The 57205-nt window shown below is 71.0% G+C and carries 44 protein-coding genes, 9 tRNA genes, 1 pseudogene and 1 riboswitch (1 of these 55 cut by a window edge); of the genes and pseudogenes, 33 read left to right on the top strand and 21 right to left on the bottom strand.

Features of this window, described 5'->3' with window-relative positions:
- From ACIPJI_RS28175 to ACIPJI_RS28165, 3 genes are all read left to right on the top strand, one after another.
- Positions 1 to 487, top strand: the 3' portion of a protein-coding gene (locus ACIPJI_RS28175) for a hypothetical protein (RefSeq protein ID WP_402249597.1). 1172 nt of this gene lie to the left of the window's left edge; 487 of the gene's 1659 nt are visible here — the last part of the coding sequence; its start codon lies beyond the left edge, outside the window; its stop codon occupies positions 485 to 487.
- A gap of 249 nt (positions 488 to 736) precedes the next feature.
- Positions 737 to 2197 carry a N,N-dimethylformamidase beta subunit family domain-containing protein gene (locus ACIPJI_RS28170; RefSeq protein ID WP_402249595.1) on the top strand — a complete coding sequence of 487 codons (1461 nt, stop codon included), beginning with the start codon at positions 737 to 739 and terminating at the stop codon, positions 2195 to 2197.
- A gap of 149 nt (positions 2198 to 2346) precedes the next feature.
- On the top strand, positions 2347 to 3246 hold the full coding sequence (locus tag ACIPJI_RS28165) for a phosphoribosylaminoimidazolesuccinocarboxamide synthase (RefSeq protein ID WP_356624576.1): 900 nt from the start codon (positions 2347 to 2349) through the stop codon (positions 3244 to 3246).
- Positions 3247 to 3300: 54 nt separating this feature from the next.
- Here ACIPJI_RS28165 and ACIPJI_RS28160 read toward each other — a convergent pair.
- The 4 genes from ACIPJI_RS28160 to ACIPJI_RS28145 form a co-directional block, all read right to left on the bottom strand.
- Positions 3301 to 3376 (bottom strand) — tRNA-Gly (locus ACIPJI_RS28160).
- 607 nt (positions 3377 to 3983) lie between these two features.
- Positions 3984 to 4056: transfer RNA gene (locus ACIPJI_RS28155), tRNA-Gly, on the bottom strand.
- 80 nt (positions 4057 to 4136) lie between these two features.
- Positions 4137 to 4208, bottom strand: a tRNA-Gly gene (locus tag ACIPJI_RS28150).
- Positions 4209 to 4317: 109 nt separating this feature from the next.
- Entirely contained in the window at positions 4318 to 4656 is a 339-nt protein-coding gene (locus ACIPJI_RS28145; protein ID WP_244258208.1) for an Lsr2 family protein, read from the bottom strand.
- A 290-nt stretch (positions 4657 to 4946) separates the two neighbouring features.
- On the opposite strand from ACIPJI_RS28145, the gene purS reads away from it, so the two are divergent.
- The 9 genes from purS to purM all read left to right on the top strand — a co-directional run bounded on the left by purS (position 4947) and on the right by purM (position 14279).
- The gene (purS, locus tag ACIPJI_RS28140; RefSeq protein WP_005315325.1) at positions 4947 to 5192 is read left to right on the top strand and encodes a phosphoribosylformylglycinamidine synthase subunit PurS; all 246 of its coding nucleotides are present in this window, start codon (positions 4947 to 4949) and stop codon (positions 5190 to 5192) included.
- A complete protein-coding gene (gene purQ / locus ACIPJI_RS28135; protein ID WP_307707257.1) occupies positions 5189 to 5869 on the top strand; it encodes a phosphoribosylformylglycinamidine synthase subunit PurQ in 681 nt (226 codons plus the stop codon). The genes purS and purQ overlap by 4 nt, the downstream gene beginning before the upstream one ends.
- Positions 5866 to 8115, top strand: coding sequence for a phosphoribosylformylglycinamidine synthase subunit PurL (gene purL / locus ACIPJI_RS28130; protein WP_307707256.1), 2250 nt, complete (start codon positions 5866 to 5868; stop codon positions 8113 to 8115). The genes purQ and purL overlap by 4 nt, the downstream gene beginning before the upstream one ends.
- 93 nt (positions 8116 to 8208) lie before the next feature.
- Positions 8209 to 8724: a winged helix-turn-helix domain-containing protein gene (locus tag ACIPJI_RS28125; RefSeq protein WP_356624580.1), complete on the top strand. Its 516-nt coding sequence runs from the start codon at positions 8209 to 8211 to the stop codon at positions 8722 to 8724.
- Positions 8725 to 8760: 36 nt separating this feature from the next.
- Entirely contained in the window at positions 8761 to 9600 is an 840-nt protein-coding gene (locus ACIPJI_RS28120; RefSeq protein ID WP_402249591.1) for a M23 family metallopeptidase, read from the top strand.
- 9 nt (positions 9601 to 9609) lie between these two features.
- Entirely contained in the window at positions 9610 to 10401 is a 792-nt protein-coding gene (locus ACIPJI_RS28115) for a sterol carrier family protein (RefSeq protein WP_402249589.1), read from the top strand.
- Positions 10402 to 10494: 93 nt separating this feature from the next.
- A complete protein-coding gene (locus tag ACIPJI_RS28110) occupies positions 10495 to 11322 on the top strand; it encodes an META domain-containing protein (protein WP_402249588.1) in 828 nt (275 codons plus the stop codon).
- 305 nt (positions 11323 to 11627) lie between these two features.
- On the top strand, positions 11628 to 13145 hold the full coding sequence (purF, locus tag ACIPJI_RS28105; RefSeq protein ID WP_189474130.1) for an amidophosphoribosyltransferase: 1518 nt from the start codon (positions 11628 to 11630) through the stop codon (positions 13143 to 13145).
- Between the two features lie 33 nt (positions 13146 to 13178).
- The gene (purM, locus tag ACIPJI_RS28100) at positions 13179 to 14279 is read left to right on the top strand and encodes a phosphoribosylformylglycinamidine cyclo-ligase (RefSeq protein ID WP_307707251.1); all 1101 of its coding nucleotides are present in this window, start codon (positions 13179 to 13181) and stop codon (positions 14277 to 14279) included.
- 86 nt (positions 14280 to 14365) lie between these two features.
- Here purM and ACIPJI_RS28095 read toward each other — a convergent pair whose 3' ends face one another.
- Complete coding sequence (locus ACIPJI_RS28095) at positions 14366 to 14620, bottom strand: DUF3073 domain-containing protein (protein ID WP_005315345.1); 255 nt, start codon at positions 14618 to 14620, stop codon at positions 14366 to 14368.
- A gap of 279 nt (positions 14621 to 14899) precedes the next feature.
- Positions 14900 to 15991, bottom strand: a complete 1092-nt coding sequence (locus ACIPJI_RS28090; protein WP_356624588.1) for a Glu/Leu/Phe/Val dehydrogenase dimerization domain-containing protein — start codon at positions 15989 to 15991, stop codon at positions 14900 to 14902.
- A 185-nt stretch (positions 15992 to 16176) separates the two neighbouring features.
- Here ACIPJI_RS28090 and ACIPJI_RS28085 point away from each other — a divergent pair, with 185 nt between their 5' ends.
- Both ACIPJI_RS28085 and bldC read left to right on the top strand, forming a co-directional pair.
- The gene (locus ACIPJI_RS28085; protein ID WP_356624590.1) at positions 16177 to 17016 is read left to right on the top strand and encodes a hypothetical protein; all 840 of its coding nucleotides are present in this window, start codon (positions 16177 to 16179) and stop codon (positions 17014 to 17016) included.
- 481 nt (positions 17017 to 17497) lie between these two features.
- Positions 17498 to 17704 carry a developmental transcriptional regulator BldC gene (gene bldC / locus ACIPJI_RS28080; protein ID WP_003949541.1) on the top strand — a complete coding sequence of 69 codons (207 nt, stop codon included), beginning with the start codon at positions 17498 to 17500 and terminating at the stop codon, positions 17702 to 17704.
- A 345-nt stretch (positions 17705 to 18049) separates the two neighbouring features.
- Here bldC and ACIPJI_RS28075 read toward each other — a convergent pair whose 3' ends face one another.
- From ACIPJI_RS28075 to hrpA, 3 genes are all read right to left on the bottom strand, one after another.
- Entirely contained in the window at positions 18050 to 18295 is a 246-nt protein-coding gene (locus tag ACIPJI_RS28075) for a DUF6274 family protein (RefSeq protein ID WP_402249584.1), read from the bottom strand.
- A 167-nt stretch (positions 18296 to 18462) separates the two neighbouring features.
- Positions 18463 to 18537, bottom strand: a tRNA-Asp gene (locus tag ACIPJI_RS28070).
- Between the two features lie 94 nt (positions 18538 to 18631).
- Positions 18632 to 22594: an ATP-dependent RNA helicase HrpA gene (gene hrpA / locus ACIPJI_RS28065; RefSeq protein WP_356624593.1), complete on the bottom strand. Its 3963-nt coding sequence runs from the start codon at positions 22592 to 22594 to the stop codon at positions 18632 to 18634.
- A 112-nt stretch (positions 22595 to 22706) separates the two neighbouring features.
- On the opposite strand from hrpA, the gene ACIPJI_RS28060 reads away from it, so the two are divergent.
- Genes ACIPJI_RS28060 through ACIPJI_RS28050 form a run of 3 tightly spaced genes read left to right on the top strand, consistent with a single transcriptional unit; the run spans position 22707 to position 24739 of the window.
- Entirely contained in the window at positions 22707 to 23123 is a 417-nt protein-coding gene (locus tag ACIPJI_RS28060; protein ID WP_402249582.1) for a hypothetical protein, read from the top strand.
- Between the two features lie 54 nt (positions 23124 to 23177).
- Positions 23178 to 23909 carry a DsbA family protein gene (locus tag ACIPJI_RS28055; protein WP_402249581.1) on the top strand — a complete coding sequence of 244 codons (732 nt, stop codon included), beginning with the start codon at positions 23178 to 23180 and terminating at the stop codon, positions 23907 to 23909.
- Positions 23906 to 24739 (top strand): cytochrome c biogenesis CcdA family protein, encoded by an 834-nt coding sequence (locus ACIPJI_RS28050; RefSeq protein ID WP_402249579.1) that lies wholly within the window; start codon positions 23906 to 23908, stop codon positions 24737 to 24739. The genes ACIPJI_RS28055 and ACIPJI_RS28050 overlap by 4 nt, the downstream gene beginning before the upstream one ends.
- Before the next feature lie 110 nt (positions 24740 to 24849).
- Here ACIPJI_RS28050 and ACIPJI_RS28045 read toward each other — a convergent pair.
- From ACIPJI_RS28045 to ACIPJI_RS28030, 4 genes are all read right to left on the bottom strand, one after another.
- Positions 24850 to 24923 (bottom strand) — tRNA-Phe (locus ACIPJI_RS28045).
- A gap of 22 nt (positions 24924 to 24945) precedes the next feature.
- Positions 24946 to 25020, bottom strand: a tRNA-Asp gene (locus ACIPJI_RS28040).
- Positions 25021 to 25059: 39 nt separating this feature from the next.
- A tRNA-Glu gene (locus ACIPJI_RS28035) sits at positions 25060 to 25132 on the bottom strand.
- A gap of 80 nt (positions 25133 to 25212) precedes the next feature.
- Complete coding sequence (locus ACIPJI_RS28030; protein WP_402249577.1) at positions 25213 to 26829, bottom strand: metallophosphoesterase; 1617 nt, start codon at positions 26827 to 26829, stop codon at positions 25213 to 25215.
- 74 nt (positions 26830 to 26903) lie between these two features.
- Between ACIPJI_RS28030 and ACIPJI_RS28025 the strand changes: the two genes are divergently transcribed.
- The 7 genes from ACIPJI_RS28025 (at position 26904) to ACIPJI_RS27995 (ending at position 34654) form a co-directional block, all read left to right on the top strand.
- The gene (locus ACIPJI_RS28025) at positions 26904 to 27254 is read left to right on the top strand and encodes a metallopeptidase family protein (RefSeq protein WP_037774286.1); all 351 of its coding nucleotides are present in this window, start codon (positions 26904 to 26906) and stop codon (positions 27252 to 27254) included.
- Positions 27251 to 27748, top strand: a complete 498-nt coding sequence (locus ACIPJI_RS28020) for a fluoride efflux transporter FluC (protein ID WP_402249575.1) — start codon at positions 27251 to 27253, stop codon at positions 27746 to 27748. Before ACIPJI_RS28025 ends, ACIPJI_RS28020 begins: the two co-directional genes overlap by 4 nt.
- Complete coding sequence (crcB, locus tag ACIPJI_RS28015; protein ID WP_356624601.1) at positions 27745 to 28107, top strand: fluoride efflux transporter CrcB; 363 nt, start codon at positions 27745 to 27747, stop codon at positions 28105 to 28107. The genes ACIPJI_RS28020 and crcB overlap by 4 nt, the downstream gene beginning before the upstream one ends.
- 104 nt (positions 28108 to 28211) lie before the next feature.
- Complete coding sequence (locus ACIPJI_RS28010; protein WP_402249573.1) at positions 28212 to 28808, top strand: hypothetical protein; 597 nt, start codon at positions 28212 to 28214, stop codon at positions 28806 to 28808.
- Between the two features lie 216 nt (positions 28809 to 29024).
- Positions 29025 to 31160, top strand: coding sequence for a DEAD/DEAH box helicase (locus ACIPJI_RS28005; protein ID WP_402249572.1), 2136 nt, complete (start codon positions 29025 to 29027; stop codon positions 31158 to 31160).
- Between the two features lie 270 nt (positions 31161 to 31430).
- Positions 31431 to 34469 carry an FG-GAP-like repeat-containing protein gene (locus tag ACIPJI_RS28000; RefSeq protein WP_402249569.1) on the top strand — a complete coding sequence of 1013 codons (3039 nt, stop codon included), beginning with the start codon at positions 31431 to 31433 and terminating at the stop codon, positions 34467 to 34469.
- Between the two features lie 109 nt (positions 34470 to 34578).
- Positions 34579 to 34654, top strand: a tRNA-Lys gene (locus ACIPJI_RS27995).
- Between the two features lie 167 nt (positions 34655 to 34821).
- Here the strand turns inward: ACIPJI_RS27995 and ACIPJI_RS27990 are convergent.
- Complete coding sequence (locus tag ACIPJI_RS27990; RefSeq protein ID WP_356624616.1) at positions 34822 to 35463, bottom strand: class I SAM-dependent methyltransferase; 642 nt, start codon at positions 35461 to 35463, stop codon at positions 34822 to 34824.
- Positions 35464 to 35619: 156 nt separating this feature from the next.
- Here ACIPJI_RS27990 and ACIPJI_RS27985 point away from each other — a divergent pair.
- The 5 genes and pseudogenes from ACIPJI_RS27985 to ACIPJI_RS27965 form a co-directional block, all read left to right on the top strand.
- Positions 35620 to 35774, top strand: a pseudogene (locus ACIPJI_RS27985) (hemin transporter); the annotation flags it as partial.
- Between the two features lie 89 nt (positions 35775 to 35863).
- Positions 35864 to 35937: transfer RNA gene (locus tag ACIPJI_RS27980), tRNA-Met, on the top strand.
- 257 nt (positions 35938 to 36194) lie between these two features.
- Complete coding sequence (locus ACIPJI_RS27975) at positions 36195 to 37298, top strand: PP2C family protein-serine/threonine phosphatase (protein WP_307707237.1); 1104 nt, start codon at positions 36195 to 36197, stop codon at positions 37296 to 37298.
- 253 nt (positions 37299 to 37551) lie between these two features.
- Positions 37552 to 37708: riboswitch (cyclic di-AMP (ydaO/yuaA leader) on the top strand.
- 11 nt (positions 37709 to 37719) lie between these two features.
- On the top strand, positions 37720 to 38763 hold the full coding sequence (locus ACIPJI_RS27970; RefSeq protein WP_307707236.1) for a M23 family metallopeptidase: 1044 nt from the start codon (positions 37720 to 37722) through the stop codon (positions 38761 to 38763).
- Positions 38764 to 38890: 127 nt separating this feature from the next.
- On the top strand, positions 38891 to 39835 hold the full coding sequence (locus ACIPJI_RS27965; RefSeq protein ID WP_356624606.1) for an aldo/keto reductase: 945 nt from the start codon (positions 38891 to 38893) through the stop codon (positions 39833 to 39835).
- Positions 39836 to 39853: 18 nt separating this feature from the next.
- Here ACIPJI_RS27965 and ACIPJI_RS27960 read toward each other — a convergent pair whose 3' ends face one another.
- From ACIPJI_RS27960 to ACIPJI_RS27945, 4 genes are all read right to left on the bottom strand, one after another.
- Positions 39854 to 41230, bottom strand: a complete 1377-nt coding sequence (locus tag ACIPJI_RS27960) for a PrsW family intramembrane metalloprotease (protein ID WP_402249567.1) — start codon at positions 41228 to 41230, stop codon at positions 39854 to 39856.
- Between the two features lie 71 nt (positions 41231 to 41301).
- Positions 41302 to 42099 (bottom strand): tRNA (guanosine(46)-N7)-methyltransferase TrmB, encoded by a 798-nt coding sequence (trmB, locus tag ACIPJI_RS27955; RefSeq protein WP_364598380.1) that lies wholly within the window; start codon positions 42097 to 42099, stop codon positions 41302 to 41304.
- Positions 42100 to 42296: 197 nt separating this feature from the next.
- The gene (lhgO, locus tag ACIPJI_RS27950) at positions 42297 to 43526 is read right to left on the bottom strand and encodes an L-2-hydroxyglutarate oxidase (RefSeq protein ID WP_402249566.1); all 1230 of its coding nucleotides are present in this window, start codon (positions 43524 to 43526) and stop codon (positions 42297 to 42299) included.
- Between the two features lie 130 nt (positions 43527 to 43656).
- The gene (locus ACIPJI_RS27945) at positions 43657 to 45156 is read right to left on the bottom strand and encodes an MFS transporter (protein ID WP_402249565.1); all 1500 of its coding nucleotides are present in this window, start codon (positions 45154 to 45156) and stop codon (positions 43657 to 43659) included.
- A 693-nt stretch (positions 45157 to 45849) separates the two neighbouring features.
- On the opposite strand from ACIPJI_RS27945, the gene ACIPJI_RS27940 reads away from it, so the two are divergent.
- Positions 45850 to 48000 (top strand): asparagine synthase-related protein, encoded by a 2151-nt coding sequence (locus ACIPJI_RS27940; protein WP_356624620.1) that lies wholly within the window; start codon positions 45850 to 45852, stop codon positions 47998 to 48000.
- A gap of 165 nt (positions 48001 to 48165) precedes the next feature.
- On the opposite strand, the gene ACIPJI_RS27935 is transcribed toward ACIPJI_RS27940, so the two are convergent.
- Positions 48166 to 50151, bottom strand: a complete 1986-nt coding sequence (locus ACIPJI_RS27935) for a sigma-70 family RNA polymerase sigma factor (protein ID WP_402249564.1) — start codon at positions 50149 to 50151, stop codon at positions 48166 to 48168.
- A gap of 198 nt (positions 50152 to 50349) precedes the next feature.
- On the bottom strand, positions 50350 to 51126 hold the full coding sequence (locus ACIPJI_RS27930; protein WP_307710409.1) for a TetR/AcrR family transcriptional regulator: 777 nt from the start codon (positions 51124 to 51126) through the stop codon (positions 50350 to 50352).
- Positions 51127 to 51450: 324 nt separating this feature from the next.
- Between ACIPJI_RS27930 and ACIPJI_RS27925 the strand changes: the two genes are divergently transcribed.
- A complete protein-coding gene (locus ACIPJI_RS27925; protein ID WP_356624614.1) occupies positions 51451 to 52926 on the top strand; it encodes an NAD(P)/FAD-dependent oxidoreductase in 1476 nt (491 codons plus the stop codon).
- 128 nt (positions 52927 to 53054) lie between these two features.
- Positions 53055 to 54734, top strand: a complete 1680-nt coding sequence (locus ACIPJI_RS27920) for a SpoIIE family protein phosphatase (RefSeq protein WP_307707230.1) — start codon at positions 53055 to 53057, stop codon at positions 54732 to 54734.
- Between the two features lie 12 nt (positions 54735 to 54746).
- On the opposite strand, the gene ACIPJI_RS27915 is transcribed toward ACIPJI_RS27920, so the two are convergent.
- Positions 54747 to 56021 carry an MFS transporter gene (locus ACIPJI_RS27915; protein ID WP_356624622.1) on the bottom strand — a complete coding sequence of 425 codons (1275 nt, stop codon included), beginning with the start codon at positions 56019 to 56021 and terminating at the stop codon, positions 54747 to 54749.
- A 160-nt stretch (positions 56022 to 56181) separates the two neighbouring features.
- On the opposite strand from ACIPJI_RS27915, the gene ACIPJI_RS27910 reads away from it, so the two are divergent.
- The gene (locus ACIPJI_RS27910) at positions 56182 to 56751 is read left to right on the top strand and encodes a MarR family winged helix-turn-helix transcriptional regulator (protein WP_402249562.1); all 570 of its coding nucleotides are present in this window, start codon (positions 56182 to 56184) and stop codon (positions 56749 to 56751) included.
- Positions 56752 to 57205: the final 454 nt, after the last annotated feature.

The following is a 57205-nucleotide window of genomic DNA, read 5'->3' as shown; positions in this document are numbered from 1 at the left end:
CGCACCGTCGACGGGGCCGCAGGGCCCGACGCTGGTCCGGGTCATGGACCATCTGTCCGCGCGGCCCGGTGGAGAGGCGAGCGAGGCCCTGGCCGCCGTGCTGACCGCCCGGGTGGCGCGTGAGGAGACACTCGCGGAGCCCGCGGCCGAGGCCGGGGAACATCCGGTGGACGCGTCCGAGGAGGCCCTGGCGCTCTGGGGCGGCGGCGATCCGCTGCCGCTCATGCCGCTCCAGCCGCCCCGCACCGGGCGCGAACTGCTCGCCGACCATGTCGTCGCCATGGTGTGCTGCACGGCGGTCGACACCGTCGGCGCGGTGCCGGGTCTGGACTGGCTCGACGGTCCGGCGTTGCTGGTCGACGGCGAGCGCCGGGCGGATCTGGCGGCGCCCGTGCTGAGCCTGGTGGAGGACGGCGACGCGCAGCCGCTGCGGGTCTGGCTGGGTTCTCTCGGCGTCCGCCCCGAGAAGCCGGTCCGCCTTGTCTGAGGGCGCGCCCGTCGGGTGGGGACGAGACCGCCGGGGCCGCACCGCACGGGCAGCTCCGGGCCCGGCCGGAACCCAGCCACCGGCCGTGGGAGGGAAGCGCGATGTGGAGCGGTCTCTTCCGGTTCCGGTTCGCCGCCGATTCGCGACGAACGGTGACGGACCGCATGCGTAATGTGATGTGCTGGAGACCGGCGCTGAACGGCTCGGCGCAGCGCGGTTGTCACAGGGGCACCGAGGGAGGGGGCAGGCATGGGGGCGGACCAGATCCGGCGATGGGAATCGGGCGCTCTCGCGCACGCCGTCTCCGATCCTTTCGGCCAGGGCCCGCTGCCCTGGCTGCGCGGCAGTGAGAACTACTGCGACGACACCGGCCAGGTGGTCCCCTGGTACGCCGATCCGAGCCTGGCCCGCGGCGGCTCCGGCGGCCCCCGTACCGCGGACGACGTGCGCCGTCAGATCAAGGGATTCGTGAGTCCCGGAGCGGCCGCCCCCGGCGAGGCCGTCGACTTCCACATCACGGTGGACCCGCCGCAGCAGTTCTCCGTCGACGTCTATCGGATCGGCCACTACGGGGGCGACGGCGCCGCCAAGATCACCACGAGCCCCCGGCTCTCCGGGATCGTCCAGCCTCCGCCACTCACCGCCGACCGCACGGTCTCCTGCCACCACTGGTGGCTCTCGTGGCGGCTCCAGATCCCCTCGTACTGGTCCGTCGGCGCCTACGTCGCCGTGCTGACCACCCTGGACGGGTACCGCTCCCACATCCCCTTCACTGTCCGCGACGACCATCCCGCGGACCTGCTCCTGCTACTGCCCGACGTCACGTGGCAGGCGTACAACCTCTACCCGGAGGACGGCCGCACCGGCGCCAGCCTCTACCACGCATGGGACGAGGACGGCAGGCTGCTGGGCGAGGAGGACGCCGCGACCACGATCTCCTTCGACCGTCCGTACGCGGGCGCCGGCCTCCCGCTCCATGTCGGCCACGCCTACGACTTCATCCGCTGGGCCGAGCGGTACGGCTACGACCTCGCCTACGCCGACACCCGCGACCTGCACGCGGGACGCATCGATCCGGCCCGCTACCGCGGCCTGGTCTTCCCCGGCCACGACGAGTACTGGTCGGCCCCCATGCGCCGGGCGGTGGAGCTGGCCCGCGACCGGGGCACGTCGCTCGTCTTCCTCTCCGCCAACACCATGTACTGGCAGGTCGAGCTCGGTCCCTCGCCGTCCGGCGTGGCCGACCGGCTGCTGACCTGCCGCAAGCGCCGCGGCCCCGGAAGGTCCGCGTTGTGGCGGGAGGTGGACCGCGCCGAGCAGCAGCTGCTGGGCATCCAGTACGCGGGCCGGGTGCCCGAGCCGTCCCCGCTGGTCGTACGGAACGCGGACCACTGGTTGTGGGATGCCACCGGCGCGGGGGAGGGCGACGAGCTGCCCGGCCTGGTCGCCGGAGAGGCCGACAGGTATTTCCCGCGCACGGCCCTGCCGGAGCACGAGGGCCGGATCCTGCTCGCCCACTCCCCGTACCGGGACAGCGACGGCACGGTCCGCCACCAGGAGACGTCCCTCTACCGTGCCCCGTCCGGCGCCCTGGTCTTCGCTTCGGGGACCTTCGCGTGGTCCCCCGCACTGGACCGGCCCGGACATGTCGACCCCCGGGTCCAGCGGGCGACCGCCAATCTCCTGGACCGCATCTGCAAACGTGAGTAGCCCTTCTGAGGACGTCGCGGGGGCGGTGCTCCCCGGGCACTTCGGTGACCGTCCGGGCCGCCGTGGGGGGCCTGCCGCACCCTGACCAGGTGGGTCCCGCCCGCATACGGGACAATCGGAGCTGTTGTTCACAGCCACGGGGAGGAACCGTGTCCGGATTCGTCGAAAAGCCCGAGCCGCTGCAGGTGCCCGGCCTGGTGCATCTGCACACCGGCAAGGTGCGCGACCTGTACCAGAACGAGGCGGGCGACCTCGTGATGGTCGCCAGCGATCGCATGTCGGCGTACGACTGGGTGCTGCCCACCGAGATCCCCGACAAGGGCCGGGTCCTCACCCAGCTCTCGCTGTGGTGGTTCGAACGGCTCGAGGACCTGATCGGCAACCACGTCATCTCCACGGAGCTGCCGCCCGGCGCGCCCGCGGACTGGGCCGGCCGCACCATGGTGTGCAAATCGCTGCGCATGGTCCCGGTCGAGTGCGTGGCCCGCGGCTACCTCACCGGATCGGGCCTCGCCGAATACCGGCAGAGCCGCACCGTGTGCGGTCTGGCGCTCCCTGAGGGGCTCAGCGACGGCTCCGAGCTGCCTGCGCCGATCTTCACGCCCGCGACCAAGGCCGCCGTGGGAGACCACGACGAGAACGTGAGCTACGAGGAGGTCGCCCGCCAGGTCGGCGCCGAGACCGCCGCCCACCTGCGCCAGTCGACCCTCGCCGTCTACTCCCGGGCCCGTGACATCGCACGCGGCCGGGGCATCATCCTGGCCGACACGAAGTTCGAGTTCGGCTTCGACGGCGACGCGCTGCTCATCGCCGACGAGGTGCTCACCCCGGACTCGTCCCGCTTCTGGCCGGCGGCGAGCTGGCAGCCGGGCCGCGCCCAGCCGTCGTACGACAAGCAGTACGTCCGGGACTGGCTGACCTCGCCGGAGTCCGGCTGGGACCGGAAGAGCGAGCAGCCGCCGCCCGCACTGCCGCAGGAGGTCGTGGAAGCGACCCGCGCCAAGTACGTGGAGGCCTACGAGCTCCTGACGGGCGCGACCTGGTCCTAGAAGGACATCCGGATACGAAGAAGCCCCCGGCGAAAACGCCGGGGGCTTCTTCCATGGAGCGGACGACGAGATTCGAACTCGCGACCCTCACCTTGGCAAGGTGATGCTCTACCAACTGAGCCACGTCCGCATGCGCCGTAGCGCGGAGACCACTATACCCAAATTCGGCGGTGCGCGAGACGCACCGCCGTCCGGAGGTCTCCTCACGGCCCGGCAGGGCCGGACACGAGAGCATTCCGCATCGCCGCCCGAGCCGGTGAGACCTCTCCGCGCCAGGGGACCGGCTCGACCGGCCGGCCGATCATCTCGGCCTTCCCGAGGCCGCGGACGAGCGCACACCGATCGGGCTTCGGCGGTCAACTCGCCTTGCCCGGACGGATTTCCGGCACACGGTACGGATGACCGTCGGCCGCCGGCGTTCGTGGGCCGAGTCCTCGCGCAGTCGTCGCGAGGACTCCGTGCGGGGGCCTGGGCCGGCCTGTGGGGCCGGCCGCGATCACGGTTCACCGGCGCGCGGGCTGTGGGCACCGTCACATCGTGCGTGCGGGATGCCCAGGCGGGCCCGGTGCGGTGCCGGGCGCGCGGCCTCGGTCACCTCACCTTTGCCGGTTCATGCGCTCGGCGCGGCCGATGCCGTCAGCACCGCCCGTCCCGGACATGAAGAGGAGCCCGGTCATGAAGAAGCCCTGGAGCACGACGAAGGCCCCGGTCGTAATGACCGGGGCCTTCGTTCTCTGAGCGGACGACGAGATTCGAACTCGCGACCCTCACCTTGGCAAGGTGATGCTCTACCAACTGAGCCACGTCCGCATTGTTGCCGCTCGGCTCTCACCGGGCGGTACGTCCACCACTGTACCTGATCCACATCCGTGGACGGTAAAGCGATGCAGAGCGGGTGACAGGAATTGCACACTGCGCCTTCCCCCTGGAAGGGGGATGTTCTACTACTGAACTACACCCGCACGCTGCTCGAGGCGGGCCTTTCGGCTTGCCCCTCGGCGTGCTCCAGACTCTAGCGGATCACCAGGGGTGCAGTGCAACTCCGTTCGGCGTGGCTGCGGCCGGCGTCCCTCAACTGGCTTCGCGGAACGCCTCGTAGACGCGCTTGGGGATGCGACCGCGGGCCGGCACGTCCATCTTGTTGGACTGTGCCCACGCGCGGACGGCCGCCGGTGCGGCCTCGACGGCGGTGTGCCGGTACGCGACGGCGCGCGGCTTGTCGCGCTTGCCACTGTTCGTCTGCTTTCGTCCGGCCGCCATGTAGGGCGCCAGCGCCTTGCGCAGTTTCTTTGCATTGGAGAGATTGAGGTCGATCTCGTACGACTTCCCGTCGAGGCCGAACGTGACCGTTTCCGTCGCTTCTCCGCCATCGATGTCGTCGGAGAGCGTGACCACCACTCGCTGAGCCACGGATATCGGTCCTTTCCCTGCGGTATCGCCGGAACGTCGTGGGTTGTGACGTGCGGCGATACCGGTTATTCGGCCGTCGAGGGGCAATGCTGCTTTCCTCTGTATTCCTTTGTACAGCGGATGGGCGCGCATTGTGAAGCCCCGGCAATTACTTGCGCGTGTCCTTCACAATGGAGCCCGGCAATCTTTCCTTGGATTTCGCGGTGGGCGGGTTTGATATCTACCCGCGTAGATTTTCCGGGCGGGTACGCTGAGGGAACCGCCCTCGCAACACACCACCGGGAGTGCCCGTGGCTCGCGTCGTAGTCGACGTCATGCTCAAGCCCGAGATCCTCGACCCCCAGGGACAGGCGGTGCAGCGTGCACTGCCGCGACTGGGATTCGCCGGGATCGCGGACGTCCGTCAGGGAAAGCGCTTCGAACTGGAGGTGGAGGGGCCGGTCGACGACGCCGCCCTCTCCCGCATCCATGAGATGGCTGAAACGTTCCTCGCCAACACCGTCATCGAGGACTTCGTCGTGAAGGTGGAGTCGTGACCGCTCGTATCGGAGTCGTCACCTTCCCCGGAACGCTCGATGACCAGGACGCGCTGCGTGCCGCACGGCTCGCCGGCGCCGAGGCGGTACCGCTCTGGCACCGCGACAAGGACCTCAAGCAGGTCGACGCGGTCGTCCTCGCCGGAGGTTTCTCGTACGGCGACTATCTGCGCGCAGGTGCCATCTCCCGGTTCTCGCCGGTGATGGGGACGATCATCGAGCAGGCGAAGGCCGGTATGCCGGTCCTGGGTATCTGCAACGGTTTCCAGATCCTCACGGAGGCCCACCTCCTGCCGGGCGCGATGCTGCGGAACAACCATCTGCACTTCATCTGCCGTGACCAGAAGCTGCGGGTGGAGAACGCGGGCACCGCCTGGACCGCCGACTACGAGTCCGGCCAGGAGATCTCCGTACCGCTGAAGAACATGGACGGCCGGTACGTCGCCGACGAGCGGGTGCTCGACGAGCTCGAGGCCGAGGGCCGTGTCGCCTTCCGTTACCTGGACCTCAACCCCAACGGCTCGCTGCGCGACATCGCCGGCATCACCAACGCCGCGGGCAACGTGGTCGGTCTGATGCCGCACCCCGAGCACGCCGTGGAGCCGCTGATCGGTACCGGCGGTACCGACGGGCTCGGATTCTTCACCTCCGTTCTCAAGAAGCTGGTCGCAGCATGACTCTGGACACCGTCAAGCACGCCACCGAGACCCCGGACGCCGGCCAGCCGTGGAAGGAGCTCGGCCTCAAGGAGGACGAGTACGCCCGGATCCGCGAGATCCTGGGCCGCCGTCCCACCGGTGCCGAGCTCGCGATGTACAGCGTCATGTGGTCGGAGCACTGCTCGTACAAGAGCAGCAAGGTCCACCTGAAGCAGTTCGGCGAAAAGGCGCCCGAGAACGACGCCATGCTCGTCGGCATCGGTGAGAACGCGGGCGTCGTCGACGTCGGCCAGGGCTACGCCGTCACCTTCAAGGTGGAGTCGCACAACCACCCGTCGTACATCGAGCCCTACCAGGGCGCGGCCACCGGCGTCGGCGGCATCGTCCGCGACATCCTCGCGATGGGCGCCCGCCCGGTCGCCGTCGTGGACCCGCTGCGCTTCGGCGCCGCCGACCACCCCGACACCAAGCGCGTCCTGCCGGGCGTGGTCGCGGGTATCGGCGGCTACGGCAACTGCCTGGGCCTGCCGAACATCGGCGGCGAGGTCGTCTTCGACGAGTGCTACCAGGGCAACCCGCTGGTCAACGCCGGCTGCATCGGTGTGATGAAGCACGAGGACATCCACCTCGCGAAGGCGTCCGGCCCCGGCAACAAGGTGATCCTCTACGGCGCCCGCACCGGCGGCGACGGCATCGGCGGTGTCTCGGTGCTCGCGTCGGAGACCTTCGAGTCGACGGGTCCCGCCAAGCGGCCCGCCGTCCAGGTCGGCGACCCCTTCCAGGAGAAGCTCCTCATCGAGTGCACCCTTGAGATCTTCAAGGAGAAGCTCGTCGCGGGCATCCAGGACCTCGGCGGCGCCGGCCTGTCCTGCGCCACCTCCGAGCTGGCGAGTGCCGGCTCCGGCGGTATGCGGGTCGAGCTGGACAGCGTGCCGCTGCGCGACGCGACGCTCTCGCCGGAGGAGATCCTCATGAGCGAGTCGCAGGAGCGCATGTGCGCGATCGTCGAGCCGGACAAGGTGGACCGGTTCCTGGAGATCTGCGAGAAGTGGGACGTCATCGCCACCGTCATCGGTGAGGTGACCGAGGGCGAGCGCCTGGAGATCTTCTGGCACGGCGAGCAGATCGTCGACGTGCCGCCGCGGACCGTCGCCCACGAGGGCCCGGTCTACCACCGTCCGTACGCCCGCCCCTCCTGGCAGGACGCGCTCCAGGCGGACGACGCGAACAAGCTGGCCCGCCCGGCGAACGCGGAGGAGCTGCGCGAGCAGGTCCTCAAGCTGGTCGCCTCCCCGAACCAGGCCTCCAAGGCGTGGATCACCGACCAGTACGACCGCTTCGTGCAGGGCAACACCGTGCTGGCGCAGCCGGAGGACGCGGGCATGGTCCGGATCGACGAGAAGTCGAACCTGGGCGTGGCCATGGCGACCGACGGCAACGGCCGGTACGCGAAGCTCGACCCCTACACGGGTGCGCAGCTCGCGCTGGCGGAGGCGTACCGCAACGTGGCCGCCTCCGGTGCGAAGCCGCTCGCGATCTCCGACTGCCTGAACTTCGGCTCCCCCGAGGACCCGGACGTCATGTGGCAGTTCGCCGAGGCCACGCGTGGTCTCGCGGACGGCTGTCTTCAGCTGGGCACGCCGGTGACCGGCGGCAACGTCTCGCTCTACAACCAGACGGGCGAGACCGCGATCCACCCGACGCCGGTCGTCGCGGTGCTCGGTGTGATCGACGACGTCAACCGCAGGACGCCGATCGCGTTCGCCGAGGAGGGGCAGCTGCTCTACCTGCTCGGCGACACCCGCGAGGAGTTCGGCGGCTCGGCCTGGTCCCAGGTCGTCCACGACCACCTCGGCGGTCTGCCGCCGAAGGTCGACCTCGACCGGGAGAAGCTGCTGGGCGAGATCCTGATCTCCGCCTCCCGCGACGGCATGATCGACGCGGCGCACGACCTGTCCGACGGCGGCCTGATCCAGGCGGTCACCGAGTCGTGCCTGCGCGGCGGCAAGGGTGCGCGGCTGGTCGTCCCGGACGGTCTGGACGCGTTCACCTTCCTGCTGAGCGAGTCGGCCGGCCGTGCGGTCGTCGCCGTCCCGCGCAGCGAGGAGCTCCGCTTCAACGACATGTGCGGTGCCCGCGGTCTGCCCGTGACCCGTATCGGTGTGGTGGACGGAGACGCTGTCGAGGTGCAGGGCGAGTTCAGCATCCCGCTGAGTGAGCTGCGCACGGCGCACGAGGCGACCATCCCGGGTCTGCTCGTCTGACCTGTGCTCTGTGGCCCCCGTCCGGTTCCGACCGGGCGGGGGCTTCTGCGTGCGGGTGTTGCACGAGATTACGTAATTACGTAATCTCTTGGCATGGATCTGGAAGAGCGGGTCGCCGCGCTCGAGCGGCGGCTGGCGGCCCTGGAAGGCGCCCGGCCCGCCGCGACGAGCCCGGGTGACGGCGATTTCTGGGCGCTGGAGGGGCTGAAGCAGCAACTCGCCTCCGCCGGCGAGGCGGCGGAGGACGGTGGTGTGCTGTTCACCGGAGCCGTACGGCTGCCCACCCAGGAGCGGTACGAGTGGCAGTACGGCGCGCTCACCACGGACGTCCTCGACGAGGACGGCGCCGACCGGGGGCAGATCGCCGAGTCGCTGGCCGCCCTCGGCCACGCCGTCCGGCTGCGCCTGCTGCGCGAGATCCTCGGCGGCCGCCGTACCGCCGCCGAGCTGGCCGAGCTCGAAGGGCTCGGCACCACCGGCCAGATCTACCACCACCTGCGCCAGCTGACCGGCGCCGGCTGGCTCCACACCACGGGGCGCGGTCGCTACGAGGTGCCCGGGGCCCGGGTGGTCCCGCTGCTCGTGGTGCTGACCGCCGCGTGCCCGTGACACGGCAAATCCGTGCCGCACCAAGGGGGAACGACCATGTCCGTACGTAAAATGCTCGTGATCGTCCACCGGTCGGGGTGGGTGGCGTTCTTCGCGCTCATCCTCCTCGACCTGTTCGCCGGTCTTCCGTTCGACCGGCTGTGGATCTGGTCGCCCGCGCTGCTGTCCCTCGCGATACTCGTGGGCGCTTCCGTCCGTACCCGGCGGACCCAGCGTGAGCACCCGCGCGAGGCCGTCGAGGTCGGCGTCCCGGTGCGCGGCCGCTGGTCCGCGCTGAACAGCCCGGCCGACCGCACGCCGAGCCACGGCACCCATGGCTACGGGCAGACCTACGCCATCGACCTCGTGGCCGAGCCCGCCGAGGGCGCCCGGCCCGGGTTCAAGGTCCTGTGGCCGGTCGTCCGCCGGAACAAGGATTTTCCGGCCTTCGGGGAGCCGCTGTTCGCCGTCGCCGATGCCACCGTCGTCCACGCGGAGGACCGTCAGCGCGACCATCTCAGCCGCAATTCGCTGCTCGCGGTGCTCTACCTGCTGATCGTCGAGGCGTCGATCCGGGACATCGGCGGAGTCCGCAAGATCTTCGGCAACCATGTCGTTCTGGACCTCGGCGACGGAGTGTTCGCCGCGTACGCGCATCTCCAGCGCGGTTCCCTCGCGGTCCGGCCCGGTGACCGGGTCCGGGCGGGGCAGCCGATCGCCCGGTGCGGGAACTCCGGCAACTCCTCGGAACCGCACCTCCACTTCCAGCTGATGGACGGCCCGGACGCGGACACCGCGGTCGGCGTCCCGTTCCGCTGGCGCGGCCTCGAAGTCCCCGGGAACGGGAAGACGTTCACTGCCGGGGACCCGGTGACCGGCAGCCTGCCCACCCCGTAGGGTCGGCTCATGCCACCGGCCAGGAAGCGTCTTCGCAGCTACGATCCCGCCACCACCCGCGCCGCCGTGCTCGCCCAGTTCGGGCACGTCAGGCAGGCCGTGGACGGCCTCACCGACGATCAGCTCGCGCTGCCGACGCGGCTCGGTGACTGGACCGTGCGGGAGCTCGCGGCCCACATCGCCATGGTCGCCGGGCTCGTCACGCGCTATCTGCGGCAGCCGGAGCCGGACAAGCAGGACCTGGCGCTGCTGGACTGGCCCTTCGCGACGGTGACGGCGGCCGGCAAGGTCGACGAGGACACCAGGGCGTTCGCCGAGGGCGGTGCGGTCACCGAACTGTTCGACCGCACGGCCGCGGACCTCGAGGTACTGCTGCCGACCGCTGACGCGGAGCGGCTCGTGCCCATGCGGTTCGGCGGGATGCGGCTCGGGGACTTCCTGGTCACCCGCACCGTCGAGCTGATCGTCCACACCGACGACCTGAACGACGCGACCGGGCTGGACATCCCGTACGACCGCCGGGCGCTCGCCGCCTGCACACGGCTGCTCGCGGACGCCCTCGCGGTGAAGGCGCCGGGTGCGTCGACGGAGGTGCGTGTCCCGCCGTTCGCCGTGGTGCAGTGCGTCGAAGGCCCGAGGCACACCCGCGGCACGCCGCCCAATGTCGTCGAGACGGACCCGCTGACCTGGATCCGCCTGGCAACCGGCCGCACCGCATGGGGTGAGGCGCTCGACTCGGCGAAGGTCGGCGCGAGCGGCGAGCGCGCCGACATCGGGGCGCTGCTGCCGATCCTGGGCTGACCGGTCCGGGCAGCAGGGCCTTGTCCACCCATGCCGTGCGGCCGGACGGGGGAACGGGCGGAACCGACACCGGGGCCGCTCCGTCCCACGGGTATGCGCAATCAGCTGAGCATTTCTGTGACCGCACTGGCCGTCCTCGCGCTCGCCGCCTGCGGCACGGAGTCGGGCGCCGGCTCCGGTGACCGCGGCGACGGAGGAGGAACGGTGCAGCCCGATGTTCCCGTGACCGGTGTCCACTGGTCCGTCGACAGCGTCACGGTCGACGGGCGCAGGACACAGGCCCCGGCCGACGCCCACGTCGAGATCACCGACGAGGGGCGGGCCCAGGGCAACTACGGCTGCAACCACTTCGGCGCCGACGTGAAGATCGAGGGCGACACCATCACGGTGGGGCCCGGTGAGATGACCGAGATGGCGTGCGAGGAGAAGATCCAGGGCTTCGAGGACACCCTGCGTGCCGCCTTCTCCGGGAAGCTCAAGGCGAAGCTCAGCGACGGCAGGCTGACCCTGACGACGGAGAAGGGCGACTCCATCGCTCTCACGTCGGAGCCCTCCTCCCCGCTGGTGGGCACCAAGTGGTCCGTGAACAGCCTGGTGTCCGGACAGACGGCGGCGTCCCTGCCGGCCGGTACGGAGAACAAGGCGCATCTGACCTTCGCCAAGGACGGTTCCGTGAGCGGCAGCCTGGGCTGCAACCGCTTCACCAGCACGGCGAAGATCTCCGGCGACTCGATCACCTTCGGCCGCCTCGCCTCCACCCGGAAGCTGTGCCAAGGACCGGTGATGGACGTGGAGCGTCAGCTGGTCAAGGTCCTCGACGGGACGGTGAAGTACGAGCTGGGGCACCGGGCGCTGACGCTCACCGCCTCGGACGGCGAAGGCTTCGCGGCGGTCGCCTCCGACACCTCCCGCGAGAAATGACCGTGTGAACTAGCACACGCCGCCTCCGGCGGGCGTGACGGACCGGACCGGGCGCCCGTTGACGGAGGGTGATCACGCCGATCCCGACGGGCCGGAGGGCGAATCCCTGGCCGGGACGGGGTGCGGGCACGCCCGTCCCGGATCGTGGACGCCTCACTGGACGATTTCCGAGCGTCCCGCGAGGTCGGGCGCACACCGGCAGGCCCAGGGAACGGGCCCCTCATGCGCCCTTTGCACCCCTGGAAACCCGGTTGCGCGGTGTCCCCAATTCGGACCAGTGGTCGATCTCGCCTACACTCGGTGGCGTGCCACGTGGTGACGGACGACTCAACCACGACCTGCTCCCCGGTGAGAAGGGCCCCCAGGACGCTTGCGGCGTCTTCGGTGTCTGGGCTCCGGGAGAAGAGGTCGCGAAGCTCACTTACTTCGGGCTCTACGCCCTCCAACATCGAGGCCAGGAATCCGCGGGAATCGCGGTGAGCAACGGCTCCCAGATCCTCGTCTTCAAGGACATGGGCCTGGTTTCCCAGGTCTTCGACGAAACCTCCCTCGGCTCCCTCACAGGTCATATCGCGGTCGGTCACGCCCGCTACTCGACCACGGGTGCCTCGGTGTGGGAGAACGCGCAGCCGACCTTCCGGGCCACCGCCCACGGCTCGATCGCGCTCGGCCACAACGGAAACCTGGTCAACACCGCCCAGCTCGCGGAGATGGTCGCCGAACTCCCCAAGGAGAACGGCCGCGCCACCCAGGTCGCCGCGACCAACGACACCGATCTGATCACCGCGCTGCTCGCCGGCCAGGTCGACGACGACGGCAAGCCGCTGACGATCGAGGAAGCGGCCGCCAAGGTCCTCCCCGAGGTCCGGGGCGCCTTCTCGCTCGTCTTCATGGACGAGGGCACCCTCTACGCGGCCCGCGACCCGCAGGGCATCCGCCCGCTGGTCCTCGGCCGCCTCGAGCGCGGCTGGGTCGTCGCGTCCGAGACCGCCGCCCTGGACATCTGCGGCGCCAGCTTCGTCCGCGAGATCGAGCTCGGTGAGCTCATCGCGATCGACGAGAACGGCCTCCGCAGTTCGCGCTTCGCGGAAGCGAAGCCCAAGGGCTGTGTCTTCGAGTACGTCTACCTGGCCCGCCCCGACACGGACATCGCCGGCCGGAACGTCTACCTCTCCCGCGTGGAGATGGGCAGGAAACTGGCCAAGGAAGCCCCGGTCGACGCCGACCTGGTCATAGCGACGCCGGAGTCCGGCACCCCCGCGGCCATCGGCTACGCAGAGGCCAGCGGTATCCCGTACGGCTCCGGCCTGGTGAAGAACGCCTATGTCGGCCGCACCTTCATCCAGCCCTCGCAGACCATCCGCCAGCTGGGTATCCGCCTCAAGCTGAACCCGCTCAAGGAAGTCATCCGGGGCAAGCGGCTGGTCGTCGTGGACGACTCGATCGTCCGCGGCAACACCCAGCGGGCCCTGGTCAAGATGCTCCGCGAGGCAGGAGCGGCCGAGGTCCACATCCGGATCTCGTCCCCGCCGGTGAAGTGGCCCTGCTTCTTCGGGATCGACTTCGCGACCCGCGCGGAGCTCATCGCCAACGGCATGACGATCGACGAGATCGGCACCTCGCTCGGGGCCGACTCCCTGTCGTACATCTCCATCGACGGCATGATCGAGGCGACCACGATCGCCAAGCCGAACCTCTGCCGTGCCTGCTTCGACGGCGAGTACCCGATGGAGCTGCCCGACCCCGAGCTGCTCGGCAAGCAGCTTCTGGAGACCGAGCTGGCGGGCGGCTCCGACGCCGCCGACGCGCTCCGTCGTCCGTGATCCCCCTGCAGTACGACACGAAAGTTCTCCAGCATGTCTGCTGAATCTTCCGAGCGTGCTCCGCACGCGGGCACCGGTGCCAGCTACGCGGCAGCGGGCGTCGACATCGAGGCGGGCGACCGCGCGGTGGAGCTGATGAAGGAGTGGGTGAAGAAGACGCAGCGCCCCGAGGTCGCGGGCCTCGGCGGCCTCGGCGGTTTCGCCGGCCTCTTCGACGCCTCCGCCCTCAAGCGCTACGAGCGTCCGCTGCTCGCCTCCGCCACCGACGGCGTCGGCACCAAGGTCGACATCGCCCGCCAGATGGGTGTGTACGACACGATCGGCCACGACCTGGTGGCCATGGTCATGGACGACATCGTGGTCTGCGGCGCGGAGCCGCTGTTCATGACCGACTACATCTGCGTCGGCAAGGTCCACCCGGAGCGGGTGGCGGGGATCGTCAAGGGCATCGCGGAGGGCTGCGTGCTCGCCGGCACCGCCCTGGTCGGCGGCGAGACCGCGGAGCACCCCGGCCTGCTCGGCCCCGACGACTTCGATGTCGCGGGTGCCGGTACCGGTGTGGTCGAGGCGGACCGGCTGCTCGGTCCGGAACGCATCCGTAAGGGTGACGCGGTCATCGCGATGGCGTCGTCCGGGCTTCACTCCAACGGGTACTCGCTGGTCCGGCACGTGCTGTTCGACCGGGCGAAGATGTCGCTGGACCAGCAGGTCGAGGAGCTCGGCCGGACGCTGGGCGAGGAGCTGCTCGAGCCCACCAAGATCTACTCGCTGGACTGCCTGGCGCTTACCCGGACCACCGAGGTGCACGCGTTCAGCCACATCACCGGCGGCGGTCTCGCGAACAACCTGGCGCGGGTCTTCCCCGACTCGCTGCACGCGGTCGTCGACCGTTCGACCTGGACCCCCGGAGCGGTGTTCGATCTTGTCGGCAAGGCCGGCCAGGTCGAGCAGCTCGAGCTGGAGAAGACCCTCAACATGGGCGTCGGCATGATGGCCGTCGTGCCGCAGGAGTCCGTCGATGTGGCGCTGACCACACTCGCCGACCGCGGCGTCGACGCGTGGGTGGCCGGGACCGTCGTCGACCGGGACAGCGACCGGCACACGGGTGCGGAGCTGACCGGGACGTACGCATAGCGATCGCGGTCCGGCGGGCGGCGTGAGCTGACAGCACAGAACCCGGTCCGGGGTCGCCCCTGGACCGGGTCAGTGTCGGTGCAGCGTCAAGCGCCGCGGCGCTGTTGCGACGACGGACCGGACTCGTCGTCCTCGTCCTCGTCGTCGTTGTACAGATCCGCGTACTGTGCGTACGGGTCGTCTTCCTCGTCGTCGTCCTCGAACGGCTCGCCGTTCGGAGGCTGACTCGAAGTCGAAGCGCCCAGCTCGTTGGCCAGACGCGACAGGTCAGTCCCGCCGCTGTTGTACTTCAGCTGGCGGGCGACCTTTGTCTGCTTGGCCTTGGCCCGGCCGCGCCCCATGGCTCGACCCCCTCGGTGACGGGGCTCGACGGCCCCAGAGTCTTGACACGCGTTCATGAGTCGGAACGGGCTCTCCGTGGAGAGACCGGTCCGTAGGGCTTCAACGGTACCTGCTTCCGCGGCCATACGGTACGCCGCCCGCATCACGTGCCACTTGGCAGGACCAGCGAGGTACCCAATCCTCGCTGGTCAACTGCGATTTTAACCTCTTCCCGGCGGTCGACCCGCCGACCGGGGTGAGTCTTGTCTCCCCGAGGCCGGCGGGCCGGTCGGACACGGTCAGCGACCGCGCGCCTCAGCCATGCGGTGCTCGGCGATCCGGTCGGCCGCAGCGGCCGGCGGAATGCCGTCTTCCTTCGCACGTGCGAATATCGCCAGCGTCGTGTCGAAGATCTTCGACGCCTTCGCCTTGCAGCGGTCGAAGTCGAAGCCGTGCAGTTCGTCGGCGACCTGGATGACGCCGCCGGCGTTCACCACGTAGTCGGGCGCGTAGAGGATGCCGCGGTCGGCGAGGTCCTTCTCCACACCCGGGTGCGCGAGCTGGTTGTTGGCCGCGCCGCAGACCACCTTCGCCGTCAGGACCGGGACGGTCGCGTCGTTCAGGGCGCCGCCCAGCGCGCAGGGGGCGTAGACGTCCAGGCCCTCGGTGCGGATCAGGGTGGCCGTGTCGGCGACCGCGGTCACCTGGGGGTGCCGGTCGAGGATCCGGCGCACCGAGTCCTCGCGGACGTCCGTGATCACGACCTCGGCCCCGTCGGAGACCAGGTGGTCGACCAGGTGGTGGCCCACCTTGCCGACACCCGCCACGCCGACCTTGCGGCCGCGCAGCGTCGGCTCGCCCCACAGGTGCTCGGCCGAGGCGCGCATGCCCTGGAAGACGCCGTACGCGGTCAGCACGGACGAGTCGCCCGCGCCGCCGTTCTCGGGGGAGCGGCCGGTCACCCAGCGGCTCTCACGTGCGACGACGTCCATGTCGGCGACGTAGGTGCCGACGTCGCAGGCGGTCACGTAACGGCCGCCGAGGGAGTCGACGAACCGGCCGTAGGCCAGCAGCAGTTCCTCGGACTTGATCTGCTCGGGGTCACCGATGATCACGGCCTTGCCGCCGCCGTGCTCGAGGCCGGCCATGGCGTTCTTGTACGACATGCCCCGGGAGAGGTTCAGCGCGTCGGCGACGGCCTCTTCGTCGGACGCGTACGGGTAGAAGCGGGTGCCGCCGAGGGCCGGGCCCAGGGCGGTGGAGTGGATGGCGATGACAGCCTTCAGGCCACTGGCGCGGTCCTGGCACAGCACGACTTGCTCGTGGCCCCCCTGCTCCGATCGGAACAGGGTGTGCAGTACGTCGGCATTGGCGCCGGTCACATCGGTCACGGTGGTGACTCCCAAGTACGAAGCGGCGGAGACAGTCCATCCTCGGGGGCCTGACCGTCGCTTTTGGCTGGGCAGACGCGGGGAAGGACCGGTTGGGCAAGAGGGTAAGTCCTACGCGTGCGTAGATCCGACGCAGTGCCGAGGATCACCCTCTCTCGGGGTACCGGCGTGGAAGGATTCGCGGCATGCCAGCGCTGTCCTCGGTTCTTGTCCCTTACGCGTCCTATCTTCGGATCTACGAGCCGCTGGCGGCCTTCCCCGAGCCGGAACGCGGCCACTGGGCCCGCTACGCCCGCAGGGACGCCACACCGACCGCCCAGGACGAACTGCGCCGTTCGCTGGCCGACTTGCTGCCGACCCCGCCCGTCCCCGTGCCGGTCCACGAGAGCGCCGACGCGTTCGTGGCGGACGTCGACGGAGTGGTCTGCGTGTGCCCCTGGCGGACCCGGCTGCGCGGCTGGCTGGCTCTGGAGGAGCTCGGCGACCAGCTGCCGGCGCAGCTGCTGGACGCGGCGCTGCCGCAGGTCGTGCGGGACCAGGCGGCGGCGGACTTCGAGGAGTGGCGCGCGCGCAACCCGGACGCCCGGCCGTGGATCAGGACGGCGGTCTGGCATGTACCGGTCGGCTGGTTCACGCTCTTCGCCGACGAGGAGCGGGAGTACGAGGCGGCCGGTCCGGCCGCGCCCGTGCTGCGGTACCGGACGCCGATGGTCCAGGCCCGCAGACGGGTCGCACGGGCGCTGCGGACGCTTCGGGAGACGATCGACGAGGGTCCGCTGACCGACGGGCTGCTGGACGTCGGTCGCTGGCTCGAGGAGTTCCACCCGCGGTCGCTCGTGGAACTGGATTACGGGGGCCTGGTGCACGCGCTGCCGGACGGACAGCTGGCGCAGGACCGCTCCGCGGCCGATGTGGCCGAGGGGATCGCTGCGCTGCGGGCCGGCGACGCGGAAGGGGCGGCGCGGGCGTACGGGCGGCTGACCGAGCGCTGGCGGGCCGTCAGGGACCGTCAGTTCGCCAACTGAAGGCCGACTTCGTTGTCGGGGATGCGCTGCGTACAGGACGTAGGTCCCGATCCGGGCACTTGCCCCTCAAGCGTGACGGACGGCACTAACCGCGCTCTTGCGCCCATCACCTACCCTCGTGTCAAAATAGGACAAGGAGTCCGGGGAGGGTTCCTTCCGTCCAAGTAAGGGCGGAATGCTCAGCATTGCACGCTATGGGGGGTCTGGCGACTCCTGATCGCTCTGTGACTGATCGTTACTGTGACGTGACTGTCCGTTATGGCATGGTCCATCGGGCTTCGGCCGCTGATGGACACCTGAGAGGGCAATTCCATCGGTTTGGCCGACGTCGCTGGACAGATGGTGTAGTTGTAGTGCCGAGGACAAGCCGTTCGTCCTATAACCGACTCGGCCCGCGTCTGCCATTTCGGGCAACGCGGGTCAAGGTGCAGAATTTAGAGGAAAGAACCGAGAAGGTTCGGTTCTCCCGAGGAGGCCGCTCATGACCGCTCGCACCCCTGATGCCGAGCCGCTGCTGACCCCGGCTGAGGTTGCCACCATGTTCCGCGTGGACCCGAAGACGGTTACCCGCTGGGCCAAGGCAGGCAAGCTCACGTCCATCCGCACGCTCGGAGGACATCGCCGGTACCGCGAGGCAGAGGTCCGCGCACTGCTTGCGGGTATCCCGCAGCAGCGCAGCGAGGCCTGAACACCCCTGTAACACCGGGTGTTTCCGGGGCCCCCACCTCGGAAAACCCACCCCTAGCTCCATGTGACGGTGCTCTGCCCCAACAGACCCTCGTCATCGATCGCGCTGGACTCCGCCGGGTCCAGCGCGATTTTTTTGTGTCCGGGCAGGGCGCCGGTGGGTCCTGTGCCGGCCTGCGCCGGACCACCCTGGGGGGAGTGCAATGGCACATATTAAATCGGACGGTTGTAGGGAGGGGTTAAAAGGATGGGTTCTGAAAACCCGTTCGGTGACTCCCGTCACACCGCACGCCTCTTGCCAAACCCCGGCCTGTCACGGAACCAGGCGCCCAGAGGCGGCTGTTGGTCACTCCTCGGTGGGACCTTCGTCCTCGGCCGACGGGCCCTTCGGCGCCTCTGTCGGCGGCCGGGTGGCGGGCGGCTGTGCCTGCCCGGTGCCGGACGGCTCCTCGTCGGGGCGCTCCATGGCGAGCCGCAGGAGGCGATGGCAGATGGGGCAGGACCTTGTGAGGTGCCGGTAGCCGGATGCGGCGGACAGATGGGCGCGCAGCAGCGCCCGGGTCTCGTACCGCCGTGCTGTGGACGCCGCCATGCACGTCACCTCCGGGTGTGTGCCGTCCCCTTGGGTCTCTCGTCCGGCTCAGGCAGCGTCCGAACGAAAGGCCCTAGTGACTGGGTACCCGTGGCAGATGACGCCGTCAAGACGGCCGGGCACGACGAAGGCCCGCATCGAATGATGCGGGCCTTCGTCATATCGCGCGGTCCTGACGGGATTTGAACCCGCGGCCTCCACCTTGACAGGGTGGCGAGCACTCCAAACTGCTCCACAGGACCAGGTTTCGCAGCCGGTACTTGCTTCCTTGGCTGCGAGAGAGACTGTACAGCAGGTGCGACCATCAGGTCGAACTCACTCCGGGCGATCGGCCCGTCACGGCGCCGCTGCGTCGATGGCCTTCACGATCCGCTTGTCGGACACCGGGTACGCCGTGCCCAGCGCGTGCGCGAAGTAGCTCACCCGCAGCTCCTCGATCATCCAGCGGATGTCCAGGACCTCCTGCGGCACCGGCCGGCCCTGCGGCAGCTGCTCGAGCAGCCAGGCGTACTCGTCCTGCATCTCGTGGACCTTCTCCATGCGCGTGGTGTCGCGCTGGACGGCCGTGGGCATCTGCTGGAGGCGACGGTCCACGGCCACCAGGTAGCGCATCAGGTCGGGCAGCCTGCGCAGCCCTGTGCGGGTCACGAAGCCGGCCGGCACGAGGGCCGCCAGCTGCTCGCGTACGTCCTGGACGTTGTTGATGAGCACCAGGCTGTTCGTGGCCTTCAGGCGGCGCTCGCAGGCCTGCCAGGCCGCCAGGATCTGCTGCACCTGGTCGATCGTGCGGACGGTCAGGTCGACGAGGTCGGCCCGCACCTTGTCGAACAGCTTCCGGAACGATTCCTCGTCCCACGCCGGTCCGCCGTGCTCCGCGATCAGACGGTCGGCCGCGGCCAGGGCGCAGTCCTCGAAGAGCGCCTGGACCGAGCCGTGCGGATTGCGGGAGAGCGCCAGCTTCTGCTGGTTCGTCAGCTTGTCGGAGGCGAACTTGGCGGGATTCACCGGGATGTTGAGCATGATCAGACGGCGGGTTCCGCTCCACATCGCCTGCGCTTGCTCCGCCTCGGTGTCGAAGAGCCGTACGGCGACGGAGCCGCCCTCGTCGACCAGGGCGGGGAACGCCTTGACCGGCTGACCCGCGCGCCGCGTCTCGAAGACCTTCGAGAGCGTGCCGATCGTCCAGTCCGTGAGTCCGGTGCGCTCCAGGGACTCGCCGGAGGGGCTGGAGGAGGCGGCGGCCTTGGAGAGCGCCTGGCGGGCCTTCGGCTTCAGCTGGACCCGAAGAGCCTCCAGGTCCTTGTCCTCCGCGAGCTTCTTACGGCGCTCGTCGACGATCCGGAACGTGATCTTCAAGTGGTCGGGCACACGGGAGAGGTCGAAGTCGTCCGCCGTGACCGGCACGCCGACCATCCGCTTCAGCTCCCGCGCGAGCGTGACCGGTAGCGGCTCCTGGAGCGGCACGGCCCTGGCCAGGAACGCCTTCGCGTAGTTCGGCGCGGGCACGTAGTGGCGGCGGACCGGTTTCGGCAGCGAACGGATCAGCTCGGTGACCACGTCCTCGCGCAGGCCCGGGATCTGCCAGTCGAAGCCCTCGTCGGTCACCTGGTTCAACACCTGCAGCGGGATGTGCACGGTGACACCGTCCGCGTCCGCGCCCGGTTCGAACTGGTACGTCACCCGGAACTTCAGCCGGCCCTGCCGCCACGAGTCCGGGTAGTCGTCCTTGGTGACCTCACCCGCCTTCTCGTTGATGAGCATCTCGCGCTCGAAGTCGAGCAGGTCGGGCTGCTCGCGGCGCTTGTGCTTCCACCAGGAGTCGAAGTGCGCGCCGGACACGACGTGTTCGGGCACCCGCTGGTCGTAGAAGTCGAAGAGGGTCTCGTCGTCCACCAGGATGTCGCGGCGGCGGGCGCGGTGCTCCAGCTCCTCGACCTCGGTCAGCAGTCTGCGGTTGTCCGCGAAGAACTTGTGGTGCGTGCGCCAGTCGCCCTCGACCAGCGCGTTGCGGATGAAGAGGTCACGCGAGACCTCCGGGTCGATCCGCCCGTAGTTCACTTTCCGCTGGGCGACGATCGGCACGCCGTAGAGCGTCACCTTCTCGTACGCCATCACCGCGGCCGCGTCCTTCTCCCAGTGCGGTTCGCTGTACGTACGCTTCAGCAAATGCTGTGCGAGCGGTTCGATCCACTCCGGTTCGATCTTCGCGTTGACCCGCGCCCACAGCCGGGACGTCTCCACCAGCTCGGCGGACATCACGAACCGCGGCGGCTTCTTGAAGAGGGCAGAGCCGGGGAAGATCGCGAACTTGGCGCCGCGGGCGCCCAGGTACTCGTTCTTCCCTGTGCTCCTCCCGCTCTCGCCCCCGGTCTCCTTCACGTCCTTCATGCCGACGTGCGAGAGCAGACCCGCGAGCAGCGAGACGTGGACGGCCTGCTCGGGCACGGCGGCATCCGCCGAGGGCTCCTCGAGATGCATGCCCATCTGCTTGGCGACCGTGCGGAGCTGGGAGTAGATGTCCTGCCACTCCCGGATGCGCAGGAAGTTCAGGTACTCCTGCTTGCACATCCGGCGGAAGCTCGAGGAGCCGCGCTCCTTCTGCTGTTCACGGACATAGCGCCACAGGTTGAGGAAGGCGAGGAAGTCGCTCGTCTCGTCCTTGAAGCGGGCGTGCTGCTGATCGGCCTGCGTCTGCTTCTCCGCCGGGCGCTCTCGCGGGTCCTGGATCGACAGGGCGGCCGCGATCACCATGACCTCGCGCACACAGCCGTTCTTGTCGGCCTCGACGACCATGCGGGCGAGCCGGGGGTCGACCGGCAGCTGGGAGAGCTTGCGGCCCATCTCCGTCAGCTTCTTGCGGGGATCCTTCTGCGCCGGGTCGAACGCGCCCAGTTCCTGGAGGAGCTGGACACCGTCGCGGATGTTGCGGTGGTCCGGCGGGTCGATGAACGGGAACTTCTCGATGTCGCCGAGTCCGGCCGCCGTCATCTGGAGGATGACCGACGCCAGGTTCGTGCGGAGGATCTCCGGGTCCGTGAACTCGGGCCGGGCGTCGAAGTCGTCCTCCGAGTACAGCCGGATGCAGATGCCGTCCGACGTACGGCCGCAGCGGCCCTTGCGCTGGTTGGCGCTGGCCTGGCTGATCGCCTCGATGGGCAGCCGCTGCACCTTCGTGCGATGGCTGTAGCGGGAGATACGGGCGGTCCCCGGATCGATCACGTACTTGATGCCGGGGACCGTCAGCGACGTCTCCGCGACATTGGTGGCGAGGACGATCCGCCGGCCGGTGTGCTGCTGGAAGACGCGGTGCTGCTCGGCGTGCGAGAGACGGGCGTAGAGGGGGAGCACCTCGGTGAAGCGGTACTGCTTCTTGTTGAGCGCCTCCGCGGTGTCGCGGATCTCGCGCTCGCCGGAGAGGAAGACGAGGATGTCGCCCTTCCCCTCGCCCATCAGCTCCTCCACCGCGTCCGTGATCGCGGTGATCTGGTCGCGGTCGCTCTCCTCGCCGTCCTCTTCGAGCAGCGGGCGGTAACGGACCTCGACGGGATACGTACGGCCGCTGACCTCGACGATCGGGGCGTCACCGAAGTGCCGGGAGAAGCGCTCGGGGTCGATCGTCGCGGACGTGATCACGACCTTGAGATCGGGACGCCTGGGCAGCAGCTGTGCCAGGTAGCCGAGCAGGAAGTCGATGTTGAGCGACCGCTCGTGGGCCTCGTCGATGATGATCGTGTCGTAGGCGCGCAGCTCGCGGTCGGTCTGGATCTCGGCGAGCAGGATGCCGTCCGTCATGAGCTTCACGAAGGTGGCGTCCTGGTTCACCTGGTCGGTGAAGCGGACCTTCCAGCCGACGGCCTCGCCGAGCGGGGTGTCCAGCTCTTCCGCGACCCGTTCCGCGACGGTGCGGGCGGCGATACGGCGGGGCTGCGTGTGGCCGATCATGCCGCGCACGCCACGGCCCAGTTCCAGACAGATCTTCGGGATCTGGGTCGTCTTGCCGGAGCCGGTCTCACCCGCGACGATCACGACCTGGTGGTCCCGTATCGCCTCGAGGATCGCGTCCTTCTTCTGGCTGACCGGAAGCTGCTCCGGGTACGAGACCTCGGGTACGCGGCCGGCCCGGAGGGCGGTGCGGGCCGCGGACTTCTCCGCCTCCGCGGCGATCTCGTCCAGCACGGCCTGCCGAGCCTCGGGCTTACGGATGCGGCGGGCGCCTTCGAGACGGCGGCCGAGCCGGTGGGCGTCGCGCAGCGACGCCCCGGCCAGCAGGGTCTGAAGGTCGGCGAAGGAAGTAGACATACGAACACCAGGATCGCACCCCCGGGAAACCACTGGCGAACTCATTTCACGCGCAGCCTGGTGCAGTATGGAGCGAATCCGCCCCTGCCCGACCCGAAAGGACAGCGCGTCCATGCTGATCGGCCGCGACCGCCGGCACCGCCTCCTGGTGTCCGCGAGCCTGCTGCTCGGCCTGCTGGGAGCGCTGCTCGGGTGCATGGGCACGGCGGCCGCGGCGGCGGACCCCGCGCCGGTCTCCGTCGCCGGTCCGGACGCCACGCCCGCGTCCATGGCCGGGCCGGTGGCCGCTCCCGCGCAGCCCCCGGGCTGCGGACCGGGCGCCAAGGACAACGACAGGGACGCCCACCCCGGGACGCCCCCGCGCGGCAGCTCCCCGTACGAACTGCTGCCCGCGCTGCACCAGGCCGGCGGTCCCGCCGGCCCCGGGGCGCTGCTGCCCGACCGGGCCTTCCTCGACGAGTCGCCGCTGCCCGCGCCGCCGCCGGCGGCGCCGCCCACCCCGGTCGCCCTCTCCGTCCTGCGCGTCTAGGCCCGGCGGCCCACTCCACCGTCAGCCGCCGGACCTTCGCCCAGGAGCACCACCATGTCTTCTTCCCCTTCCCGTAAGCCCCTCGCCATCGGCGCGGGTGTCCTCGTCGCCGCGCTGCTGCTCGGCTTCGCGTCCTACACCACCACCAAGCCGGACACCCCGGCCGGCGGTTCCTCCGCCGTGGCCGATGTCTCCGCCGACCCGCGGGACGGCGCCTATCCGGAGCTCGAGAAGCTCGCCCGCCGTGAGGCCGGGGACCCGCTGGCGGTGGGCCGCGCCGACGCGCCCGTCGTCATGGTCGAGTACGCGGACTTCCAGTGCGGCTACTGCGGAAAGTTCGCCCGCGACACCGAGCCGGAGCTCATCAAGAAGTACGTCGAGGACGGGACCCTGCGGATCGAGTGGCGCAACTTCCCGATCTTCGGCGAGGAGTCACAGGCCGCGGCACGCGCCGCCTGGGCGGCGGGCCGGCAGGGCCGTTTCTGGGAGTTCCACGCGGCCGCGTACGCGGAGGGGGCCAAGGAGAAGGGCTTCGGCAAGGACCGGCTCGACGCGCTGGCGCGTGAGGCGGGAGTGGCCGACCTCGGGCGCTTCGCACGGGACCTCGACAGTGACGCGGCGCGGCAGGCCGTGAAGAAGGACCACGAGGAGGCGTACGGGCTGGGTGCGACGTCCACCCCGTCCTTCCTGATCAACGGGCGGCCCGTCGCGGGCGCCCAGCCGATGGCGACGTTCACCGAGGCCATCGAGGCGGCGAAGCAGGCTGCGGACGGGAACGGCCGGTGAGCGACATCGGCTATCTGGCCGCTTTCCTCGGCGGTCTGCTGGCGCTGGTCAGCCCCTGCAGCGCACTGCTGCTCCCCGCCTTCTTCGCCTACTCCGTCGACTCGGCCGGCCGGCTGCTGGCCCGCACGGGAATCTTCTACGCGGGCCTGGCCACCACCCTCGTCCCGCTGGGCGCGGCGGGGTCGTACGCGGGTCGGCTGTTCTACGGCCACCGTGATCTGCTCGTCCTGGCCGGCGGATGGCTGATCGTCGCGCTCGGCGTCGCGCAGATCCTCGGCATGGGTTTCGCCTCTCGCCGTATCGCTTCGGTGTCCGGCCGGATCCGCCCGACGACAGCGGTGTCCGTGTACGCGCTCGGCCTGGTCTACGGCCTGGCCGGGTTCTGCGCGGGGCCGATCCTGGGCAGCGTGCTGACGGTGGCGGCGGTCAGCGGCAGCCCGGTCTACGGCGGTCTGCTCCTCGCGGTCTACGCCCTCGGCATGGCGGTCCCGCTCTTCGTCCTCGCGCTGCTGTGGGAACGGTTCGACCTGGGCCGCCGCCGGTGGCTGCGCGGCCGGACGCTGCGGGCGGGCCGCTTCGAGCTGCACACGACGTCGCTGCTCTCGGGACTGTTCTTCGTCGTGCTCGGCACGCTGTTCCTGGCCTTCGACGGCACCACGGCCATGCCGGGACTGCTCTCGGTCGACGACTCGTTCGCGGTCGAGGAGTGGACGGCGGGCCTCGGCGGCGCGATCCCCGACTGGGCGCTGCTGGTCCTGGTGGTGACGGCGACCGCCGTGATCGTGGCCGTCCGCCTCCGGGCCGGCCGCGGTGACCGCGAGCGCGCCTGACGTGCGTGGGCCCGCCCGGCCGGGGCGGGCCCTTGCGGCGCGGACGATGTCCCGGACACCGTGGGAGCACGACGACGGCCCCGGCTCGAAGAGCCGGGGCCGTCGGATTGTGGCTGGGGCCGGGGTCGAACCGGCGACCTATCGCTTTTCAGGCGATCGCTCGTACCAACTGAGCTACCCAGCCACGAAGCTCTTTCGAGCTTCAGCGGTCCTGACGGGATTTGAACCCGCGGCCTCCACCTTGACAGGGTGGCGAGCACTCCAAACTGCTCCACAGGACCAAGCTATGTGCGAGACCAAGTCTCGCACACGGTAAAGCGTGCCCCCAACGGGATTCGAACCCGTGCTACCGCCTTGAAAGGGCGGCGTCCTGGGCCACTAGACGATGAGGGCTAAGGGCCCGCCTGGGCGCTTCTCAGCGCGTCGGGGACGTGAGAAGCATATGGGATGCGGGGAGCTATCGCCAAAACGGTTTACGGAGAGGGGCTCGGCGTGCCGGGGGAGGGCGTGCCGGAGGGTGCTTCGGACGGCGATCCCGACGGCGAGGGCTTTGGTGTCGGGTCCTCGGCGAGGTGGCGGCTGACCTCGGCCGTCGTCAGTCCGAGGCCGCCCAGAGTGATCTCGTCCCACGCCTGCATCCGGCGGGTCGTCCGGTCCAGATAGAGGACCGAGGCGCGCACCTTCTCCGGCTTCTCGTTCTGGACCGCGCGCAGGCCGCCGCCGCCCGTGGAGCCTTCGATCTTCAGCCGGGTGCCGTGCTCGAGGAGCTCGGTCCGGCGTTTGTGGACGTGGCCGGCCAGGACGAGCGGCACCGTTCCGTCGGTCTCGCGGGCGGCGACCGGGTTGTGGGCGACGGCGATGTCGACGGGCGTACCCGCGGCCTCCTGGTCGCGCAGTGCGGAGGCGAGGCGGATGCCTGTCATCCGTTCGGCGGGGTCGCCCTGGGCGACCACCGACCGGTCGGGGGTGAACTGCGGGTCGCCGCTGCCGGCGATACGCAGCCCGGCCACGGTCACGGCCCTGCCGTCGTCGAGCACGTGCACGTTCTTGAGGCGGGAGAGGTACTCCTGGGTCGTGCGCGAGTCGTGGTTGCCGCGTACCCAGACGTACGGCGCGCCCAGGTCGGAGATCGGGTCGAGGAAGCCGTTCTCGGCGGCGGATCCGTGGTCCATCGTGTCGCCGGAGTCGATGATCACGTCGATGTCGTACTGCTCGACGAGCGACGCGATGATGTGCCAGGCCGCCGGGTTGAGGTGGATGTCGGAGACGTGCAGCACCCGCATCGTGCCCGGGTCGGGCTGGTAGGCGGGGAGTGTGGAGGTCGCCTCGTAGAGCTTGGTGACGTTGGTGACGAGGCGGGCCAACTCCTCCTGGTAGATACCGAATTCGGTGACGATCGAGCGGGCGTTGCCGACGACGGACGGCGCGGACGTCAGCAGCCCGGAGAACTTGGGCTCGAGAACGGACTTCGGGTTCCAGGTGGCGTACGCGCTGACGCCGGACGCCGCCAGCAGGGCCAGCGCCAGGCCGCCCGCCGCCAGCGCGCGGCGCGGGCGGCGGTAGACGGCGAGGCCGAGTGCGGTGGCTCCGGAGACGACGGCGACGCAGGACCGGAAGGCCAGCTCCGCGGTGCCGTCCTGGACGTCGTGGGTGATCTCGTCCTGGAGGCCGGAGATCAGCTCCGGACGCTCCACCAGGGCCTGGGAGCGGACCGGGTCCAGGCGGTCCACGTCGACGTCGAGACGCACCGGTGCGGTGTGGGAGTCGAGCTCCAGCGCGCCCAGCGGAGAAACGTTGATCTTCGTTCCGCCGTTCAGGGACGGCCGCAGCGTCATCGTCGTGTCCATGGGGCCGACCGGCGTACGGACGTTCCCGACGATCAGCAGCCCCAGCCAGGCTCCGATCAGGACGACGGCGGTCAGTCCCAGCGCCCTGACCCACGGCCGCGGGGCCGCATCCAGTGCGGGGACGGGGGTCCGCCCGGTGGGCGCGCCGCGTTTGCGCAGGCGGTGCAGGAGTCGGCTCAGTGCGGCGGGGATCGGCGGGGACGACATGGGCGAGCGGTGCGGTTCCTGGGCTTGGCGGGCCATTGGTCCCGTATGCCCACACCGGCGGGCGGCCATGCCGGGGCGACCACCCGCACGGCGTACGTGACAATGGCCGGGTGCTGGAGATGACGCGCGAGGAGTTCGAGGAACTGGTCTCCGAGGCCCTGGACAGGATCCCGCCCGAACTGACGCGGCTGATGGACAACGTCGCCGTGTTCGTGGAGGACGAGCCCGCATCGGACGATCCCGACCTGCTCGGCCTCTACGAGGGGACTCCGCTGACCGACCGCGGGGAGTGGTACGCGGGCGTGCTGCCCGACCGCATCACCATCTACCGGGGGCCGACGCTGCGGATGTGCGAGTCCCGCGAGGACGTCGTCGCGGAGACGGAGATCACCGTGGTGCACGAGATCGCGCACCACTTCGGGATCGACGACGAGCGGCTGCACGAGCTGGGGTACGGGTGACCTCCGGCGCCGACGCCGCCGGCGACGCGGAGGCCATCGACCCGGACGTCGACCTCCACGTCCCCGCCCAGCGGGCCGAGACGGCCGGCGGGCACAAGTGGCCGGTGCTCGCCGCGATCTCGGCGGGCGGTGCGGTCGGCGCCTGCGCGCGCTACGGCGCGACCCTGCTGTGGCCGGCGCCCGAGGGCACGTTCCCGTGGGCGGTCTTCTGGGTCAACGTGACCGGCTGCGCCCTGATCGGGGTACTCATGGCGCTCGTCAGCGAGGGAGGCCGAACGGCGCCCGCGCTGGTGCGGCCCTTCCTCGGGGTCGGTGTGCTCGGCGGATTCACGACGTTCTCCACGTACGCCCTCGACTTCTCGGACCTGTTGGAGCGCGAAGAGGCCGGCGTCGCACTCGCGTACGCGGGCGGCACGCTCGCCGGGGCGATGGGCGCGGTGTGGCTGGGGGCCTCGGCGACGCGGGCGGCGCTGAACCGCACGGCGGCGCCGTGAACTGGCTGCTGGTGGTCGTCGGCGCCGCGGTCGGGGCGCCGCTGCGGTACCTGACGGACCGTGCGGTGCAGGCCCGCCACGACTCGCTGTTCCCGTGGGGGACGTTCGTGGTGAACGCCGCGGGAAGTCTGGTGCTCGGCGCCGTGGCGGGGGCGTCGGTGTCCTCGCCGGCGTACGCGCTGCTCGGCACGGGCCTGTGCGGGGCGTTGACGACGTACTCCACGTTCTCGTACGAGACGCTGCGGCTGGCCGAGCGGGGACGGCGGTTCCTGGCCGTGGCGAACGTGGCCGCCTCGCTGCTGGTCGGGCTCGGATCGGTGTTCCTGGGGCTGGAGTTGGCGCGCGCCTTCACCGCGTGACCCGTCGCGCCGGCCGGAGCCGTGGCGGGATCCGGGGCGTGTCCCTTGCGGGGTGACGGGAGTTGGTCAGGGAAACCCGCGTCCCCTGCCCCGGAGGTGCCCCCGTGCGCCAGTTGTCAGCCCCCGGCCGTACGGCCGTCTGGATCGCCGCCTCCATGGCGGTCCTGGCCTCGGCAGGCTGTATGAGCGTGAGCGACGACGGCGGGGCGAAGCCCGCGCCCAGCTCGTCCGCGGAGCGGCGCGGGACGGGGGCGGAACCGGACGGCGGGCATGTGCTCCCGGGCGGACACGGACGGCAGGCAGGCGGCGGCGGGGACTCCTCCCACGACGTCGACGGGAAGGGCGAGAACGCTTCGCCCGCGCCGAGCGGTTCGGCCTCCGCCGGTGCCCGGCCCTCCGAGGCCGCCCCGCCGCCCTCGGAGCCGAAGCCGTCCGCGCCCCCCGGGGACGCCGGGCCGTCCGCGTCCGCGCCGCAGCCGTCGATGCCGCCGCCGGAGGAGTCACCGGAGCCGCCGGTGGAGAGTCCTCCGCCGTCACCGCCACAGCCGTCCGACCCGCCGAGTGCCTCCTCCGCGCCCGAGGTGCACGCCGGTGCGATGCGGGTGATGCCGGCCGACGGTGACTCCGAGCCCTCGGCATCACCGCAGTCGCGCCCGGACGGGGCGGGCCGAAGCGACGGGGCGGGCCGGTCCGCTGCCTAGGGCGGTGTGCCGGGCGTCACTCGGCCGCGGTTTGCCATCGGTGGGGGAGGGTGCGTATGGTGGTAGATCGTTTGATCCCATTGCCCGGCGCCGAAACAGAAGAGCGCCGCGTGGCGCGTACTCTCCCTAGCCGTGGCTGACCGCATCGAGGCGGTCGAATTGCGAATTCACGGAGTTTGGGCGCGTGCCGAGACTCCGGAAGGTTTCGCATTTCGCATGTCCAATTTCAGCACTGATCACGCCGTCATGCCCGAGAACGACGAGATTGTCGAGACGGTTGTCGCGGAGGCCGCAGAGGCCCCCGAGGAGCCCCAGACCACGTTCTCGGACCTCGGTCTCCCCGAGGGCGTCGTCCGCAAGCTCGCCCAGAACGGCGTGACCTCGCCCTTCCCGATCCAGGCCGCGACCATCCCGGACGCCCTGGCCGGCAAGGACATCCTCGGCCGTGGCCGCACCGGCTCCGGCAAGACCCTCTCCTTCGGTCTGCCGACCCTGGCCACGCTGGCCGGCGGCCACACCGAGAAGAAGAAGCCCCGCGCGATCATCCTCACGCCGACCCGTGAGCTCGCGATGCAGGTCGCGGACGCCCTCCAGCCCTACGGCGACGTGCTCGGCCTCAAGATGAAGGTCGTCTGCGGCGGTACCTCCATGGGCAACCAGATCTACGCCCTCGAGCGCGGTGTCGACGTCCTCGTCGCCACCCCGGGCCGCCTGCGCGACATCATCAACCGCGGCGCCTGCTCCCTGGAGAACGTCCAGGTCGCCGTCCTCGACGAGGCCGACCAGATGTCCGACCTGGGCTTCCTGCCCGAGGTCACCGAGCTGCTCGACCAGATCCCCGGCGGCGGCCAGCGGATGCTGTTCTCCGCCACCATGGAGAACGAGATCTCCACGCTGGTCAAGCGCTACCTGACCGACCCGGTCACGCACGAGGTCGACAGCGCCCAGGGCAACGTCACGACCATGAGCCACCACGTGCTCGTCGTGAAGCCCAAGGACAAGGCGCCCGTCACGGCCGCGATCGCCGCCCGCAAGGGCCGCACGATCATCTTCGTCCGCACCCAGCTGGGCGCCGACCGCATCGCCGAGCAGCTGTGCGACGCCGGTGTGAAGGCCGACGCGCTGCACGGCGGCATGACGCAGGGCGCCCGCACCCGCGTCCTGGAGGACTTCAAGAAGGGCTACGTCAACGCGCTCGTCGCGACCGACGTCGCCGCCCGCGGCATCCACGTCGACGGCATCGACCTGGTCCTCAACGTGGACCCTGCCGGTGACCACAAGGACTACCTGCACCGCTCCGGCCGTACGGCCCGCGCCGGCAAGTCCGGTGTCGTCGTCTCGCTGTCGCTGCCTCACCAGCGCCGCCAGATCTTCCGGCTGATGGAGGACGCGGGCGTCGACGCCTCGCGTCACATCGTCGGCGGAGCGGGCGTGTTCGACCCGGAGGTCGCCGAGATCACCGGCGCCCGTTCGCTGACCGAGGTCCAGGCCGACTCCGCGAACAACGCCGCCAAGCAGGCCGAGCGCGAGGTCGTCGAACTGACCCGCCAGCTCGAGCGCGTCCAGCGCCGTGCGACCGAGCTGCGCGAGGAGGCCGACCGTCTGGTCGCCCGCGCCGCCCGTGAGCGCGGCGAGGACCCGGAGGCGGCCGTCGCCGAGGTGACCGAGGCCGCGGTGGCCGAGATCGCCGCGGTGCCGGAGCAGGCCGAGCCGGTGCGCGACTCCCGTGACGAGCGTCCCTCGTCCGACCGTCGTGACGAGCGTGGCAACTTCCGCCGCGACGACCGCGGTGGCTTCCGCCGTGACGACCGCGGTGGCGACCGTGGCGGGTTCCGTCGTGACGACCGCCGTGACGACCGTGGTGGCCGTACTTTCGAGCGCCGTGACGACCGCGGTGGCGACCGTGGTGGCCGTTCCTTCGAGCGTCGTGACGACCGCGGTGGCGACCGTGGCGGGTTCCGTCGTGACGACCGCCGTGACGACCGTGGTGGCCGTACCTTCGAGCGCCGTGACGACCGCGGTGGCGACCGTGGCGGCTTCCGCCGCGAGGACGACCGTGGTGGCCGTACCTTCGAGCGCCGTGACGGTGACCGTGGCAACTTCCGCCGTGACGACCGCGGTGGTGACCGTGGCGGCTTCCGCCGCGACGACCGCCCGGCCGGTCACCGTGGCAGCGACCGTCCGTTCAACCGTGACCGCCGCGACGACCGCCCCTCGAGCGGCTTCCGTCCCGGCGCCGGCGACCGCCCGTACGGCCGCCGTGACGACCACCGCGGTGGCGCCGGTTCGAGCTCCGGCTCCTTCGGCGGCGGCCGCCGTGACGACAAGCCGCGCTGGAAGCGCAACGGCTGACCTCATGTGAGGACCGACTGAGCAGGGCCCGTACGGCACTTCGGTGGCGTACGGGCCCTGTCGCGTTGAACGGGTTCGAAAAATGCTTCCGTTGCTGGTGAGGCTGCTGTTAATGTCAGCCCACTTGCATGGGGGCGGGTGCGGCTCGGGGGGGCCTTCACGCACTGCTGTTCGGTACGGGCACCGCTGATCTCCCCATGCGTCTCTTACGCATCCCGGGGAGGGACCCGAGTGCCTCGAAGCGCTCTCGTACGCCATTCCATCGCAGCCGTGACGGCAGCGACCCTTGTCGCCGGCATCGGCCCCTTCGCGCTCACGGCCACCGCGGCCGAGGGCGGCAAAGTCGTCTTCCCCGCGGCCGTCGCGGCGCAGCCACGGACCGTGGTCCCGCTCGTCGCGGGCCCCACCGGCTACCTGCGCTACGAGCAGGGCGTCGGGCACTTCTGGAGCACGTATGCCGGCGTCTCCACCCCGATCTCCGTCGAAGAGGAGGGGCCGGAGGCCGACGGCACGTACGGTGCCGGTTTCGACGGCTTCGCCACGTACTTGTCCGACTGGACGCCTACGTCGGACTCGGTCCGGCTGGTGAACATGGCGACGGACAGCGTCAGCTACCTCGACATTCCAAGCGGCCACCAGTACGTCGGTGTCTTCGGGTCCACCGTGGTCACCTTCACCCGGACGACCACGACCGCCCCGCGCGTGTGGCATCTGCTCCGGAAAGTGAACGGCTCGGTGCAGGACACACAGGTGACCGGCTGGCCGGAGGGCGCGCTGCCGCCCGCCAAGGCGGTGACCGGGGGCGCGGACGGCGTCCTCGCCACGTACCAGGTGGGCGGCGTCTCCCGCTCCGCCTGGGTCGATCTGGCCTCGGCACAGGTCCGCACCCTCCCCAACGACGCGGCCGCTCAGCCGGTGTCCACCGTTCACAGCCCGACCGAGGTCGTGGAGTGGGCGAAGGACGGCAAGGCGCGCTTCTACACCAAGGGCGAAGCCGGCGCATCCGGTCCGCTCGCCCTGGCCGCCACGACCGACCTTCCCTACAACGAGGGCGACGTGCTGCTCGGGGTCGTGGGCACTCGACTGATCGTCGGGCGTGCTTCCGGCCAGGACTCCTCCGTCCCGTACCGCGTCGTCTCCGTGCCGCGCGCGGGTGGAGAGGAGACCACTCTCTTCGCCCACGGACGCCGGCAGGCGCTGGCGGCTCCGGACGGTGGGCTGCTCCTGGTCGCGGGCGCGGCCGCCGACACGCTGGGCGTCCAGCGGCTCCGGGCCGAGGGGGACGGGACGACCGCGGCCAAGCTCGTGGACGTCACCCCGCTCACCTCGAAGCCGAGGTCGCTCAGTTTCAGCCACGGACAGCTCCACTCCCTCGAGTGGATGCCGGACGAGACCAACTCCTACCGTTCGCGGACGGTGTCGGTCACGGGCGAACTGACGGCCGGAGCGACGCAGGAGCGCGGCGACTTCGGATTCCCGCTCGAAGAGTGCACCGACACGAACGGCTGTCCGGAGCCCCTGGCCACCGGCGACGGACGCATGGTGGTCCAGCCGCCCTACCAGTCGGACCTCCCGGCCCTGGTGGTGGAGCCGGGCGCGACCTCGGGACGCGTCCTCAGCAACGAACTCGAGAACGTCCACATCTCTGACGTCTCCGGGCGCTACGCGATCGGCGGCGGACGGACCGGGTCCGGCGAGTGGGTGACGAACACCGCCTTCGATCTGGACACGGGCAAGCGACTCGCGACGTTCAAGGTGCCGTTCGACTACGACCTGTACGGCGACACGCTCTGGACGCAGGGCACCGTGAACGGAACGGTCGTCGGCTACGACGTCCGTACCGGCGCCGTGAAGCGCACGGTGGATCTGGGAACAGGTTGCCGGGCGGAGTTCCTCAAGGTCACGGCCCACTGGCTGAGCTGGAGCTGCGCCGGCCCCACCGAGAGAGGCGGCATCTACGACCTCGACAAGAACACCAACCTGAACTACACCGAGCCGTTCTCGCAGCTCGGTGACGGCTACGTCGTGCAGACCCATGGCCGGGAGGTGCGGGTCACCGACGTCCGCGGTCCCGAGCCTGTCCTCAAGGCGACCTACCTGACGAGCGATTACAACTACGAGTCCGGCCTGTACGCCATCGACACCGCCGCCGGCCGCGTCGCCTACCAGGAGAACGCCGCCGGTGACATCCGGGTGGCCGATCTCGGGGTCCCGGCATCGCCGCTGGCCCGTATCGATGCCGATGTGGCGACGGGTGCGGACCTGAAGGCGGGTGCGTGGAAGCCGCGTTGGTGGCTGTCGAAGCCGGCCGGGTCGTGGCAGCTGACGGTGACGAGCAAGACGACCGGCGCGGTCGTCCGGACCCTGTCAGGGGGCGAGGCGCGCGGCGTTGTGAGTCCGGTGTGGGACGGCAAGGACGCGGCGGGCAGGTTCGTCGGGAACGGCGCGTACACGTGGGCCCTGAGCGTGAAGCCGGCTGACGGCCAGGGCGCGGATCTGACGGCGGCGGGCGCGGTGTCCGTGACCGGCGCCGCGGCGGCCCGGCGGGATCTCGTCGGCGACGACGGTTTCGGTGATCTGCTGGTGATGGATTCCGCGGGTCTGGTGTCGCTGTACAAGGGCACGGGCTCGGGTGGTCTGTCGGCGCGGATCGCGGGGTCGGGCGGCGTGTTCTCGACCTCGTCGGTACTGGTGCCGTTCGGTGATGTGAACGGGGACCGCTGCAACGATGTGCTGGTGCGGGTCGGCGATCAGCTGCGTGCGTACCGGCCGGGCTGCGGCAAGATCGTGTCGGCGTCGTCTCCGTACACGCTGATCGGCACCGGGTGGGGGCAGTACAACGTGCTGACCTCCCCGGGTGACGTGAACGGCGACGGGTACCAGGACCTGGTGGCGCGTCAGGCGTCCACCGGCGACATGTACTTCTACGCGGGGACGGCGGATCACCGGCTCAAGAGCCGGGTGAAGATCGGCACGAACTGGAAGACCTACACGAAGATCGTCGGTGCCGGTGACCTGAACGGTGACGGCCGCGGCGACCTGCTGGGCATCGACGCGGCGGGTGCGCTGTGGCGGTACTACGGCACGGCGTCGGGTGCTGTGGCGCCGCGGGTGCAGCTGGCGACGGGCTGGGGCGGGTACACCTCGGTGGTCGGGCTGGGCGACATCAGCGGTGACGGGAAGCCGGAGCTCGTGGGTCGTACGGGTGACGGCCGGCTGTACCGGCACAGCGCGACGGGGACCGGGACGCTGGCGGCCCGGGTGGTGATCGGCACGGGCGGCTGGCAGGCGTTCAAGGGCCTGTACTGACGTGCTTCCGCCGCGGCCCGGGACGACCGGGCCGCGGCGACCGGGCCGGTGGCGTATACCCGATCGGCTCCGGGGATCTCTCCCGCTATGCTCAGGGGTGTTGTGTCGAGGGCCGTTAGCTCAATTGGCAGAGCAGCGGACTTTTAATCCGTTGGTTGTGGGTTCGAGTCCCACACGGCCTACCACTCAGCCCCAGGTCAGGAAGGTTCTGGCCTGGGGCTGATCTTGTTTCCGGCCGGCTTCGGCGCTCTGCGGCAAGTGCGGGCACGACTACACGGTTCCGCGGCAGGACCCCACGTAGGAGGACCCCGGTGGTCAGTCGCCGAAGGAGCGGCGTGGACCGGGGAAACGCTCAGTCGCGTCGCCGGCAGCAGAGGAAGACCTGCTCCTCGGGCGGCACGTCGCTGATCGCCGGGGCGTAGGTGTACGAGGACTCCTCGAGGATCTCGAAGTCCTGCTCGACGACCTTGTGCAACTCCTCGCGGAGGTAGCCGGACACCCGGATGCTCTTTCCGAGGAACGGGATCGCGCGGTTGTCCATGTCCGCCTCCACCATCGAGATCACGAACAGGCCGCCGGGGACCAGCAGGTGGTGGACGGTCCGCAGCGCCTCGGGGATCTCGGCGCGGGGGAGCATGAGCAGGGAGAAGAAGGCCGTGATGGCGTCGAAGCGGCCCAGATCCGCGGGGCCGCCCGGACGGAGGTCCGCGACGTCGAGTTGGTGGAACGCCCCTTCGGGCACGTTCGTCCGGGCGAGTCTCACCATTTCCTTCGACAGGTCGACGCCCACCACCTCGAATCCGGCGTCCGTCAGCCGCCGCGCGGTCGGCACTCCGGTGCCGCAGCCCAGATCCAGCACCCGTGCCCCGGGGGACAACGCCTCGGCCAGCCATTCGCCGGCGGCGACCTGGCCCTCCTTGTGCGGGAAGGCGTCGTCGTAGCTGTCGCCGATGGCGTCGAAGGCCACAGCCTGGTCCCTGCGGTCGGGGCGCATGCCCTCGTAGTCGGCGTCGCTGTTCCCGTTTGTCACGAAAGTACCTTTCGGAGGCCGCCTTGGGTGTCCCATAATCGCGCCGCCGCTGCTCGATGTCAGGCGGATGGGCATCGGACGGTGCTCGGCTTCGGTACCCGGCCCGGGCAGGCCGACGTCGGCGCCCGGACCTCCCCGAGGGGCTCACGGCCTGTCTGTGCGGCCCGTTGCCGTTCATGCGCGCCGTACGGGGTGATCTGCTGCGCCGGGGCGTGCCCGCCGCGGCCGTGCACTACGAGGTGTTCGGGCCCGATCTCCGGCTCGGTCAGGAGTAGCCGCCTGCGGCGGTTTTCCGGCCTTCACCCGCGTCCCTCGTAATTTGGTACGGATCTTGCTCTGCATGGCGTAAGGTTGTGTTCACCGACGCGGGGTGGAGCAGCTCGGTAGCTCGCTGGGCTCATAACCCAGAGGTCGCAGGTTCAAATCCTGTCCCCGCTACTGATGACACCGGCCCGGTGGTCGATCGAGAAGATCGACCACCGGGCCGGTGGCTTTTCCGGCAGCGCACGACCGTCGCCCGGTCGGGCGACCGGAAGTCGTCCTGCGGCGCGTCGGCCTTCAGCCTGAGGGGGGCGCGGTACTGTCCGCAGCCGTCAGCGGACCCGGTAGGACCCGGCAGGAGACCACCTTTGGGCCAGGAGTGGCGAGATCAGGGCGGCGCCAGAAGAGCCCCGTGGTTCGTCCGCGCGTTGCCCATGGCGATGATCGTCGGCGGGGTGGTCTTCGACGTTCTGACCCCGCCCCGGTTCACCGCCGTACCCCTCTATGCCGCAGCCCCGCTCGTCGCGGCGCCTGTCCTGTCATGGATGGCGACCCTGCTCACCGGGATCGCTGCGGTTCTGGCCCTGAGCGTCCTCCACGCCGTCAACAGAAGCTTCTGGCAGATCACGGTCCTCACCGAGACGACCACGGTGGTCACCGTCGTCGTTCTCGCGCTGTTCATCAACACCCTCGTGCGGCGCAGTGGTGAGCGGCTCGCTTCGGCCCGGGTGATCGCGGAGACCGCGCAGCGGGCCGTACTTCCCGCGCCGGCCGACCGGATCGGCGGTCTGCACATCGCCGCCCGGTACGAGGCGGCGCAGGCGGGCGCGTTCATCGGCGGCGACCTCTTCGCGGTGCAGGACACTCCTCATGGCGTGCGCCTTCTTGTCGGCGATGTGCGGGGCAAGGGACTGGGGGCGGTGGGGACCGTGGCCGTGCTCATCGGCGCGTTCCGCGAGGCCGCGGAGCAGGAGCGCTCGCTGGAGGGCGTGGCGCAGCGGCTGGAGCGCGCCCTCAAGCGGGAGGGCACCAGGCGGGAAGGGCTGGACGCCGTGGAGGGGTTCACGACCGCCGTCCTGGGCGAGATCCCGCGGGGCCGCGCCCTGGTGCGGCTGGTGAACCGGGGCCACCCCGAGCCCTTGGTGCTGCACGCCGACGGGGCTCTGGACGTCCTCGCGCCGGCGCAGGCGGCGCTGCCGCTGGGGATGGGTGACCTGGCGGCGTGGCCGGACCGGGCGGAGGAGTACCCGCTGCCCGACGGGGCGACGCTGCTGCTCTACACGGACGGGGTGACGGAGGCGCGGGACGCCCGCGGCGTCTTCTACGACCCGGTGGAACGGCTCGCCGGACGCCTCTTCCCCGGGCCGGCGGAGCTGCTGGACGCGCTGGTCGACGACGTACGCCGGTACACCGGCGGCGGTTCGAGCGACGACATGGCGCTGCTGGCGGTCGGCACGCCGGCGGAAGGGCAGCCGGAACGGCGCAGGACGGTGCCGGTGGTGCCGCCGGAGCCCGGCGGCCGCGGTGGATCCGCGTGACATCACGCGCCTGACCCGGGCGGTGCGCACGCTCCGTAGCCGAAGGAGAGCCGTCCGCATAACATTTGATGCACCATCAGAATCGTGACCGCCTCTGACGTTTGATCAACTCGCCCGGTTCCGGCCGATTCTGTCCCGGAAAGTCCCGGGTGAAGCCGTTAATGATCACCCGGAACAGCTTGGAATCCGGCCCCGCCGTCTATTAACGTTCGATAACGCAGTGCGGTCGTCCCAGCCGTCGCAGAGGCGGCGCCGTGCGCACGTGCCGAATCCCGCAAGGGAACCGGGGAACCACTAATTGGGGTGAATCGGTCACCCTTTGCCGCTCAGTTTGCGGTCGAGGGCGCCCGTAGGAGACCTTCCTGCTCCGAACCCGTCAGCTAACCCGGTAGGCGAGAAGGAAGGAAAGGAGTACGCCTTCGTGGCGTCCAACATGCCTGCCCCCGAGGCCCGCTTCGCGTCCGAACGTTTCAGTGCCGACGCCCCCGAGCGGACCTGGGAGGAATGGAACCCCACAGAGGACTCCGTCCGCCCCGTGCGCGGCCGGCACCGTGTCATCAAGCAGCGCGGCGGAATCGCCCGCAGCTCCACGGTGCTCGGAGTCGGCGTCATCGCCGCGGTCGGCGCGGGTGGCATAGCCACCGCGCAGGACAAGCCGGCAGTTTCCATCTCCCTTCCCGATTCCATCGCGGACAACCTTCCCGACGCCAAGTCCCTTCCTGGCGTGGGATCCCTGATCTCCGACTCGGACGACTCCGACGGCGACGTGCACGCCGCGCCGCTCACCTCCGCGACCACGGTCGCCGACGGCGGCGCCGGCCAGAGCCAGGCCGCCGGCTCCGGCGAGGCCCTGCGCGCCCGGATCCTCCAGCAGGCCGAGCAGCAGCAGGCAGAAGCCGACGCCGAGGCGAAGGCGGCCGCGGAGGCGCTCGCCGCCGAGCAGGCGGCGGCCGCCGCCGAGAAGCAGCAGAGCGCGGCAGAGGCCAAGGCCGCCGAGGAGAAGCGGAAGGCGGAGGAGGCCGCGCGGGCGGCTGCGGAGGCGGCGCGTCTCGCCGAACTCGCCCGCAGTTTCTCCCTTCCCACCTCCTCCTACACGATCACCTCCACCTACGGTGAGTCCGGCGCCATGTGGTCCTCCGGCCAGCACACCGGCCTGGACTTCGCGGCACCGACCGGGACCCCGGTCAAGGCGGTGCACGGCGGCACGGTCAAGTCCGCGGGCTGGTCCGGCTCCTACGGCTACCGCATCGTCCTCGAGCTCGAGGACGGTACCGAGGTCCTGTACGCCCACCTCTCCTCGATGACGGCGAGCGCGGGGCAGCAGGTGTCCACCGGCGAGACGATCGGGCGCGTCGGCGCGACCGGCAATGTCACCGGTCCGCACCTGCACCTCGAGGTGCACACCGCCGGCGGCGCGGGCATCGACCCGATGGCGTGGCTGCGCAGCAAGGGCCTCACGATCTGATCCCTGCCCGGTACGGGTCACAGTCCTCCCGTACCGGGCACATCCATGTCTCCGGCAGCCCCGGCGCACACCCCCCGACGCCAGGGCTGCCGGAATAGCCGGTACGGGCCCGGCCGTTGATCACCTCATGACCTCTCTGCGCACCCTCGGTTCCTCCGACCTGACCGTCTTCCCGCTCGCTCTCGGCGGCAACGTCTTCGGCTGGACGGCCGACGAGGCGCGGACCTTCGCGGTCCTCGACGCGTACACCGCGGCGGGCGGCAACTTCGTCGACACCGCCGACAGCTACTCCTCGTGGGCCCCCGGGAACGAGGGCGGCGAGTCGGAGACCCTCATCGGCAAGTGGCTCGCGGCTCGTGGCAACCGCTCCGAAGTCGTCGTCGCCACCAAGGTCGGCGCCCACCCCCGCCACAAGGGCCTCTCCGCCACCACGATCAAGGCCGCCGCGGAGGAGTCGCTCATGCGGCTGGGCACCGACCACATCGACCTCTACTACACCCACTTCGACGACCCGTCCGTGCCTGTCGAGGAGATCATCACCGCCCTCGACCAGCTGGTGAAGGACGGCAAGGTCCGTGCGATCGCCGCCTCCAACATCAGTGCCGAACGGCTCCAGGCGTCCCTGGCCTTCTCCGAGCGGGAGGGCCTCGCCCGGTACGTGGCGCTTCAGCCTCACTACAACCTGGTCTCACGCCACACCTACGAAGGCGAACTGCAGGACACCGCCGCCCGCGCCGGCCTCGCCGCCGTTCCCTACTACGCGCTCGCGTCCGGCTTCCTCACCGGCAAGTACCGGCCCGGCACCACGGTGGACAGCGCCAGGGCCCAGGGAGCGTCCAAGCACCTCGAGTCGCAGCGGGGGCTGAAGGTCCTCGACGTGCTCGACCGGATCGCGCAGGCCCGTGGCGCGGAGATCGCGACCGTCGCACTGGCGTGGCTGGCCGCCCAGCCGACCGTGGCCGCGCCGATCGCGTCGGCCCGTACGGTCGAGCAGGTGCCGGCCCTGGTGGCGGCAGCGGATCTGGCCCTGACGGACGGCGAGCTTGCCGAGCTGACCGCCGCGTCCGCCTGAGCTCACCCCGGCGCGGACTCAGTAGCGGTAGGGGTTGTAGCCGCTGTAGTCGCGGTGCGGCGGCAGCAGCGGCATCCGGGCGGTGGCCTGTGCGGCGTACGCCAGCGAAGGCCCGGCCACCGCCCTGCGCTGCCACAGATGGTGCAGCAGCTCCTGTTCGCGCTCCACGAAGTCCGGCCCCGCCGCGCCCCGATGGGCCCGGTGGCGCAGGAAGGCGAGCGTCGTCGCGAACGCCTCGTACTCGGAAACGGCGTGTCCGGCCGCCGGGCCGTACGCGCGCCGGGCGAAGTCCCGGGCCACGGTGCGGGCCCGCATCGACGACAGGGCACGGGGCTCGGCCGCGGACATCCAGCCGGCCGCGGCGTACGCCGGCAGCTCCTCCGATATCGTGCGCAGCTCACGCTGGCGGGTCCAGATCGTGAGCCAGGTGAGCAGCCCGAACACCGGCACCATGAACGCCCCGTACACGGCGTAGAAGCCCCACGGGCCGAGCATCGACGCCGAGCCGTTCCACAGGGCGTGCATGCCCATCGCGAGCGCCAGGCCGAGCAGCGGCAACGCGATGCGCCGCAACCGCCGGTGCCGGCGCGCACCGAGCGCGGCGACACCGAAGCCGAGGCCGGTGAGCACGGTGAACAGCGGATGCGCGAACGGCGACATCACGATGCGTACGAAGAACGTCGCCGCGGTCACGGAGGCGAAGCCGGAGGTGCCTATCGCCTGGTCCTCGCCGAAGGCGCTGCCCAGATAGAGGATGTTCTCCGTGAAGGCGAAGCCGGTGGCCGTGAAGCCTGCGACCACCACGCCGTCCACGATTCCGGTGAAGTCCCGTCTGCGGAAGACGAAGAGCAGCAGGATCGCGGCGGCCTTCGCGCTCTCCTCGACGACCGGCGCTATCACCGTCGCCCCGAGGGTGTCGGCCGATGCCGGGTCTGCTGTCGCCGTCGCTATCCAGCGCGTCGCGAAGGTGTTCGCGATGATCGCTATCAGTGCGGCGGCGAACGCGCCCCAGGCGAAGGCGAAGAGAAGATTCCGCCACGGGCCGGGTTCCACCCGGTCGAGCCAGCGGAACGCCGCCAGCAGCAGCGGGACCGGCAGCGTCGCCAGACCGAGACCGACCAGGAAGCCGTGGGTGCCGGTCTGCTCGCGCACGAGCACCAGGATCACCAGAGCGCACAGGGCGAGCAGGGTCACCACCGCACCGGCGCGGAACGCCCGGCTGCGCCAGATCCTCGACGCCACCCGCGGCCGGTAGCGCCGGCGCGCGGGCGCGGGCACTTCGGTCAGCAGCGCGTCGACATGCTCCTGCTCACGCGCGGGCAACACGGGGTGCGGAGGCACCGCCGGGCGCTGCGGGCGGTGCTCCGGTGGCTGCTGCGCGGACGAGTCGGACACCCGTCGACCCTAACCAGGAGCACCGACAACTGGCGACGGTGCCTTGGACATCGCGGGCGCCACCGCGCAGCTCACGCCTGCGGCGTGACCCGGCGGAACAACAGATCGCGGACCTTGTGGCCCTTGTCCAGGCCCTGACCCTCGAAGCGGGTCAGCGGACGGAACGCGGGTCGCGGCGCGAAGCCGCCGTCCTCCTGCGTGTTCTCGAAATCCGGATGCGCCGACAGCACCTCGAGCATCTGCTCGGCGTACGGCTCCCAGTCGGTCGCGCAGTGCAGGATCGCGCCCGGAGCGAGCGGCCCGGCGGCGAGGGTCAGGAAGTCCGGCTGGATCAGCCGGCGCTTGTGGTGCCGCTTCTTCGGCCACGGGTCGGGGAAGTAGACCCGCATGCCGTGGAGCGAGCGGGGCGGCAGCATCTCCCGCAGCAGGATGATCGCGTCGCCGTTGGCCACCCGGATGTTGGACAGGCCGTTCCGTTCCGCGAGAGCGAGCAGGTTGCCCTGGCCGGGGGTGTGGACGTCGACGGCGAGGATCCCGGTCCCCGGGTCGTCGGCGGCCATCTGGGCGGTCGCCTCGCCCATGCCGAAGCCGATCTCCAGGACGACGGGCAGCCCGCCGAACATCTCCTCGAGGTCGAGCACCCGGTGCCCGTCGATGTCCAGGCCCCACAGCGGCCACAGCCGCTGCAACGCGTCCTCCTGCCCGGCGGTGACCCGGCTGCGCCGCGGCTGGAAGCTGCGGATACGGCGCTCGTGATGCGAACCGGCCGGGTCGGCGGCGGGTCCGCCCGGGAAGCGCGGCTCGCTCTTGGCGCGGATGAAGTGGCGCGGGGCCTCGGGGCTGGGGTCGGGATCACGGAACTCAGACACAGTGATGCCGATTCTACGAGGGCGCGATCGGGCGGTGCGCCGCCGTGGGCCGCCCGGGGCGCGCGGGAGCGCTGAGGTCACGGAGTGGCGCGGGCCGGTCCGGCCCAGGCCGGCCTGGAAGCTCCGGACGAGACGGCGGCCGTCGGCTCCCGTCGCGTGACCGGGCGGTGCCTGGCGGCCGTCGGATCCGGCAGCGATCACCGGGCGGTGCGGGGACGCGAGGGCGACAGCGCGGTGAGCGCGCGGCGGGCGACCTCGCGGCCGATCGGGAGCGACGCCGTCGCCGCGGGAGAGGGGGCGTTCAGGACGTGCACCGTCCGCGGGGCCTCGCGGATCAGGAAGTCGTCGGCCAGCGTCCCGTCGCGCAGCACCGCCTGCGCGCGCACGCCCGCCGGCGCCGGGCGCAGGTCGTCCTCCGTCACCGCCGGCAGCAGTCGCCGTACCGCCGAGGTGAACGCCCGCTTGGACACCGAGCGGCGCAGTTCCCCGGCCCCGTACCGCCAGTGCCGGCGGGCGATGTGCCATGAGCCCGGCCAGCCGAGCGTGCCCGCCAGGTCCAGGGGGTGGACGGCCGACCAGCTGTAGCCCTCACGGGCCAGCGCCGGGACGGCGTTCGGGCCGACGTGGACGCCGCCGTCGATGCCGCGGGTGAGATGGACCCCGAGGAACGGGAAGGCCGGGTCGGGCACCGGGTAGACCAGCCCGCGCACGAGACCGGGGCGGGCCAGGTCGTAGTACTCCCCGCGGAACGGGACGATCCGCATACCCGGGTCGTCGCCCGCGAGGCGGGCCACCCGGTCACAGTGCAGCCCGGCGCAGTTGACCAGCACCCGGGCCCGCACGACCGTGCCCGAGCGTGTGCGCACCGCGACGCCCCACGGGCGGCGGTCGACGGCGGTGACCTCCTCGCCGTACCGCACGTCCGCACCGGATGCCGTCGCGAGCTGTGCCGCCACCGCCCCGTAGTCGCAGATACCGGTCGTCGCCACATGGATCGCGGCGAGCCCGCGGACCTCCGGCTCGTACTCACCGATCTGCGCCGGGCCCAGTTCGCGCACCGGAATGCCGTTCTCCCGGCCGCGCTGGACCAGGGCGTGGAGCCGTGGGAGCTCGTCCCTGTCCGTGGCGACGATCAGCTTGCCGGTGACCTCATGGCCGATGCCGTACTCCGCGCAGAACTTGACCATCTCGGCGGCACCGCGCACGGCGAACCGGGCCTTCAGCGAACCGGGCCGGTAGTAGATCCCGCTGTGGATCACTCCGCTGTTGCGGCCTGTCTGGTGCCGGGCGGGGCCCTGTTCCTTCTCCAGGACCGTCACCCCGGTGCCCGGGGCCGAACGCGAGAGCGCGTACGCCGTCGACAGGCCGACGATGCCGCCGCCGATCACCAGCACATCGCAGTCGAAGTCATGCCCGGACGCCCTCACCGCGTCACCTCCCACCCCGATAGTGCACTGGCCCGCGGACAACGCGCTCAAACCAGTCGGCACGCGGGAGACACGCCCGATTTCCGCACGGGAACTGCCACCCGCGTCCCAGGCGGTGCCGTCAGGGCCGTCAGGCAGGTGTCATGAGGAGCGGGCGGGCCCTCTCCCGCAGCTCCATGACCCGCGGCTCGTCGCCGTACGGCTCGAGCCGGTGCAGCAGGTCCCGTACGTACTCCGTGGTCCGCGCTGACGAGATCCGTCCCGCGACCTCCACCGCTCGGGTGCCCGCCGCACAGGCCGCGTCCAGATTGCCCGATTCCAGCTCGGCCACCGCGGACACCACGAGGCGCAGTCCGTGCGAGCGCACGTACTCCTCCGTGGGGCGGGACAGCGCCTGCTCCGTGAAGCGCCGCACCTGCCGCGGGGCCTTCAGGTCGCGGTAGCACTCGGCCGCGTCCGCCGCGAATCTGTCGTACGAGTAGAAGCCCAGCCAGGACGGGTCGCCGTCGCCCTCCCTCGACCTCTCCAGCCAGCCCTCCGCGGCCTTGAGCGCCGCGCCCGCGGCCGCCGCGTCGTTCGCCTTGGCGTGGGCGCGGGCCTCCACCAGCCGGAAGAAGCTCATGGTGCGGGCGGTGGCGAGGCCCCGGTTGCGCTCCAGCGCCGCCTGGGCCAGGTCGACGCCCTCGTCGGCGAAGCCGCGGTAGGTCGCCTGGAGCGACATGGAGGCGAGCACGTATCCGCCCAGCGGCACATCGGCGGCGGCGCGGGCCAGGCGCAGCGCCTGGATGTAGTAGCGCTGCGCGGCCTCCTGCTGTCCGGTGTCGAAGGCCATCCATCCGGCGAGCCTGGTCAGTTCGGCGGTGGCGCCGAACAGGGCCCGGCCCACTTCGTCCGAGTACGAGCCGAGGAGCAGGGGTGCCGCGTCGACGCGCAGGCACTCGGGGACCATCGACGAGCGCCAGTCCCCGCCGCCGTACTTGGAGTCCCAGCGGCGGGCGTCCTCCGCGGCCTCCCGGAGTTTCGCGACGTCGCTGTGGCCCACGCGGGCGGGCGTGTCGGCGACGTCAGCGGTCTCAGGTCCGTCGGAGACCGCGCCGGGTTCGTGGGCACCGGCAGAAGGGTCGGAGGAGAGGGGCGAGCCGCCTGCGACGTCGAACAGTCGCTCGACCGACGCGTCGGCCGGGGTTATCAGCCACCGGGACGCCGGCGTCGCGTAAGCGCTCACTGCGAACGATCCGGCCAGGGACTGCCAGATGCCGCCGCCGGCCCGGCGGCCCGCAAGATCCAGCCGGTACAGCTCGGTGGCCGATTTCACCGCCTCACCGACATCCCGCGGGAACGCCAGTCCCACCTCGGGTGCCGGGTCCGCGTCGGCCAGTCCGATCTCGTGGAGCGGCACCGGACGGCCCAGCTTGGCGCCGATGGCGGCCGCGATGAGATGGGGTGCGGCACCCTGCGGCACCATGCCCTTGGACACCCACCGGGCCACCGAGGTCTTGTCGTAGCGAAGGGTCAGACCACGCTGCGCGCCGAGGTCGTTGACCCGCCGCGCGAGGCCCGCGTTGCTGATTCCCGCGAGGGCGAGAACCGTGCCGAGCTTTTCGTTCGGCCCGCGTTGCTCCCTGGACATGCGCCACCCCTCGACACGCAGACGGCTGCCGCGCACGGCCCGCGCACGGCATTCGTGCTGGGTTCTCCCGGTTCGCGGCACCCCCCGTCCCGACCGGTCCCGGCTGCAAAATCGTGTGGCCGAGCCCTGCGGAATATGCGCGCCTGTGGAGAACAGCAGCAAACACAGCGTAGTTCGCCGCATCCCGACCGTTAAGGGGCCAACTTCCCTATGGCGGGATTGTTGTCCGTACGGGTGATCGCCCGTCCGCCCTCGTGCTCCCGCCGTGTGGCCGTGCGCCCGTCCGTGCGCTCTGGCCGGTCGGAGGCGGGAGCGCTTCCATGAGTGCTGCGTGGGTCGGCCCGCTGCGTACTGGAACCAGCGGGCTGGGGGACACCGCCGCCTCAATCCCCGCGGGCGGCGGACAGGGCCCGGGAGGCGAACTACGCCTCCCGGTCCGTGTGTTGCGGTCAAACTGCCACGCTGGCACGGCCCCGAAAATGGCTGAATGACGCCTGTCCGCCGGCCTCCCGCGAGGCTCGCCCGGACCTCCGGCGGCCTCGGAACCGGCTCCCGCACCGTCGGCAAATCGCCAACACCGCCGTCGTGTTCCGTTTTTGCACGCGCTACCGGGAGCCCCTCGCGTGCGCCTCCTTCGTGGCAGCATGTTCCCGAACGGCTTCGGCGATGTCCGGCAATGTTGGGGAGGCGGCGATGCGGTGGCTGGTGGGGTGGAGCAGTATCGCCGCGAACTTCGGCACGGCGGGCGCCGTCGGAGCCTCCGAAGAGGGCCGCACCCTCCATCCCGTCGGAGCCCAACTCCTGTGGGGCGACCCGGATCCGCTGTGGGCCGTCGGGGACTGGCGGCCCGACGAGGTGCGCATCATCACCGCCGAACCGCACCAACGGCCTTACCCCACCCCGGGCAACGGCCAGGCGCCCACCGTGACCCGGCTCGCCGTCCTCGGCTGCTGCGCCGCCAGCGACGAACAGCTGAGGGTCGGACTGTTCGCGGCGCGCGGTGGCGCACTGAGGCATTTGACCGCATGGGCGGGCAGCTACACCGTGGTCGTCCAGGTCGGCCGCCGCATCACCGTCGTCGGTGACCTCGCCGGCGCCCGTCCCGTCTTCTACACCCCGTGGGCGAACGGCACAGCGTACGCGACCGCCGCCCTCCCGCTGGCCGACCTCATCGAGGCCCAGCTCGACATCGGACACCTGGCCGCCCTGCTCGCCTGCCCCGAGTCGCCGGAGGCGCTGCGGGACTCCACCCCGTACGCCGGGGTGAAACGCATCCCGCCCGGACACGCGCTGATCCTGCGGGAGGGCTCGCGGGAGATCACCGGGTACGAGCCGGTCGCCTCACTTGCCGTCGCCGCCCCGCAGGTCGAGGCCGCCCGCGCCATCGACGGTGTACGTGACGCACTCGTGGAGGCCGTGCGCGCCAGGCTGACCGCGCCCCGGCACGCGCCCGAGACCCTGCCGCCCGACCCGGGGCCCGTCCCCGGGATGGGCCCCGCCGAACGCCGCGCGGCCCGCGGTGCGCCGACGCCCGGGATCGGCGCGGACCTCTCCGGGGGCAGCGCCTCCGGCACCCTCGCCCTGCTCGCGGCCGGACTGCCGGGCGTACCCGGCACGGTCCTCGGACACGGCACCGGCGCTGGCGAACGGCTGCTCGCCGTCACCTTCAACGACCTTGCCACCAGCGGACACGAGCTGCGCGAACCCGAGCTGGAACGGGCCCGCCTCATCGCCGCCAACCCTCGGCTGCACCATGTCGTGGTCGCCGCCGGCGAAGAAGGACTGCCGTACGCGAATCTCGACTCCGGCCCCCTGACCGACGAGCCCGCACCGTCCCTGGTGACCGCGGAACGCCACCGGGGGCGGCTGGCCGCCGGCAGCGCCGACCACTTCACCGGAGCGGGCGCGCGGCAGGTGCTGGACGCGCATCCGGCGAGGCTGGCGGACCTGCTGCTGGACCGGCGCAGACGCCACCTGCTGCGGCCGGTCACCGCACTGGCCCGCTCCGAACGGCCCTCCCCGCAGTCCCTGTTCGTCCCGCTCACGGTCTACCGGGCGGCACGCAGACTGGCCCGTACGCCCTACCGCACCGGCCTGGAGGCAGCCGCCGGCGACCTGCTGCTCGCCAACCGCCCGGGTCCCGCCCTGCGCAACGGCGCGGTGGGCGCGTCACTGGCGGCGCTGGCGTGGTCCCGGCCGGGGCCCGCGGCGCGCTGGCTCACCGGGGAGGCGCTCGCTGAAGTATCGGTTCGGCTGACGGAGGCGGCGACGAGGCCCACCTCGGTCCAACGGCCCGGCGAGACACGGGCACGGGCCGCACTCGCCCGCCACGCCTTCGACCACCGGATCCTGGAACAGGCCGCGGAGGTACGCAGCCAGCGTCTCCACGCGCCCTACCTGGACAACCAGGTCGTACGGGCCTGCCGGGACCTGCCGGAATCGCTCCGCGTCCAGCCGGGCGCGCGGGCCGCCGTACTGCGCACGGTCCTCGCCGGCGCCGGCATCCACGACCTGCCGCCCGGCTGGGGCTCCCCGACACACGCCTCGTCCGCCGCGGCGGCCCGCACGGGACTGCGGTCGGCGCTGCCGCACCTGATCGCCCTCTTCGACGCCCCGCTGCTCGCGGACGCGGGCCTCATCGAGGCACGCGTCGTCCGCAGGGCGCTCCGGGCGGCGTCCGAAGGCGAGCCCGTGCCTCTGGACGGGCTGGCGGACCTGGTCTCGACGGAACTGTGGCTGCGGAGGCTGCTTTCGCGCCGGGGCACGTGCTGGACGGGCACGGCGGCGCCGCGGCAGCGCGCGGTGGCGGGCGGGGTGCCGCGACGGCCGACGCTGCAGTCGTAGCCGGCGGGCGGGTGGCGCCTGCGGCGGGCTTGTCCCCTCCCCGCTCCTTCCCGAACCCGGGGCAAGCCCCGGACCCCCGTACGGCCTTCTTCCGTCTTCCGTGCCCTCGATCGCCGGGCGGGCCAAGGCGCGGCCATGCCCCCGCAGCGGCCACGGCGGGCGCGCCTACTCGCACGTGATGCGTGACTCCGCCCAGTCCGCCAGCGCCACCTGGTCCCGCGGTGTCTCCGGTGCCGCCACCAGGCGGATGGTGCTGCGGCCGGTGAGGGGCACGTGGACCGGGACCGCCGGTTCGCCGCTACGGACGACGGGGGAGCTCCACAGCCGCGTCCCGTCCCCGTACACCGAGAAGCGCACCGCGCCCAGACCCAGGCCGCGCGTGAGGTCGTCGATGCCGACGAACGCTTCGTACGTGGTGCACCTGCGGTTGAGGTCGATGGTGATGGACGACTTGGCGTGCACGGTCGCCCCGTGCGCGTACTGGGTGCCGCCGATGGACATGCCCGAACGCTGCCAGAGCCAACTGCTCTCGCCCAGCCGGACCTCCGGGCCCGTGTGGTCGCCGAAGGTCCCGTAATTCAGGCGGCTCACCTGGTAGACCTCGGGCGCGGGCGCGGGCGGTGGCGGGGGCGTAGGTGTGGGTGTGGGTCGGGGAGTGGGCGACGGCGTAGGCGTCGGGGAAGACGGCGGCTCCGGCGTGGGGCTCGGCTTCGGCGGGGTGGGCCTCGGTGGTGCCGGCGTGGGCTCCTGCGCTGCTACAGGCTCGACGACCGGCACCGGCGACGGATTCGGCGCGGGCGGTGCCGGGGGCTCCTGCTCGGGCGCGGGTGGCGGCATCATGGGCTGGGCGACCGGCGGCTTCGCCACCGGATCCGGGACCGGCTTCGGGTCGCCGAAAAGGGCCCAGACCAGACCGACGGCCGCGACCGCCGCGACGGCGGCCGCGGTGCCCACCTTCGCCGGGGCGCCGAGTCCTTCGGCCGCCGCACCGCCCGAGGTGCCACGCGCGGCGCCCCCGGTGGCCGCCGCCGCTCCGGCTCCTGCGGCGCCCGCGGCGCCGCCCGCCACGATGCCCGCGGCCTTGAGTGAGTACCCCGCGGCGAACCAGCCGATCACCGCGACCGGAAGCAGCGCCGGAATGCCCGCGTTGACATGGGCCAGCTCACCTGCGGCGAGCCGGCACTTGACGCACTCGTCCAGGTGCTTGCGCAGTCCGCGCTCGGCCCGCATCCGCAGACCCCCGCGGGCGTAGGCGCCCAGCCGGTCCGCGTACCGCGCGCAGTCGCCGCCCGTGGTGAGCGCGGTGCTCACATGGGCCTGGAGGTAGGCCTGCTTGAGGCCCTCGCGCGCCCGGCTCGCGAGCACCGCGGTCGCATTGGCGGTCAGCCCGAAGAGGGGTGCGACGTCGCTCGGCGACTCCTCCTCCACGGTGGTGTGCCACAGCACCGCCTGCCAGCGCTCCGGCAGTGACCGGAACGCCTGCATCGCGAGGGACCGTTCCGCCTCGCGCATCGCGCGCACGTCCGCGCCGAGGTCGAGGGTGTCCGCGTTCGACGCGTCCGCGCTGCGGGCCGCCTCCATGGCGAACGCGGCGAAGTCCTCGACCAGTTGCTCCCGCTTCGCGGTCTTCATCCAGTTCGCGGCGACGCGCCGGACCGTGGTGAGCAGGTAGGCCCGTACGGCTTGTTCGGGCCCGGCGCCGCCGCGCACCGCCTGCAGTGTCCGGGCGAACACCTCGGCGGTCAGGTCGTCGGCGGTGTCGGCGTCCCGGCAGCAGGTGCGGGCATAGCGCCGGACGGCGTCCGCGTGGCGGCGGAACAGCTCCTCGTAGGCGCTGTCGTCGCCGTCCCGCATGTGCAGAATCAATTCTGCGTCTGCCGGTGGCAGTTCGCGGGGCGGAGACAGCACCGAGTGGTGGCTGCCGGCTTTTCGTTGCTGCGGCACCACATAGTGGTCGTGCGACTCCGCAGACTCTGCGGACAGCGCCCTGGACACGTCCGCCGCGCCGTCGGTCGCCTGCCCCGCCGACCCGGTCCCGCCCGAGGAATCACCCCGGCCGCCCTGGTTGGGCACCTGGGAGGCGGACAGCTCGTCGTCCGCCTCCGGCCCGGCCGCACCGCTCAGTGATTCGTCCCGCCCGTCACCGCTCATCGCGGAAGCCCCCGTAAGCACCTACAGACCCGAACACCGGGCCAGCGTGCCACACAGCGGCCTTACGCCGAACCCTCCCGTACGGCAACCACCCGTCCGGGGAAACTTCCCCGGATCCGGTCCCGCCGCCTCACCCGAAAGAGGCACACTGCGGCGGTCGTGCGGACACGGTGCGTTGACGTGCGGGAAGGCGCGCGATCACACCGCCCGGGGGCGAAGGCCCTCGAGGAGAATGTCCAGCAGACGGGCCGAGGCCGCCTCCTGCTGTGCGGCGTCGGGCAGCGAGGGCGCTGCGGTGGCTATCACCAGCAGCACGTCCGCCACGGTCACATCGCCCCGAAGCTCTCCCGCCGCACGCGCCCGCTCCACGAGCCGGCCCACCACCTCCAGCAGATCCGCCGCACCGCTGTCGTCCTGCTCCTCCGCCGGTATCGGCCGTGGCGCCACCACACGCAGCCCGGGCTGTGCCGCCGCCCGCTGCTGAGGCACCCGGGTGTCGTCCAGCGGCTCGGTGTCGGTGACGAGGGTCGGCTCGTCACCGTCGACGCCCACCCGCAGCACCTGCGGTGGCAGCAGGCGACCGGCGCCGGACGCCACCGACGTGCGCAGGAAACGCGCGAGCGCCGACCACGGCTCCTCCTCCTGGCCGAGCGCGGTGCGCGCCTGCTCGGTCAGCCGGGACGTCTCCTCCTCGGCTATCCGGCGCACCAGGACGTCCTTGCTGGGAAAGCGGCGGTACACCGTCCCCACGCCGACCCGGGCACGCCGGGCGACGTCCTCCATCGGCGCGCCGTAACCAAGCTCGCCGAACACTTCGCGCGCCGCCCGCAACACGTGCTCGAGATTGCGCTGCGCGTCCACCCGCAGCGGTGCGGAGCGGCTGGTCCCGCCCGATCCCGCGCGGCCACTCCCATTGCCGTCCGCCGCCGATGCGGGCGCGACGGCAGTCTGCCAATGCGAATCCTGAATATGCATGAGCGTTCCCCCGGTCATGTCGTCTCCCCCCGGAGACCTCCCCGCTGTCCGCCGGGCATGTCGTGACCCGACACCCCGACCGAGTACGAACATAGTTGAGCCCGAGTCAATTCAGAAGGGGGTACTTCCGCACAGAGCGCCCCTCGATCGGAGCAAGAGCCGGAAGGTTCCCTATTACGCCCCGGGACCCCGACCCGCCCGCCACGTCTGACCTGCGTGGCTTCCTTTTTGCCCCGACCTGGGTGCGGGCCGGCCGGAAGCCGCCTTCCGGTCACACAATTTGCCGGGCCTGTGGACAAACTCCCGAGGTCGTTGCCTCATGGGATGGTGAAGGCTGCAAACAACCGGGGCACGACCCCCGGCACCCCGCCGCGCAAACGCATTCTCGTCGTCGGCGGCGGTTACGTCGGGATGTACACCGCGCTGCGCCTCCAGCGGAAGCTGAAGCCCGAGCTGGCGCGTGGCGAGATGGAAATCGTCGTGGTCACGCCCGACCCCTATATGACGTATCAGCCGTTCCTCCCCGAGGCCGCGGCCGGTTCCATCTCCCCACGCCATGTCGTGGTCCCCCTCCGCCGGGTTCTCGGCAGATGCACGATCGTCATCGGCGAGGCCAAGGCCGTCGACCACGCGAAGCGCACGGCGACGGTCAGCACGCTCGCGACCGAGGAGGAGGGCGCCGGCGCCGTCGAGATCACCTACGACGAGCTGGTCATCGCGCCCGGGTCCATCTCCCGCACCCTTCCCGTCCCCGGCCTCGCCGACTTCGGCATCGGTTTCAAGACGGTCGAGGAGGCGATCGGGCTGCGCAACCACGTCATCGAACAGATGGACATCGCCTCGTCGACCCGGGACCCGGCCATCCGCGACGCCGCCCTGACCTTCGTCTTCGTCGGCGGCGGTTACGCGGGCGTCGAAGCCCTCGCCGAGCTCGAGGACATGGCCCGTTACACCTCCCGCTACTACCACAACATCAAGCCGGAGGACCTGAAGTGGATCCTCGTCGAGGCCCAGGGGCGCATCCTTCCCGAGGTCGGCGAGCAGATGGGCAGGTACGCCGTACGTGAGCTGCGCGCCCGCAACATCGACGTACGCCTGGAGACGCGCCTCGACTCCTGCGAGGACCGTGTCGCCGTGCTGAGCGACGGTTCCCGCTTCCCCACCCGGACGCTCGTGTGGACGGCCGGCGTCAAACCCGCCCCGGTCCTCGCCGCCACCGACCTGCCCCTGAACGAGAGGGGACGGCTCAAGTGCACCGCGCGTCTCTCCGTCGAGGGTGTCGACCACGCCTGGGCCGCCGGTGACGCCGCGGCCGTCCCGGACCTGACGTCCGACAAGCCCGGTACCGAGTGCGCGCCCAACGCGCAGCACGCCGTACGCCAGACCAAGGTGCTCGCGGAGAACATCGTGGCCTCGCTGCGCGGCGCGCCCATGCAGGACTACGCGCACAAATACGCCGGATCGGTCGCGTCCCTCGGCCTGCACAAGGGCGTCGCGCACGTCTACGGGCGCAAGCTGAAGGGCTATCCGGCCTGGCTGATGCACCGGGTCTACCACCTCAGCCGGGTGCCGACCTTCAACCGCAAGGCTCGAGTGTTGGCCGAATGGACCCTCTCCGGGTTGTTCAAGCGTGAGATCGTCTCTCTCGGCTCGCTGGAACACCCGCGCGCCGAGTTCGAACTCGCGGCGGGAGGCGGACGACCGGCGAACGGCTCGAAGGAGCAGCCGCCCGCCGGCCGGAAGGAAGGGCCCAAGGAGCAGTCGGCCGACGGATCACCCGACGGCCCCAAGGGGACCTGACGGCGGTTCGGCAACTCGGGAAAGACGACTGTCAGTCCGGTCGGCCACACTTGACGTGTGACCATAGGTGGGCTCACACCTGCACAGAGTGACCCTTTGGCGACGATCCCATTGAGGCTAGAAAGTCAGTGAACTTCACGCGTTGGAGCGCCAGGCTCCCCGGTACGCAGCGCCGCGCCGCGGCGCGGGGAACCGACCGAGGGCTCTCCCCGGCGCAGCGGTCCGAGGGCTCCGTGCCCGCGGCCCGCGGCGAGTACGGTCACTCCGAGCCCCCGTCCGACGTCCCGGCGCTGGAAGACTTCTCCGTGGCGGAGATGCTCGGCCGCCTGCCTGCCCTGGTCGCGCTCGTCTACGGCACCGAGCACCGCATCGCCTACGTGAACGACGCCTACGCCGCCGCCTTCGGGCCGCGGCCGGCCGGAGCGTGTGCCGCCGACGTGTGCCCCGAGCTCGCGGAGCTGGGTCTGCTGCCGCTGATGGACCAGGTGCTGCGCAGCGGCAAGCCGCGCACGGTCAAGTCCCGCAGGATCCAGGGCAGTGGGGAGTCGGCCCGTCGGGGCGAGGGGTCGTACACGATCACCTGCCTGCCCGCGGAGCGCGTGGACGGCGGCAAGGAGACCGAGGGTGTGCTCGTCTTCGCGGCCGACGTCACCGACCACGCGGAGGCGGCGGAGCGGCTGCGGGCCAGCGAGCGCCGCCATCGCGAGACGGCGGTGACGCTTCAGCGTTCGCTGCTCCCGCAGGAACTGGAACAGCCCGACGACCTCCGCTTCGCCGCCACCTATCAGCCCGGCGGCATCGACGCCGCGGTCGGCGGCGACTGGTACGACGTGATCACGCTCGGCGCGGGGCGCACGGCCCTGGTCATCGGCGACGTGATGGGCCGCGGCGTGCGCGCTGCCGCTGTCATGGGCCAACTGCGTACCGCCGTCCGCGCCTACGCCCGCCTCGACCTCCCGCCGCACGAGGTCCTTCAGCTGCTGGACGGCCTGGCCTCCGAGATCGACGCCAGCCAGATCGCCACCTGTGTGTACGCCGTCCACGACCCGAACGAAGGCCGGCTCGTCTACGCCTCCGCCGGCCATCTGCCGATCCTCGTGCGCGACGAGGACGGCACGGTCCACAAGGCGGCGGAACCGACCGGACCGCCGCTCGGCACCGGTGGCTGGCTGCACACCTCGGGCGCCATCGACCTGCCGCCCGGTTCCACCGCCGTCCTCTATACGGACGGTCTGGTGGAGCGCCGTGGCGAGGACATCGACGAAGGGGTGGCCGCGCTGGAGCGCGCGCTGTCCGGGGCGACCGGCAGCCCGCAGGTGGTCTGCGACCGGCTGATCCGTTCCCTGAACGTCACCGCGGAGCACGACGACGACGTCGCCGTGCTCGTGCTTCAGCACCCGACGCGGAAGGGGGCGGACGCCGAGCTGTTCCACAACGCCGCCCTGGACCTGCTCGGCGGCATCGAGGCGGCGCCGCGTGCCCGGGCCTTCGCGTCGGGGGTGCTCGCCTCGTGGCGCTTCTCGCCGGAGCTGCACGACCTCGGTGTGCTGGCCGTCAGTGAACTGGTCGCCAATTCTCTCCAGCACGGCACCCCGCCCATGCGGCTCAGACTTCGCCGCACCGACCGCCGTCTGATCGTCGAGGTGACGGACGGGGACGACCATCTGCCCCGCCGCCGCCGCGCCGAGACGGAGGACGAGGCGGGCCGCGGGATCTCCATCATCGCGACGATCGCCTCGTCCTGGGGGAGCCGCCGCACCCCGGGCGGCGGCAAAGCGGTCTGGTGCGAGTTCGCCCTGCCGCGCTGAAGCCCGCGGGCCTCAGCGGGCGGGGGCGACCGCGTCCTCGGGCTTGTGCACGGCGACCACGCGGGTCCTCGCCGCGAGCGAGGGCCGGTCCTGCACCGGGGTGAGCCGCTTGCCCAGGCGCAGCGCCAGCACCGTGACCGAGAGCGAGAACAGTACGAACGTCACGATGTACGGGCCGTGCAGCGCGGCGCCCATCGGACCGCCGACAGCCGGGCCGACCGCCAGGGCGAGCTGCTTGACCAGGGCGAAGGCCGAGTTGTACTGCCCGACCATGGCCTCCGGCGCCAGGTCCGCGACCAGCGGCGCCACGGTCGGCGAGAGCATCGCCTCGCCGAGGCCGAACAGCGCGTACGTCGAGATGAACGCGGCCGTCGCCATGGCCTGGCTGCCATCGCCGAGGCCCGCGTAGCCCGCCGCCAGCCACGCCACGGCCCAGATGAGCCCGACCGAGGCGATGACCCTGCTGCGCCTGCGCCGCTCCACGAACCTCAGCACCAGGAACTGCGCGAGCACGATGACCGCGGTGTTGGCCGCGAGGGCCGTGCCGAGGGTCGCGGGCTCGATACCGGCGGCCTCCGTGCCGTATGCGGCGAGACCCGACTCGAACTGGCCGTAGCAGGCGAAGAAGAGGACGAAGCCCAGGACGAGCAACTGCACCATGGCCCGGTGGCCGAGCAGTGCTCGCAGGCCGCCCCTGGCACCGGACTCCGCCCCGGAGGGACGCGAGTCGTGGAGCGTCGGGGAGTGGGGGAGCCGCACGGTCAGGGCGATCGCCGCGAGCACGAGGAACATGGCCGCCTCGATACCGAACAGCAGGGTGAAACTCGACGGCCGGCTCTCGTCGACGATGTGTCCGCCGATCAGGCCGCCGACGCCCAGTCCCAGGTTCTGCAGGAAGAACTGTGTGGCGAAGGCACGGGTGCGGGTCGCCGTCTCCGAGCACCAGACGATCATCGTGGCGAGCGCCGGCTGCATCACGGCGGTACCGGCGCCGAGCAGCGCGGCTGACAGTACGACTGCCGGGATGCTGTCGGAGAGTCCCATGCCGACGGCTCCCGCGGAGGCGAGCACGGCGGCGGCCACGAGTACGGGCAGCGGCCCCCGGCGGTCGATGATCCGCCCGGTGAAGGGCAGAGCGACGAGCGCGGCCATCGCGAAGACCGCCAACACGGCACCCGCCGTGCTCGCGCCCAGCTCGCGCACCTGCGCCACATAGACGTAGAGGTACGGAACGGTGAAGCCGAGCCCGAACGCGCTCAGCGCGTTCCCCGCCTGGATCCGGCGCATCGCTGCACCCTTCGCCTTGGTCACACTCACCTGCTTCTGGTCGAGAAGCCCGTCGAGCCCGGAGGACTGAACTCTGAAGACTTCAACGCTAAAGTTCAATGCTGAAGAGTACACATCGAAGGACTTCAACGCCAATGAGTGCCGTGCCATACTTCGGCGCATGCCTACCGAGTCCCCCGAGGCCTCTCCGACGTCCGGCCCGCACGAGCCGAGCCTCGACGAGCAGATCGCCGCCTACCAGCGCGAATTCGGCGATCTCGACCCGCAGGTCGAGAAGGTGGTCTCCGCCCTCGGCCGGCTCAACCGCCGGATGAACGTCGCGTACGGCCGCCAGGTCGCCGACCTCGGCATCAGCAACACCGAGTGGGAGGTCCTGAAGACGCTGGTGCTCTCGGGCTCCCCCTACCGCATGGGGCCCGGTGAACTCGCCAAGCGCCTCGGACTCACACCCGCCGCGATGACGCACCGCATCGACCGCATGGCCGGCGAAGGCCTGGTCACCCGCGACCGCGACGAGAACAACCGGGTGCGCGTGATCGTCGAGCTGACGGACGAGGGCCGCGCCAAGTGGCTCGAGGCGATGCGCATGGCGACGAACTTCGAGGAGGACCTGCTCCAGGACCTCTCGGGAGACGAGCGGGCGGTCCTCGGCGAGCTGCTCATCCGCGTGCTGCGCCGGGTGGAACACGACCAGCCGGATGCCGGCGGACGGCTCACCGACCTGGACTAGCGGGGCCGCGAGGCAGGGTTGACACGGCCCTCCGCGATCCGTAAGGTTCTTCGAGTTGTCACGGGGCCGGAACGGTTCTGCGACAGCCATCCCGCCGCGAACGCGGCAACCAAACTCAGCACGATCTCCCAACCGGGACGAATTTCGGCATGCCGAAATTCATTTCGAAAGCTCGATTATGAGCAGCCCAGGAAATCCGCTAGAGTTTGAGCGTCGGAACGGCCCAACAGCCGCGAAGACAACTCCCGCTGACCGGGAATCAGGCCCGAAAGAGTCTGATAGAGTCGGAACCGCCGGAAGGCCGAAAGGCCGGAAAGCACACCGAGGAAATCGGATCGGAAAGATCTGATAGAGTCGGAAACGCAAGACCGAAGGGAAGCGCCCGGAGGAAAGCCCGAGAGGGTGAGTACAAAGGAAGCGTCCGTTCCTTGAGAACTCAACAGTGTGCCAAAAA

This window comes from Streptomyces sp. NPDC086835 (assembly GCF_044745705.1).
In the GTDB taxonomy this organism is placed as follows: Bacteria; Actinomycetota; Actinomycetes; order Streptomycetales; family Streptomycetaceae; genus Streptomyces.
This window is presented reverse-complemented; position numbering and strand designations above follow the sequence as displayed.

Excerpts from the sequence above, each read along its gene's own strand:
- ACIPJI_RS28170 (WP_402249595.1), top strand. The coding sequence starts at position 737 with ATGGGGGCGGACCAGATCCGGCGATGGGAATCGGGCGCTCTCGCGCAC.
- purL (WP_307707256.1), top strand. The coding sequence starts at position 5,866 with ATGACTCTGGACACCGTCAAGCACGCCACCGAGACCCCGGACGCCGGC.
- ACIPJI_RS28125 (WP_356624580.1), top strand. The coding sequence starts at position 8,209 with ATGGATCTGGAAGAGCGGGTCGCCGCGCTCGAGCGGCGGCTGGCGGCC.
- ACIPJI_RS28120 (WP_402249591.1), top strand. The coding sequence starts at position 8,761 with ATGTCCGTACGTAAAATGCTCGTGATCGTCCACCGGTCGGGGTGGGTG.
- ACIPJI_RS28115 (WP_402249589.1), top strand. The coding sequence starts at position 9,610 with ATGCCACCGGCCAGGAAGCGTCTTCGCAGCTACGATCCCGCCACCACC.
- ACIPJI_RS28110 (WP_402249588.1), top strand. The coding sequence starts at position 10,495 with ATGCGCAATCAGCTGAGCATTTCTGTGACCGCACTGGCCGTCCTCGCG.
- purM (WP_307707251.1), top strand. The coding sequence starts at position 13,179 with ATGTCTGCTGAATCTTCCGAGCGTGCTCCGCACGCGGGCACCGGTGCC.
- ACIPJI_RS28095 (WP_005315345.1), bottom strand. The coding sequence starts at position 14,620 with ATGGGGCGCGGCCGGGCCAAGGCCAAGCAGACAAAGGTCGCCCGCCAG.
- ACIPJI_RS28085 (WP_356624590.1), top strand. The coding sequence starts at position 16,177 with ATGCCAGCGCTGTCCTCGGTTCTTGTCCCTTACGCGTCCTATCTTCGG.
- bldC (WP_003949541.1), top strand. The coding sequence starts at position 17,498 with ATGACCGCTCGCACCCCTGATGCCGAGCCGCTGCTGACCCCGGCTGAG.
- ACIPJI_RS28075 (WP_402249584.1), bottom strand. The coding sequence starts at position 18,295 with ATGGCGGCGTCCACAGCACGGCGGTACGAGACCCGGGCGCTGCTGCGC.
- hrpA (WP_356624593.1), bottom strand. The coding sequence starts at position 22,594 with ATGTCTACTTCCTTCGCCGACCTTCAGACCCTGCTGGCCGGGGCGTCG.
- ACIPJI_RS28060 (WP_402249582.1), top strand. The coding sequence starts at position 22,707 with ATGCTGATCGGCCGCGACCGCCGGCACCGCCTCCTGGTGTCCGCGAGC.
- ACIPJI_RS28055 (WP_402249581.1), top strand. The coding sequence starts at position 23,178 with ATGTCTTCTTCCCCTTCCCGTAAGCCCCTCGCCATCGGCGCGGGTGTC.
- ACIPJI_RS28030 (WP_402249577.1), bottom strand. The coding sequence starts at position 26,829 with ATGGCCCGCCAAGCCCAGGAACCGCACCGCTCGCCCATGTCGTCCCCG.
- ACIPJI_RS28005 (WP_402249572.1), top strand. The coding sequence starts at position 29,025 with ATGTCCAATTTCAGCACTGATCACGCCGTCATGCCCGAGAACGACGAG.
- ACIPJI_RS27990 (WP_356624616.1), bottom strand. The coding sequence starts at position 35,463 with ATGCGCCCCGACCGCAGGGACCAGGCTGTGGCCTTCGACGCCATCGGC.
- ACIPJI_RS27975 (WP_307707237.1), top strand. The coding sequence starts at position 36,195 with ATGGCGATGATCGTCGGCGGGGTGGTCTTCGACGTTCTGACCCCGCCC.
- ACIPJI_RS27965 (WP_356624606.1), top strand. The coding sequence starts at position 38,891 with ATGACCTCTCTGCGCACCCTCGGTTCCTCCGACCTGACCGTCTTCCCG.
- ACIPJI_RS27945 (WP_402249565.1), bottom strand. The coding sequence starts at position 45,156 with ATGTCCAGGGAGCAACGCGGGCCGAACGAAAAGCTCGGCACGGTTCTC.
- ACIPJI_RS27940 (WP_356624620.1), top strand. The coding sequence starts at position 45,850 with ATGCGGTGGCTGGTGGGGTGGAGCAGTATCGCCGCGAACTTCGGCACG.
- ACIPJI_RS27935 (WP_402249564.1), bottom strand. The coding sequence starts at position 50,151 with ATGAGCGGTGACGGGCGGGACGAATCACTGAGCGGTGCGGCCGGGCCG.
- ACIPJI_RS27930 (WP_307710409.1), bottom strand. The coding sequence starts at position 51,126 with ATGCATATTCAGGATTCGCATTGGCAGACTGCCGTCGCGCCCGCATCG.
- ACIPJI_RS27925 (WP_356624614.1), top strand. The coding sequence starts at position 51,451 with ATGGTGAAGGCTGCAAACAACCGGGGCACGACCCCCGGCACCCCGCCG.
- ACIPJI_RS27915 (WP_356624622.1), bottom strand. The coding sequence starts at position 56,021 with ATGCGCCGGATCCAGGCGGGGAACGCGCTGAGCGCGTTCGGGCTCGGC.
- ACIPJI_RS27910 (WP_402249562.1), top strand. The coding sequence starts at position 56,182 with ATGCCTACCGAGTCCCCCGAGGCCTCTCCGACGTCCGGCCCGCACGAG.